At 40.4% G+C, this 56,582-nt stretch carries 58 protein-coding genes (1 of these 58 cut by a window edge); 22 read left to right on the top strand and 36 right to left on the bottom strand.

Annotated elements, in window-relative coordinates; translation table 11 throughout:
- The 5 genes from QXS89_04900 to QXS89_04920 form a co-directional block, all read left to right on the top strand.
- Positions 1 to 2,077, top strand: partial view of a glycoside hydrolase family 38 C-terminal domain-containing protein gene (locus QXS89_04900; protein ID MEM3831513.1) — the 3' portion only. The gene continues 803 nt to the left of window position 1, outside the view; the window shows 2,077 of its 2,880 coding nt (coding positions 804–2,880); its start codon lies beyond the left edge, outside the window; its stop codon occupies positions 2,075 to 2,077.
- A 96-nt stretch (positions 2,078 to 2,173) separates the two neighbouring features.
- Positions 2,174 to 3,136 carry an NAD-dependent epimerase/dehydratase family protein gene (locus tag QXS89_04905; protein ID MEM3831514.1) on the top strand — a complete coding sequence of 321 codons (963 nt, stop codon included), beginning with the start codon at positions 2,174 to 2,176 and terminating at the stop codon, positions 3,134 to 3,136.
- A 101-nt stretch (positions 3,137 to 3,237) separates the two neighbouring features.
- Positions 3,238 to 4,095, top strand: a complete 858-nt coding sequence (locus QXS89_04910; protein MEM3831515.1) for a hypothetical protein — start codon at positions 3,238 to 3,240, stop codon at positions 4,093 to 4,095.
- 50 nt (positions 4,096 to 4,145) lie between these two features.
- Entirely contained in the window at positions 4,146 to 5,336 is a 1,191-nt protein-coding gene (locus tag QXS89_04915) for a glycine C-acetyltransferase (protein MEM3831516.1), read from the top strand.
- A 14-nt stretch (positions 5,337 to 5,350) separates the two neighbouring features.
- Positions 5,351 to 6,136 carry a hypothetical protein gene (locus QXS89_04920; GenBank protein MEM3831517.1) on the top strand — a complete coding sequence of 262 codons (786 nt, stop codon included), beginning with the start codon at positions 5,351 to 5,353 and terminating at the stop codon, positions 6,134 to 6,136.
- Positions 6,137 to 6,254: 118 nt separating this feature from the next.
- On the opposite strand, the gene QXS89_04925 is transcribed toward QXS89_04920, so the two are convergent.
- From QXS89_04925 to QXS89_04945, 5 genes are read right to left on the bottom strand one after another with little or no spacing between them, the layout of a single operon-like run.
- Entirely contained in the window at positions 6,255 to 6,881 is a 627-nt protein-coding gene (locus QXS89_04925) for a MarC family protein (protein ID MEM3831518.1), read from the bottom strand.
- 58 nt (positions 6,882 to 6,939) lie between these two features.
- Positions 6,940 to 7,782 (bottom strand): 16S rRNA (adenine(1518)-N(6)/adenine(1519)-N(6))-dimethyltransferase RsmA, encoded by an 843-nt coding sequence (rsmA, locus tag QXS89_04930; protein MEM3831519.1) that lies wholly within the window; start codon positions 7,780 to 7,782, stop codon positions 6,940 to 6,942.
- Between the two features lie 11 nt (positions 7,783 to 7,793).
- Entirely contained in the window at positions 7,794 to 8,474 is a 681-nt protein-coding gene (locus QXS89_04935) for a DUF655 domain-containing protein (protein ID MEM3831520.1), read from the bottom strand.
- 4 nt (positions 8,475 to 8,478) lie between these two features.
- The gene (locus QXS89_04940; GenBank protein ID MEM3831521.1) at positions 8,479 to 8,829 is read right to left on the bottom strand and encodes a hypothetical protein; all 351 of its coding nucleotides are present in this window, start codon (positions 8,827 to 8,829) and stop codon (positions 8,479 to 8,481) included.
- A 10-nt stretch (positions 8,830 to 8,839) separates the two neighbouring features.
- Positions 8,840 to 9,226, bottom strand: a complete 387-nt coding sequence (locus QXS89_04945; protein ID MEM3831522.1) for a 50S ribosomal protein L21e — start codon at positions 9,224 to 9,226, stop codon at positions 8,840 to 8,842.
- A 299-nt stretch (positions 9,227 to 9,525) separates the two neighbouring features.
- Here QXS89_04945 and QXS89_04950 point away from each other — a divergent pair, with 299 nt between their 5' ends.
- From QXS89_04950 to QXS89_04960, 3 genes are all read left to right on the top strand, one after another.
- Positions 9,526 to 9,870, top strand: coding sequence for a hypothetical protein (locus QXS89_04950; protein ID MEM3831523.1), 345 nt, complete (start codon positions 9,526 to 9,528; stop codon positions 9,868 to 9,870).
- A gap of 269 nt (positions 9,871 to 10,139) precedes the next feature.
- A complete protein-coding gene (locus tag QXS89_04955; protein ID MEM3831524.1) occupies positions 10,140 to 10,283 on the top strand; it encodes a hypothetical protein in 144 nt (47 codons plus the stop codon).
- 93 nt (positions 10,284 to 10,376) lie between these two features.
- Positions 10,377 to 11,216: a hypothetical protein gene (locus tag QXS89_04960; protein MEM3831525.1), complete on the top strand. Its 840-nt coding sequence runs from the start codon at positions 10,377 to 10,379 to the stop codon at positions 11,214 to 11,216.
- 16 nt (positions 11,217 to 11,232) lie between these two features.
- On the opposite strand, the gene QXS89_04965 is transcribed toward QXS89_04960, so the two are convergent.
- The 3 genes from QXS89_04965 to QXS89_04975 form a co-directional block, all read right to left on the bottom strand.
- Positions 11,233 to 11,712 carry an Lrp/AsnC family transcriptional regulator gene (locus tag QXS89_04965; GenBank protein ID MEM3831526.1) on the bottom strand — a complete coding sequence of 160 codons (480 nt, stop codon included), beginning with the start codon at positions 11,710 to 11,712 and terminating at the stop codon, positions 11,233 to 11,235.
- Between the two features lie 69 nt (positions 11,713 to 11,781).
- Complete coding sequence (locus QXS89_04970; protein ID MEM3831527.1) at positions 11,782 to 12,537, bottom strand: hypothetical protein; 756 nt, start codon at positions 12,535 to 12,537, stop codon at positions 11,782 to 11,784.
- Between the two features lie 61 nt (positions 12,538 to 12,598).
- Positions 12,599 to 14,395: an ATP-dependent DNA ligase gene (locus QXS89_04975; GenBank protein MEM3831528.1), complete on the bottom strand. Its 1,797-nt coding sequence runs from the start codon at positions 14,393 to 14,395 to the stop codon at positions 12,599 to 12,601.
- Between the two features lie 151 nt (positions 14,396 to 14,546).
- On the opposite strand from QXS89_04975, the gene QXS89_04980 reads away from it, so the two are divergent.
- Positions 14,547 to 15,062: a PUA domain-containing protein gene (locus QXS89_04980; GenBank protein ID MEM3831529.1), complete on the top strand. Its 516-nt coding sequence runs from the start codon at positions 14,547 to 14,549 to the stop codon at positions 15,060 to 15,062.
- 98 nt (positions 15,063 to 15,160) lie between these two features.
- A complete protein-coding gene (locus tag QXS89_04985; GenBank protein ID MEM3831530.1) occupies positions 15,161 to 16,816 on the top strand; it encodes a CoA-transferase in 1,656 nt (551 codons plus the stop codon).
- A gap of 25 nt (positions 16,817 to 16,841) precedes the next feature.
- Here the strand turns inward: QXS89_04985 and QXS89_04990 are convergent, their stop codons facing one another.
- Positions 16,842 to 17,294, bottom strand: a complete 453-nt coding sequence (locus QXS89_04990; GenBank protein MEM3831531.1) for a hypothetical protein — start codon at positions 17,292 to 17,294, stop codon at positions 16,842 to 16,844.
- A 10-nt stretch (positions 17,295 to 17,304) separates the two neighbouring features.
- Positions 17,305 to 18,465: an FAD/NAD(P)-binding oxidoreductase gene (locus QXS89_04995; GenBank protein ID MEM3831532.1), complete on the bottom strand. Its 1,161-nt coding sequence runs from the start codon at positions 18,463 to 18,465 to the stop codon at positions 17,305 to 17,307.
- Between the two features lie 116 nt (positions 18,466 to 18,581).
- On the opposite strand from QXS89_04995, the gene QXS89_05000 reads away from it, so the two are divergent.
- Entirely contained in the window at positions 18,582 to 19,541 is a 960-nt protein-coding gene (locus QXS89_05000; protein MEM3831533.1) for an aldo/keto reductase, read from the top strand.
- A 4-nt stretch (positions 19,542 to 19,545) separates the two neighbouring features.
- Here the strand turns inward: QXS89_05000 and QXS89_05005 are convergent, their stop codons facing one another.
- On the bottom strand, positions 19,546 to 20,625 hold the full coding sequence (locus QXS89_05005) for an NAD(P)/FAD-dependent oxidoreductase (protein ID MEM3831534.1): 1,080 nt from the start codon (positions 20,623 to 20,625) through the stop codon (positions 19,546 to 19,548).
- Between the two features lie 77 nt (positions 20,626 to 20,702).
- Between QXS89_05005 and gatD the strand changes: the two genes are divergently transcribed.
- Positions 20,703 to 22,016, top strand: a complete 1,314-nt coding sequence (gene gatD, locus QXS89_05010; protein MEM3831535.1) for a Glu-tRNA(Gln) amidotransferase subunit GatD — start codon at positions 20,703 to 20,705, stop codon at positions 22,014 to 22,016.
- Positions 22,017 to 22,020: 4 nt separating this feature from the next.
- Positions 22,021 to 23,994, top strand: coding sequence for a Glu-tRNA(Gln) amidotransferase subunit GatE (gene gatE / locus QXS89_05015; GenBank protein MEM3831536.1), 1,974 nt, complete (start codon positions 22,021 to 22,023; stop codon positions 23,992 to 23,994).
- Here the strand turns inward: gatE and QXS89_05020 are convergent.
- Positions 23,960 to 24,544 carry a TATA-box-binding protein gene (locus QXS89_05020; GenBank protein MEM3831537.1) on the bottom strand — a complete coding sequence of 195 codons (585 nt, stop codon included), beginning with the start codon at positions 24,542 to 24,544 and terminating at the stop codon, positions 23,960 to 23,962. The two genes, gatE and QXS89_05020, sit on opposite strands and share 35 nt — an antisense overlap.
- Before the next feature lie 251 nt (positions 24,545 to 24,795).
- Here QXS89_05020 and QXS89_05025 point away from each other — a divergent pair, with 251 nt between their 5' ends.
- Both QXS89_05025 and QXS89_05030 read left to right on the top strand, forming a co-directional pair.
- On the top strand, positions 24,796 to 25,452 hold the full coding sequence (locus QXS89_05025) for a Snf7 family protein (protein MEM3831538.1): 657 nt from the start codon (positions 24,796 to 24,798) through the stop codon (positions 25,450 to 25,452).
- Between the two features lie 115 nt (positions 25,453 to 25,567).
- Positions 25,568 to 25,879: a hypothetical protein gene (locus tag QXS89_05030; GenBank protein ID MEM3831539.1), complete on the top strand. Its 312-nt coding sequence runs from the start codon at positions 25,568 to 25,570 to the stop codon at positions 25,877 to 25,879.
- Positions 25,880 to 25,896: 17 nt separating this feature from the next.
- On the opposite strand, the gene prf1 is transcribed toward QXS89_05030, so the two are convergent.
- The 4 genes from prf1 to QXS89_05050 form a co-directional block, all read right to left on the bottom strand.
- Complete coding sequence (gene prf1 / locus QXS89_05035; GenBank protein MEM3831540.1) at positions 25,897 to 26,979, bottom strand: peptide chain release factor aRF-1; 1,083 nt, start codon at positions 26,977 to 26,979, stop codon at positions 25,897 to 25,899.
- A gap of 73 nt (positions 26,980 to 27,052) precedes the next feature.
- The gene (locus QXS89_05040; GenBank protein MEM3831541.1) at positions 27,053 to 27,766 is read right to left on the bottom strand and encodes a helix-turn-helix domain-containing protein; all 714 of its coding nucleotides are present in this window, start codon (positions 27,764 to 27,766) and stop codon (positions 27,053 to 27,055) included.
- 45 nt (positions 27,767 to 27,811) lie between these two features.
- A complete protein-coding gene (gene serS / locus QXS89_05045) occupies positions 27,812 to 29,188 on the bottom strand; it encodes a serine--tRNA ligase (protein MEM3831542.1) in 1,377 nt (458 codons plus the stop codon).
- A gap of 50 nt (positions 29,189 to 29,238) precedes the next feature.
- Positions 29,239 to 29,637: a metal-sulfur cluster assembly factor gene (locus tag QXS89_05050; GenBank protein ID MEM3831543.1), complete on the bottom strand. Its 399-nt coding sequence runs from the start codon at positions 29,635 to 29,637 to the stop codon at positions 29,239 to 29,241.
- A 130-nt stretch (positions 29,638 to 29,767) separates the two neighbouring features.
- On the opposite strand from QXS89_05050, the gene QXS89_05055 reads away from it, so the two are divergent.
- A complete protein-coding gene (locus QXS89_05055; GenBank protein MEM3831544.1) occupies positions 29,768 to 30,925 on the top strand; it encodes an acyl-CoA dehydrogenase family protein in 1,158 nt (385 codons plus the stop codon).
- Here QXS89_05055 and QXS89_05060 read toward each other — a convergent pair.
- The 3 genes from QXS89_05060 to QXS89_05070 form a co-directional block, all read right to left on the bottom strand.
- On the bottom strand, positions 30,872 to 32,272 hold the full coding sequence (locus QXS89_05060) for a glycosyltransferase family 39 protein (protein ID MEM3831545.1): 1,401 nt from the start codon (positions 32,270 to 32,272) through the stop codon (positions 30,872 to 30,874). The two genes, QXS89_05055 and QXS89_05060, sit on opposite strands and share 54 nt — an antisense overlap.
- Before the next feature lie 424 nt (positions 32,273 to 32,696).
- A complete protein-coding gene (locus QXS89_05065) occupies positions 32,697 to 32,891 on the bottom strand; it encodes a 50S ribosomal protein L37e (protein ID MEM3831546.1) in 195 nt (64 codons plus the stop codon).
- A gap of 12 nt (positions 32,892 to 32,903) precedes the next feature.
- Entirely contained in the window at positions 32,904 to 33,128 is a 225-nt protein-coding gene (locus QXS89_05070) for an LSm family protein (protein ID MEM3831547.1), read from the bottom strand.
- Between the two features lie 213 nt (positions 33,129 to 33,341).
- On the opposite strand from QXS89_05070, the gene QXS89_05075 reads away from it, so the two are divergent.
- Both QXS89_05075 and QXS89_05080 read left to right on the top strand, forming a co-directional pair.
- Entirely contained in the window at positions 33,342 to 33,641 is a 300-nt protein-coding gene (locus QXS89_05075) for a ribbon-helix-helix domain-containing protein (protein MEM3831548.1), read from the top strand.
- A gap of 145 nt (positions 33,642 to 33,786) precedes the next feature.
- Positions 33,787 to 34,287 (top strand): hypothetical protein, encoded by a 501-nt coding sequence (locus QXS89_05080; protein ID MEM3831549.1) that lies wholly within the window; start codon positions 33,787 to 33,789, stop codon positions 34,285 to 34,287.
- 14 nt (positions 34,288 to 34,301) lie between these two features.
- Here QXS89_05080 and aspS read toward each other — a convergent pair whose 3' ends face one another.
- Positions 34,302 to 35,624 carry an aspartate--tRNA(Asn) ligase gene (gene aspS, locus QXS89_05085; protein MEM3831550.1) on the bottom strand — a complete coding sequence of 441 codons (1,323 nt, stop codon included), beginning with the start codon at positions 35,622 to 35,624 and terminating at the stop codon, positions 34,302 to 34,304.
- A 76-nt stretch (positions 35,625 to 35,700) separates the two neighbouring features.
- On the opposite strand from aspS, the gene QXS89_05090 reads away from it, so the two are divergent.
- On the top strand, positions 35,701 to 36,888 hold the full coding sequence (locus tag QXS89_05090; protein ID MEM3831551.1) for a sugar phosphate nucleotidyltransferase: 1,188 nt from the start codon (positions 35,701 to 35,703) through the stop codon (positions 36,886 to 36,888).
- A gap of 7 nt (positions 36,889 to 36,895) precedes the next feature.
- On the opposite strand, the gene QXS89_05095 is transcribed toward QXS89_05090, so the two are convergent.
- The 12 genes from QXS89_05095 to QXS89_05150 form a co-directional block, all read right to left on the bottom strand.
- The gene (locus tag QXS89_05095) at positions 36,896 to 38,062 is read right to left on the bottom strand and encodes a citrate synthase/methylcitrate synthase (protein ID MEM3831552.1); all 1,167 of its coding nucleotides are present in this window, start codon (positions 38,060 to 38,062) and stop codon (positions 36,896 to 36,898) included.
- A 178-nt stretch (positions 38,063 to 38,240) separates the two neighbouring features.
- The gene (locus tag QXS89_05100) at positions 38,241 to 39,380 is read right to left on the bottom strand and encodes a glycosyltransferase family 2 protein (protein ID MEM3831553.1); all 1,140 of its coding nucleotides are present in this window, start codon (positions 39,378 to 39,380) and stop codon (positions 38,241 to 38,243) included.
- Positions 39,381 to 39,582: 202 nt separating this feature from the next.
- Positions 39,583 to 41,004, bottom strand: a complete 1,422-nt coding sequence (gene secY, locus QXS89_05105; protein ID MEM3831554.1) for a preprotein translocase subunit SecY — start codon at positions 41,002 to 41,004, stop codon at positions 39,583 to 39,585.
- Between the two features lie 104 nt (positions 41,005 to 41,108).
- Positions 41,109 to 41,735 carry a 30S ribosomal protein S2 gene (rpsB, locus tag QXS89_05110; protein ID MEM3831555.1) on the bottom strand — a complete coding sequence of 209 codons (627 nt, stop codon included), beginning with the start codon at positions 41,733 to 41,735 and terminating at the stop codon, positions 41,109 to 41,111.
- 57 nt (positions 41,736 to 41,792) lie between these two features.
- Positions 41,793 to 41,993 carry a DNA-directed RNA polymerase subunit N gene (locus tag QXS89_05115; GenBank protein ID MEM3831556.1) on the bottom strand — a complete coding sequence of 67 codons (201 nt, stop codon included), beginning with the start codon at positions 41,991 to 41,993 and terminating at the stop codon, positions 41,793 to 41,795.
- Positions 41,994 to 41,998: 5 nt separating this feature from the next.
- A complete protein-coding gene (locus QXS89_05120; GenBank protein ID MEM3831557.1) occupies positions 41,999 to 42,421 on the bottom strand; it encodes a 30S ribosomal protein S9 in 423 nt (140 codons plus the stop codon).
- A 3-nt stretch (positions 42,422 to 42,424) separates the two neighbouring features.
- Positions 42,425 to 42,898, bottom strand: coding sequence for a 50S ribosomal protein L13 (locus tag QXS89_05125; GenBank protein ID MEM3831558.1), 474 nt, complete (start codon positions 42,896 to 42,898; stop codon positions 42,425 to 42,427).
- A gap of 2 nt (positions 42,899 to 42,900) precedes the next feature.
- Positions 42,901 to 43,263 (bottom strand): 50S ribosomal protein L18e, encoded by a 363-nt coding sequence (locus QXS89_05130; protein ID MEM3831559.1) that lies wholly within the window; start codon positions 43,261 to 43,263, stop codon positions 42,901 to 42,903.
- 4 nt (positions 43,264 to 43,267) lie between these two features.
- Entirely contained in the window at positions 43,268 to 44,161 is an 894-nt protein-coding gene (locus tag QXS89_05135) for a DNA-directed RNA polymerase subunit D (GenBank protein MEM3831560.1), read from the bottom strand.
- Positions 44,162 to 44,178: 17 nt separating this feature from the next.
- On the bottom strand, positions 44,179 to 44,589 hold the full coding sequence (locus QXS89_05140) for a 30S ribosomal protein S11 (protein ID MEM3831561.1): 411 nt from the start codon (positions 44,587 to 44,589) through the stop codon (positions 44,179 to 44,181).
- A complete protein-coding gene (locus QXS89_05145) occupies positions 44,586 to 45,089 on the bottom strand; it encodes a 30S ribosomal protein S4 (GenBank protein ID MEM3831562.1) in 504 nt (167 codons plus the stop codon). Before QXS89_05145 ends, QXS89_05140 begins: the two co-directional genes overlap by 4 nt.
- A gap of 15 nt (positions 45,090 to 45,104) precedes the next feature.
- Entirely contained in the window at positions 45,105 to 45,587 is a 483-nt protein-coding gene (locus QXS89_05150) for a 30S ribosomal protein S13 (GenBank protein ID MEM3831563.1), read from the bottom strand.
- A gap of 105 nt (positions 45,588 to 45,692) precedes the next feature.
- Between QXS89_05150 and QXS89_05155 the strand changes: the two genes are divergently transcribed.
- Positions 45,693 to 46,109 (top strand): hypothetical protein, encoded by a 417-nt coding sequence (locus tag QXS89_05155; protein MEM3831564.1) that lies wholly within the window; start codon positions 45,693 to 45,695, stop codon positions 46,107 to 46,109.
- Positions 46,110 to 46,299: 190 nt separating this feature from the next.
- Here the strand turns inward: QXS89_05155 and QXS89_05160 are convergent, their stop codons facing one another.
- From QXS89_05160 to QXS89_05170, 3 genes are all read right to left on the bottom strand, one after another.
- Positions 46,300 to 47,916, bottom strand: a complete 1,617-nt coding sequence (locus QXS89_05160; GenBank protein ID MEM3831565.1) for a CAP domain-containing protein — start codon at positions 47,914 to 47,916, stop codon at positions 46,300 to 46,302.
- A gap of 508 nt (positions 47,917 to 48,424) precedes the next feature.
- Positions 48,425 to 49,015 (bottom strand): hypothetical protein, encoded by a 591-nt coding sequence (locus QXS89_05165; GenBank protein MEM3831566.1) that lies wholly within the window; start codon positions 49,013 to 49,015, stop codon positions 48,425 to 48,427.
- Positions 49,016 to 49,402: 387 nt separating this feature from the next.
- Positions 49,403 to 53,206, bottom strand: coding sequence for a S8 family serine peptidase (locus QXS89_05170; protein MEM3831567.1), 3,804 nt, complete (start codon positions 53,204 to 53,206; stop codon positions 49,403 to 49,405).
- Positions 53,207 to 53,534: 328 nt separating this feature from the next.
- Here QXS89_05170 and QXS89_05175 point away from each other — a divergent pair, with 328 nt between their 5' ends.
- Positions 53,535 to 53,999 carry a hypothetical protein gene (locus QXS89_05175; protein ID MEM3831568.1) on the top strand — a complete coding sequence of 155 codons (465 nt, stop codon included), beginning with the start codon at positions 53,535 to 53,537 and terminating at the stop codon, positions 53,997 to 53,999.
- A gap of 30 nt (positions 54,000 to 54,029) precedes the next feature.
- On the opposite strand, the gene QXS89_05180 is transcribed toward QXS89_05175, so the two are convergent.
- On the bottom strand, positions 54,030 to 54,308 hold the full coding sequence (locus QXS89_05180) for a hypothetical protein (GenBank protein ID MEM3831569.1): 279 nt from the start codon (positions 54,306 to 54,308) through the stop codon (positions 54,030 to 54,032).
- Between QXS89_05180 and QXS89_05185 the strand changes: the two genes are divergently transcribed.
- Positions 54,257 to 56,551, top strand: coding sequence for a PGF-pre-PGF domain-containing protein (locus QXS89_05185; protein MEM3831570.1), 2,295 nt, complete (start codon positions 54,257 to 54,259; stop codon positions 56,549 to 56,551). The genes QXS89_05180 and QXS89_05185 overlap by 52 nt on opposite strands.
- Positions 56,552 to 56,582: the final 31 nt, after the last annotated feature.

Raw genomic sequence — 56,582 nt, forward strand, 5'->3', positions numbered from 1 at the left:
CTATGAGATGAGATTTGCACTGTCAAACTCTCTCTATCTGAAATGGCTTAGGGAAGAGGATCCAGAGCTCTACAGGAGAGTATTAGATGCTGTGAGAGAAGGAGTTATAATACCTGTAGGTGGTATGTGGGTTGAGAGTGATACTAATGTGATCGGCGGAGAATCTCTTGTGAGGCAGTTTCTCTATGGACAGAGATTTTTAATGGAGGAGATCGGAAGAATCACTGAGATAGGTTGGCTACCTGATTCTTTCGGCTATACAGGGTCTATGCCTCAGATCCTTAGAAAATCAGGTATAAAGATCTTCTTTATACACAAGCTTTACTGGAATAAAATGAATAGATTTCCTTATTCAGTATTTCTATGGGAAGGTATTGATGGAAGCCAGATCATAACTGTTAACTACGCTACCTACGGAAGCGATCTTTCTCCAAAACAGATTGTACAAGCTTGGAGAGATCATACCAGTCCGGAAGCTCCAGCATTCATAGCATTCGGTTTTGGAGATGGAGGTGGAGGTCCTACATGGATTATGATGGAGAGGATTAAAACATACTCACGAGTGCCCGGAGCTCCTAGGATTATTCTCTCAGATCCTTATAAGTATTATGAGAGTATTAAGAATGTAAAGCTTCCCGTGTGGAGAGGTGAACTCTATCTAGAGACTCATAGAGGTACTTATTCTACTGGTTCGAAGATTAAGAGATATATTAGATTGATAGAGGAATCTTTAAAAGATCTCGAGGTCATATCCTTCATAAGAGGTAAATGTGTGGATTATAAGGATCTATGGCTGGAACTTTTAGAAGCAGAATTCCACGACATAGCCTCGGCAACGCTTATCAGAGAAGCATACGACCATTATATTGCAAGGCTGGAAAACCTGCTTAGAAGAATAAATGATGAGATTAGAAGGATTTCTAAAGAGATTATCTTGAGAGAGGGTGGTGTCACAGTATTCAACACACTGCCTTGGGAGAGAGAGGATGTGGTTCCTGGCAGGATTAGAGGTAGCATTCAGCAGATCATCGATGGAGTTGTATACTCGCTTGTAAAAGTTCCTCCTCTAGGGTTTAAAAGCTTTGAAGAGGGTGAGGGTTCTCATGCTGAAGATCTATATGCTGATGAGAGTAGAATCCGGAATAATATGATCGAGGTGAGTGCTGATGGGAGAGTGAGAGATCTTGTTTCAGAGATCGATCTGGTGAAGAGATCATATATTATAGCGTGTGAAGATATACCGGCTGAATGGGATGGATGGGATATAGATCCCTGGTATAAGAGAGTATGCACAGAGTTAAAACCTAGATCTTCTAAGATTTCCGAGAGAGGTCCTCTGAGAGCATGTCTAGATATAGAGTATTCATATGAAGATTCGAGTTTTACCGAGAAGATATGTGTTTGGAGACATAGCAGGAGAGTAGATATGATTCTCAGAGGTTTTATAAGAGAGAGGTTGACTCTCTTTAGAAAACTCTTCGAATTAGGATTCGAGCCTACAGATGCTAGAGCTGAGATACCTTATGGTGTTATAAGAAGAAGTATTAGAGCTGAGAATCCATGGGAAGATGCTAAGTTCGAGTTTCCAGTCTGGAGATGGCTTGACGTCTACTCCTCAGCTTATGGTCTTGCTATATTTAACAAGGGTAGAGCTGGGCATAGTATTGATGGAGGAGTTGTAGGACTCACACTTTTCAAGACACCGTTGTTCCCCAATCCTCATCTTGATATGGGATATGTAGAGGTGGAGTATAGCATTTATCCTCATGAGGGGGATTGGATGAGAGCTGAGATACCTAGAAGAGCTCTCGAATATCATAGACCTCTTATTGCTTCAAGAGGTTTCTCCGGTGAGAGAAGTCTTCTGAAGATTGATAAACCAAACATACTTCTTGAAACTATAAAATGCGCTGAAAATGCCCGAGGTTTTATAGCTAGGATGTGGGAGAGCTATGGAGGTGAGACAGTGCTAGATATAGAAGGTGTTGAGACAGATCTGATAGAGATGCATGAGAATAGAGTTAGAAAACTTTATTTCAAGCCGTTCGAGATTAAGAGTGTTATGATTAGAATATGATTTTATCGTATAACTTGTTTCAATACCTAACTTAAATACCTCGGCATGGTAAGTATTAGTGGAAGTCTCTTAACATGAGATTTCTAGGTGTTTGAGTTGAGAATTCTGGTCACAGGATCTTGTGGGCAGATAGGTAGTGAGCTCGTACCTTTTCTCAGGAATCTTTACGGTGTTGAGAGTATTGTTGCAACCGATATAGATGAGTCTTGTCTTAGAGAGAAGTTCTGCAAACCTGTTGAAAAACTTGATGTGAGAAGCAGAGCTGATATAGATAGTATAATCAGGAAATACGAGATCGAGGGTGTAGTGCATCTAGCAGCGATACTCTCTGCCAAGGGTGAGAGAGATCCTGAACTAGCTTGGAGAGTTAATGCTGAAGGCACTTACAATATATTAGATGAAGCTCGTGCAAGAGATCTTAAGATGGTGTTCATACCAAGTTCTATAGCTGTTTACGGTCCTGAAACACCTGATCATCCTGATGAAATGGCTGTAGCCAGGCCTAAAACCATGTATGGTATTACGAAGCTTCTAGCTGAAATGCTTGGAGAGTATTACCATGCGAGATATGGATTGGATGTGAGAGGTCTAAGACTTCCCGGTGTCATCAGCTGGAGGATGAAACCTGGTGGTGGGACTACGGATTATGCTGTGGAGGCATTCTATGAAGCTGTTTCGAGAGGTGAGTATGTTTTCTGGGTTAGAGCTGATACGAGGCTGCCCATGATATACATGCCTGATGTTCTCAGAGCTTTTAAAATGCTTATAGAGGCTGATAGAAGAAGGCTTACAATATCGTTCTATAATGTTCAGGGGATGAGTTTCTCGGCTGAGGAGCTTTATAATGCTATTAGAAGAAGAATCCCATGGTTTAAAGCCAGGTTTGAGCCAGATCCTGCTAGACAGAGAATAGCTGATTCATGGCCTAAGAGTATTGATGATAAAAGAGCTAGAGTTGATTGGGGCTGGTATCCTGAGTGGGATCTTGAGAGAATGACTGATGACATGATTGAGAATATAAAGAGAATGCTTGAGGCTGGGAAAGAGCTTAGGTTGTGATATTTCTTTCTAAGGATCTTTGTAATCCTTGTGAAGAGAGTAGTTTTTTATTAATAGTTCTAGAGCGTTATCATTATTCTGGTGCTTGGATTTTGTGTAGAATGCTTATAATGTTCGGTGCGAATCCTGTAGATCTTGATCTGAGAGCTTCTCTAGTGAGATCTCTTGCAAGAGCTTCGGAGAGAGATCCTTATCTAGAGATTCTAACAGAAGGCAGAGATCATAGCCATAGCGATGGGTGGGGGAGGATTTTAGTAAGTGTGAGTAGAAGTGGTGATAGTATTATCTCTAGAGAAATTCTAGAAAGATCTCTAGATCCTTTCTATAGAGATGCTAGAGCTAGAAGAATCGAAGAAGATCTGGATTCGAGTAGCACAGGTTTTGTCGAGATGATCCACGTGAGAGAAGCTAGCAGAGGTATGCCTGTGAACATATTCTCGACACATCCAGCGGAAGCTGTGAGTAGAGAGGGTTATAGACTTTATCTGATTCATAATGGGACAGTGGATAAGCAGAGGATTCTTGAGATTCTAGGGGTTGAGAAGGAGAGTTCTTATGCGAGACTATATGGAGATACTCATATGCTAGCTCAGCTTATGGCGCTGAGAATTAGAGATGGTATTTCTGAGGATTTGTTTAGAGAAGCTGTAGAGTACACCTTATCAGCTTTGAATATCGGTGTTATTCTAATCAGGGAAAAAGATCTTGAGATTGGTGTGGGAAGTTTTTACAAGTCTGGAGAGAGGATTTCCGATAGAAGAAACTATTATAAGATCTATAGAGCGAGAGTAGGCAAGGATCTCTATACCTATGTATCTTCAACCGTTGTAGACTTCTATAATCCGAGGAAAGATATTAAGTGGGAGGAGATGCCGAATGGATTCTTTGAAGTTTATAGAATGAGGTTTGAGAAAAACCTAGATGTTGAGAAGATCTTAGAGTTGAGATTACTGGAATAGCTTTATACCTTGCAGTCTATAATCTTTGTGGAGACTCTAGGTGTTGTTTTATGAGTGGAAAAATTGATTGGATTAGAGATGAGCTTAGGAGTTTGAAGGAGCAGGGTTTGTATGTGACTATTAGAAGACTTCAAAGCCAGCAGGGGCCTTGGATTGTTGTTGAAGGTAAGAGAGTTCTCAATCTCTGCTCGAATAATTATCTCGGACTGGCTTCTCATCCTAAGATTAAGGAGGCTGCTATAAGAGCCATCCTTGATTACGGAGTTGGTGCAGGTGCTGTTAGAAGTATTGCAGGCACTATGGAGCTTCACATGATTCTTGAGGAGAAGCTTGCGAGATTTAAGAAGAGAGAAGCTGCAGTATCTCTCCAGAGTGGTTATAATGCTAATCTAGCTGCTCTCGGCGCTCTCGGGTGGGGTAGAAAGGATCTTGTTTTCATAAGTGAGGAGCTTAATCATGCTAGTATTATTGATGCTATGAGGCTTGCAGGTTCTCCGAAGCTTATATACAAGCATAGAGATGTTGAGGATCTTAAGAGAAAGCTTGAGGAGGCTAGAGATTACAAGATTAAGGTCATTGTCACAGACGGTGTTTTTTCTATGGATGGAGATCTAGCACCTCTCCCCGAGATTGTAGAGCTTGCTGAGAGATATAATGCTATTGTTTATGTTGATGATGCTCATGGAGAGGGTGTGCTCGGAGATCATGGTAGAGGTATTGTGGATCACTTTAAACTGCATGGGAGAGTGGATCTAGAGATGGGGACCTTGAGTAAGGCTTTCGGAGTTATAGGAGGCTATGTGGCTGGAGATTATGATGTTATTGAGTTTATAAGGCAGAGAGGAAGACCTTTCCTCTTCTCAAGCGCTATGAATCCTCCTGATGTTGCTGCAGCAATCGCAGCGGTAGAGATTCTTGAGGAGAGCGATGAGCTTATAAGAAGGCTTTGGGAGAATACTAGGATTCTTCAGAAGGGATTAAGAGATGCAGGATATGATCTAGGCAGCACCCAGCATCCTATAACACCTGTGATGTTATATGATGAAAAGCTTGCTCAGGAGTTTTCGAGAAGATTATTTGAGGAGTATAATATATTCGCTCAAGCTATAGTATATCCGACTGTTCCTAAGGGTAGAGCTAGGATCAGGCTTGAACCTTCTGCAGCTCACAGTGTTGAGGATATGAAATATGCTATTGATTCTTTCGTAGAGCTGGGTAGAAAGACAGGTTTTCTAAAATAGCATAAGTGCTTAGTATGAATGGTTTTTTCAGTTATTCTCTAGAGGATTTTAAAGAGATCATATGCTATCCTCTTAGATTCTTTGATGAGAGATGTTTTAGAAGATTAGAAGATCTCAGAAGTTCTGGAGTTGAAGAAGTTTTAGAGTATGGAGATTCAATGCTTCTAGGTAGGAGGGTTCTCGGCAAAGGTTTTTCATCGGTGGTGGTTTTAGGAAGACATTCGAGGTATGGGATCTCTGCTATAAAAATTAGAAGATTTGATTCTAAGAGAGATAGTCTTGAAAATGAAGCGAGACTGCTTATGAGAGTTTCCGAGACAGGATTTGCACCCAGAGTTTATCATTACTCGAGAGATTTTATTATTAGAGAATTTATAGAAGGTCCTAGACTAGGAGATTTCATAGATTCCATAAGCGGAGATAGTATTTCTCTCACGAGACTAACAAGATCTCTTATAATCTCAGCAAACACACTAGATCTGCTGTCAGTAGATCTTGAAGAAATCTCTAGAGCGGATAAACAGATCATAATTAGGAATAAAGATCCTGAGAAGATCTACTACATAGACCTAGAATCAGCAAGAACAAGTTCGAATGCATCAAACACCACGAGAATACTAAGCTATATAATAAATAAAAGAATCATAAGAGAAACCCTAGGCTTAGACGTAGAGAAGATAAGAGAAGTATATGAGATAGCAAGAAACTATAAGAGAGAAAAAGATCCTTGGAGAAAAAGAATCCTAGCCATAGAAATGATAGATATTCTCACAAACCAGAGAGAAACAAGCAAGCATTAGACTCCTAAGAGTGAATCCTATACTCCAGAGCTTACACGCAGAAGTGCAGACTTATATAAGAGCTGAGCCTGTGAGAAACTATTAGAGAGATTGGTAGGAGAGAAAAAGATGGTTGAAGCTAGAGAGAGCTAAGAAGTCCCAGGTCTTTTAATCCTCCTATTACTAGAGTTACCGCTATTGATGCTATTATGAGTGACATGAATTTTCCAAGACCTTGAAGTGTTGAGGTTCCTAGGAATCTAAAGATCTTGTATGAATATCTTAGTAGTGGATATGTGATTAGCAGAGCTATGTAAGCTCCTGCGAGAGTTGTTAGTGAGCCGTAGATCCTTGAGTACACTATTAGAGTACTCATAGTTCCCGGCCCTACTATGAGTGGTGTTGCTATAGGTACTACTGCTAAGTCTCCCCCCGAGATGTTCTCAGGCTTGTGTCCTGTGATGAGCATGTCTACGGCTACAGCCATCAATAGTACACCGCCAGCGATCTTCAGAGATGCAAGGTCTATATTGAAGAATTTTAAAACATACTCACCAGCTAGCGAGAATACTGTTAGTAGAATGAAAACGGCTACAAAAACCCTTCCCACAACTCTTTTAACAGCTTCATCAATATTATCGCGAGAACTCTCCAGACTGCCTATGTATGATATGAGAGTAGGTATCGCAGCAGGAGGATCCATTATAGCGAATATTGAGATGGAGATAGGTAGTAGAGTGTTTAAGAGAAATCCTGCGTCTATCATTTTCACATATCCCCTTAGGATTTGAAAAGGTCTCATATAAGAACTAGATAGATCTAATCTAGCGAGAGATTCTCTGCAGAAGAAGAAATAGATTGAAGAACTCCTCAGGAGACAGTGTGAAAACTCTTCTAGATAGAATATCTCTAGGAATGTCTTCAAGAATTCCACCTAAATCATATCCGCACATCTTAAGAGCATTATGAAGAAGCTTTTTTCTCTGGCTGAAGAGACATTTTAAAAATCTCTCATAAAGATCGTTTCTTTCAAGAGCTTCTCTAAATCTTCTGAGAACAATAACCTCTGTAGAAACCTTAGGCTCAGGGTAGAAATCATCAGGTTTATAAACTCCTCCTCTCTCAACATCAAAATAAGATCTTACGAGAACAGATATAGACCCATACCTTCTAACACCAGGTCTTGAGAGAATCCTGTCAACAACATCTTTCTGAAGAGCTAGAACACCCCATAAAGCTTTTGAAGAGGCGATCCCGCCTAGTATAGGACCTGTGATGGAGTAGGGGAGAGTGCCGATCACGCAACAGAAATCTAGGCTGCCTATGATCTTTAGAGCATCTCCGCATAAAACTCTTATATTGCTAATACTTTCGAAAAGTTTTCTAGCATAGTTGCAGAGCTTCTGATCTCTTTCTATAGTGATAATTTCTCTGCAAAGATCTCTTATAGAAGCGGTTATAACACCGAGACCAGTGCCTATCTCTATAATCTTCTCACATTTCATTCTCTCCACATGATATCTGAATTCTCTCAGAAGTCTGATGCTAATAGTGAAATTCTGTCCAAATCTTTTTGATGGTTTTAAACCGATCTTCTTCAGAACCTCGATCGTGTATTCTCTAAGTCTGTCTCTCTCTATAGCTCTAATAAGATCATTAAAGCTCAATCTATTCTATATCACCATGGATCTCTATAGTTAGTCAGAGCATATAGATAGTCGAGCATTTTAAAGAATTTAACATCACGCGTCTCCGGAGGAGGTTCTACAAAGAGATAATATTTCTCACCACCCATCATCTCTGTTATAATTCTTTCTACAAGAGCTCCTACAGGATCTGGTATCTTCGCTCTCAAGCTCAGATCCTCGAAACTCTGGAATCTGCTCTTCTTCCTCTCGCTAAGAAGTGTCTCGAGAGTTTTCTTACCAATCCCAGGTATGAGATTGAGCATGTGAAGCCTTATGTTAATAGGAGAAGCGTTGTTGAAGAATTCTACGAAAACTCTCTCTTTAGATTTTATAAGTTCTCTCAGAACTGTGGGGAGGTTATCTTTTGAAATACTCGTTAAATCCTGCCAGAGGATCTTATCTTCAACCTTATATGGTTGCACCTCTGAGGAGTAGGATTGCTCGATATAGATCCTCTCGCCAATTTTAGCACTGATACCATGTGCTGGAACTATCTCGATAAGTGTGAAGTATTTAGTACCTACAGCCTGGATCAAAGCAGCATGTCTGTGATGAGGATGTCTATCGAAAGGATTCCCATGAATCATGAAATCAAGTATGATAGCATAAGCATCTCTCACAAAAACCCTAGCCCTACCTCTTTCAAAACCTCTTCTACTTCTAAAACTCATCAGATCATCTCCTACTCATCGTAGAGCACTTCTCATCTATAATTCTTATTATCTCCTCCAAAGTCTCCTGATCTGGCATTCTCTCCTCGAAGTATAATAAGATCTTCAGAAGATCTATATCTCTAGGTGCTATATTAACTATCTGAGTAGCACTCACACTCTTCAAACCTCTCTCCAGAAGCATTTTCATAATCTCTCTAGCTGGCTCAGGATCGCATTTGGAAACAGTCTCTCCATACTCTAAAACTCTATAGATAATCTCATTACCCTCTCTACCTTCAATACCTCTCCTTATGATATCGACGACAACAGGTATGGGCACGTCTTCGTAGCCTAGAATCCTCAGAGTAGACAACCTCCTAAACTTAGAAAGAGAGAGCCTTAGAAGCTTCTCTCCTTCTAACTCTTAGCTCTTCAACTAGTTTTCTAACTTTACTAATCTCTCTATCAATGATCTCAGGAGTAGGCTGGAGATGTTCAGGTCTTATAAAAAGGATCTTCTTCTTACCACCTAGAGAAACCTCGATCTCATAGGCATCTCCTCTCCTGCCTAAAACCACTCCAGTTCTGCCATGATACCTTCTATGAGGCATTCCATCATGTGTAGAGGGATTAATAACAATATGAACTCGATCTCCAACCTCGTACTCGTAGAGAAGCCTACTGAGCGGAGGAACAGCTCCTCTCTCTCTTACACTCTTCTTCATGAGCTTCCTAGTCCTGTGTCTAAGACCTTTAGGAGCTTTCACCATTCTAATCACACCTATGAAACTTATTTTTTTCAGAAACTTATAAAACTCAAAAAAAGAAGCGGTATTTGAATTACAGGAGATACGGGTATGATCCCGGGAGCTTTCAATAGAAAAGGTAAGCTGGGATTACTCAGTGGTAGGATGAAAACCTCTACACGAGATAATCTCTCCAAGACACTTAAGACATGATGTTTTCATGCAGAGAATAAGATATGAGAATAAGAACAGCCTGTGAAAACAGTGTAGAAGGTAAGCATCTTCATTAATAAGTTATGCAAGAATATCATTATATCGTGAGGATGTTGAGCGAGTCAGAAAACTTTAGCGAAGAAGAACCTCTACAGAGAATCATTTTCATAGGAAGAGCTAGAATAGGTGAGGTTCTCGATACATTCAAAGAACTCAGATTAAGACCCGAGGATTTCTCCAGTCCTATAGCCTTTCAAATGGCTCTCACAAGACTCTACGAAAATCTTATGAGAAGTCTCTCCTCAGGTCCTAAGAAGAGTTATCTTGCTGAAATAATTTTCCAAGATTCTCTAGGTAATCAAGTATCATTTGCAGTAGATCTAGGAGAAACACCTCCGCCCGTAGAATCTCAAAATGTGAGAGTTAAGATAATAATAGAATTTTATCGGGATTAGATAGAAAGTTTTTAAGCAATAAACTTTATAAATTTGGATATGTAAAAACTTCTGGAGGATATTATGAGAATTTATAAAGCTCTATCTAAAACTGTTGGAATAATAATAGCTGTTGCCATCATAATAGCTGTCGCGGTCGGTGCATTCATATACTGGGAACAGCTGGCGGCGAAAGAGAAGCGATAACAGCCGCGCTTAACATATTCAAACAGCAGTACAAGGATGTTGAAATAGTTGAAAATCCCGTGGCGGGAGGAGCTGGAGCTGTGATGAAAGCTGTTATATGGGGTTTACTAGCAGCTGGAAATTCACCGGATACATTTCAGGTTCATGCTGGAGGTGAATTAAAAGAATATGTAGACGCAGGCTATCTACAACCTCTTATTAAAGCTAATTATAATGCGAGGCTGTAATAGGTTTTTCGATTCTTCTGATCTCTATATGTATAGGATAAATAATATACCGCGGCACATACTCTACTATAAGATGAGGGTAAGAGTGTAGTTATGCCTAGGAAGAGTGGAGGAGGGAGGTCTGCGTCTAGAGATAGATCTAAGAGTTCTAAGACTAAAGAGTCTAGGTCTGAGGAACATATTTCTAAGCAGACTTCTACTATGAAGAAGAGAAAGTCTTTTGACCTGGATCAATGGATTTCCGAGAATAGAGAAGAACTTCTCACGAGACTTGGTATATCTCATCTTAATCTAGATCAGGATCTCACGAGCTTTATATTGAGAAGAGTCACAGAACTTCTCTGGAGTGATGAGAAGAAACCTGATATGGAGAGGCTTAGTAGCAGAATTAGAAGAAATATGGAGAGCCTTAGAAGTATTATAGCTCAAATGATAGTTGAAGGATCTAAAGAACTTTCACAGGATCAACTTGAGTACGTGATATCGGCAGGAGGATCTTGGATCTTGGGCTACGCGCCACAGCTTTATAGAAGGGCTAGAGATATGAAGAGAGATGACCTGATTCTCAGCCTCAGATATCAATGGATCAAGTGGTGGACTTCTACAAGAGATCAAGAGATCCCACCAGAATGTCCTAGATGCGGTTTTAATTCTCTGATGCCAGATGGATCATGTATTATATGTGATTACACTCCTACCAACACTGAGATCCTCAAATACTATCACTTTGACAAGTATATCGAGAAACTCTATGAGAGAGGAGATCTAGAGAGTCTTAAGAAGATTCTCGAGAAAGGATTCATAATAATATCCTCATCAGGAATTAAAATACCTGATCATGAGAAGTCTAGATATGATCTTGAGATCCACATACCTAGGATCTATAGAGAGAAGATAGCAGAACTTCTCAGAAGCTCTGGGAGAGCGGGGTAGAAAAGCATCTAGATCTTTATCTTGTGAGTGAGACTTCATAACTCTCTTTAAATGTTCTCATTATGATCATGGTATTCGTAGATACTACACCATCTATCTTTCCTATCTCGTCTAGAAGTTGCGCGAGATCTACATGATTCTTAGCTATGGCCATGACAACTACTGTAGGCTCTCCTGTCACATCATATATAGATACTATACGATCCTTAGCACTCAGTCTTTCAACCACCTCGCTAATCTTCTTAGGATCCATTTTCACGAATATCAGAGCTTTAACTTTAAAGTTAAGCTTCTCATAATCTATTATTGCAACAGTCTTCTTAATATAACCTCCGATCTTAAGTTTCTTAACTCTCATATATGCTGTCGAAGGACTTATATTCAGCATGTTTCCAAGTTCTGTGAATGTCACATCACTATCTTTCTGAAGAACCTCTAGAATCTTAAGATCTTTCTCATCTAACTCCTCCTTCTCTCCTCTCTCCCTTCTAGACATTTAAATCCTCCTGATTAGATATATTAAAAAGAGTTTATAAGGTGTTTTACAGCTCTCAGCTAAAATATTCTACACTCTAGGTGCGAGATAAAACACTATTTTTCCTCCTAGAGGTGTTTGCATTTCCATCTTAAGAGGCATTCCACTCCCCATATATACCTCCACGGATGATGATACCTTGATAAGCTTAGCTATCGGAGAGAGATATGATGAATCGAAGTCTACGGAGATCTCCTCACTAACACTTACATCTAGTAGAGAGCCTGTCTCTCTAGAGAGTCTTATAGATCTCTTACCAGTGTCACTATCTCTCAACTCGAGCACATTCTGATCCAGTTTAAATGTTATATAGTTCGATATTGATGAGAGATCTGCTATAGCTCCGCTAAGAGGATCTGGGAGGACTGAAGCCTTCCCAGGAAATTCTAACTCGATCTTAGGTATTTCTTCGAGAGAAATCTCTAGATTTCTAAACCTGAAGATCCTCCTAGGAATCCCTTCTATGACAAACTCTATATTCTCTTCATCACCTTTAATCGTGATCCTGTTAGTCCTCTTAACATCTTCCATCGCCAGAGATAGATTTCTCGTTGATATACCAAGTGTAAGACTTCTAAAAGCACTGAACTCTAGAAAACCATCTTGAGAGAGTTGGAAGTCTATCATAGCAACCTTAGCCGGATCCATGGCTACAACCTTCATAGAACCCTCCTGAGATATCTCGAATGCAACCTCTTCAGCTAGAGAACTTAGAACCTCTACTAGAGAGAGGAAGAGCTTGGTATCAGCCAGGGAAAGAGTCACAGCAGCTTCAGACCTCGACATTATAGAACCCTCCAACCCTCTAGTACTCTTTAGAAGAAAGGGTTTTATATGTGAGAACTCTCTATCTTCCCTGAGACTCTGAAGCTTCTACCTCGATCTTTCTTAATTGTCTTAGGTACATTTCTAGAAGTTCTTTCTCTGTAGTAGCATCCTCAGGATTCTTATCATCTCTCCATCTTACGAATCTTGGAAATCTAATAGATATACCAACTCCAGGTTTCACACTATTATAACAGCATCTGTGAAGTGGTGAGAGTGTTAGCTCTGCTCCTATGACCTCCATAACATATCTCGGAGTTGTCCAGACATCTGGTTCTATATCGGATTCTACTCTAGGATGCTTGCTCGGTATTCTAGAAGCTTCTATTCTCTTATTCACCTCAATAAGATCCTGATCTGTGAACCCTGTTCCTACCTTGCATACTGTTCTAAACACATCTTTCTCAGGATCATATGCTGCGAGTAGAACTGTTCCAATCTTACCTCCTCTCTTACCTCTTCCATAGAATCCTCCTACAAGTACTAGGTCTACGGTATCTATCATCTCACTCTTATAATCTCTCTTATACTTGATCCAAAGCCATCCCCTGGCACCTGCTTGATAGATTCCATTGATATTCTTAGCCACAATACCTTCATTACCATCTTCAAGAGCTTTAAGAAAGAATCTCTCTAACTCCTCTGGATCTGATGTTTCTATGTATTCTGCTATTGAGAAAATACTTGATTGCTCTATGTGATCTAGAAGAATCTTTCTTCTCTCTATTAGAGGTTTCTCGAGAAGACTTACACCATCTATGTATAGAATATCGAAGAGTCTTACAGCTACAGGATACTCTTCTAATGCCTTAGATATATCATGCTTTCTCTTTCTATGCATTAGCTCTTGGAATGGTCTGTGCTCTCCTGTGTCAGGATCTATAGCTATGATCTCTCCTTCTACTATAGCCTCCTCAGCTTTAATGAATCTCCTGCTCATCTCAACAACATCAGGGTATTGATGAGTTATGTTCTCAAGTCTTCTCGAGAATATTATCACACTATCTTTTTTCTTATGTATCTGAGCTCTCTCTCCATCATATTTAAACTCTGCAATACATCTTCCTCCAGTCTTCTCTAGAATGTCTCTAGCATTATCAAGTCTCTCAGCAAGCATAGGTCTTATCGGGATCCCTATGGTAGGTGTTAGATTCTTGAGAGCTTCTAAACCTTTCTCAATAAGTATTCTCGCGATCTCACCTAGATCTGCTCTCACATTATAAGCTCTCTCGATAATAGGCTTGGAAGCCTCACCACCTCCGAATGCTGTTGCAAGAGCTTCTATGATCGTGGCATCACCAACACCAAGTCTAAGCCTTCCCTCAACAAATCTAACAATATACTTACTCTCCTTAGGTGATGCCTGCTGTAGAAGTCCTGTTAAAACTCTTATCTTAAGATCTCTAGAACCTTCTCCAGTCATTCTAGCAATCTTTGTAAGAGTTGAATGAACTTCTGATACTGTGAGTTTTCTCTTCTCAGATATGAAGCTTGTGAGAGCTGTGTTAGAAGTCTTTCTACTCTTCAGAGTTTCAACTACCTTCCCATACTCACCTAGTCTCTTATATAGATTCTCAACCTCTCTCTCAGGAACACCTACGGCAAGACTTATAACCTTAACCAGAAGCTTCTCACTTATGCCGATCTCAGGCTCTCCATACCAGCTGGGCCAAAGCTCTCCTTGTATGAAGTATATAACTTTATCAATATCCTCCGGATCGCTCTTCTTAAGCATACTCGAAAGAATGCTCGTGAGAGTCATTCTGCTACTTGTAGTCTCAAGCTTCTCGAAATGTTCTGCTAATATCTCGAATAGCATTAGATACACCCATATATTATTTTATTCTGTCACAGGTGAAATATAACAGGCTGAAACCATAGATCTTTCTATGAGAAATGCTGACAGAAAACTTTTTCTTCGAGAATACAGATATTATCCTCATACCTAAGTTTCATAGGAGAGCTTTGATTTGCAGCTAAGATATCTTTCAAAAAGAGATATGAGAGAGCTGATGGCAACACTTAGAGAGAGGTATAATCTTAAGAGCGAGTATGAGAAGATAGCAGAGGTTACTCTAGATATCTATCCTCGGAAGAATAATGTAAAGATCTACATAGCTTATTCCGAGAGCAACGTAATTCCTTTAGTGCTAGAGATCGAGAATCTTCTGATACCCTCGATTCATTCTCTGAACCTTGGTATTCTAACTACTCATTATGCGAGAGTTGATTCAGGAGCTGTTCCAAGGATCTTAGGAGGTGCCGATGTGATGGCTCCCGGGATTATAGAGTGCAGTGATTTTAATAAAGATGACGTGGTTGGTGTGAGAGAGCCTGAGAAGAATCTTCACATACTAGTTGGCATGGCTCTCATGAGTTGTAGTGAGATTAAGAATCTGAGAAAAGGTAAGGCTATTAAGAGTATTCATTATGCTGGAGATAAGATATGGATGAGTTTAATTGAGGTTCTTAGAAGACTTATGTAGAGCTTGTTTTCTATAAATATGTTTTATCATGTTTAAGTAAGATCTTATAGGATAATGCTTATATAAAGCTGCTAAGGATATAGTTAATATGGATGAACATGATTTATAAGAAGATTAGAGATCCCGAAGAGGCTTTATGCTGTATTCCAGATGGATCTGTTGTAGCGGTTTCAGGTTTTAATCTTCTTACAACACCTGAATATCTTATATATGAACTCTACAAGCAGTATAGGAAGACAGGACATCCAAGAGATCTATTCATGATCTTCGAAACACTCCCAGCAGTTCCTGGAAGAGCTTTCGATAAGATAGCTGAGATAATGTACAAGGATAAGGATTTTGGATTTATAAGAGGAGTTCTCGCTCCATACCTAGGGTTCTCACCATGGCTTCAGAAGATAGTTGCAGAGAATCTTATTGAAGCATATGCATGGCCTATAGGTATTACAGCATATTGGTTTAGAGAGGTAGCCTCGGGAAGGCCGGGGCTTCTAACCAAGATTGGGCTTGGAACATTTCTAGATCCTAGAGATAGTATGGGTGCTTTAAATGAGATCTCTCTCGAGAGGAAGAGTTGTAAGGTTTCTATAGTGAGTATAGAGGGTGAGGAGTATCTATTCTACCAAGCTCCTAAACCGTATGTAGCTCTTATAAGAGGTTCTGTAGCTGATGAGATTGGAAATATATCTCTCTCTGATGAGGCTATCAAAGGATCTGTTCTCAACATAGCGCAGGCTACGAAAGCTTCACCTAGAAAAGGTATTGTAATAGCTCAGGTCAAGTGGATAACTAGACAAGGTCTTATAAATCCTAGAGAAGTTGACGTACCAGCTCCTCTAGTAGACCATGTTGTTGTAGCTCCTAGAGAGTATCACTGGCAGTCAGGCTCCTACGAATATGATCCCCGATTATGCTATAGAGTCATACCTCCTATAGATCTAAGAGAGATAGGTTCTTCAGAAATAGAGAGATTCTCAGAACATGAGCATATAATAGCTAGAAGAGCATTGATCGAGCTTGTGGAAACCGTGGCAAAACTTCAGAGACCTGTTCTAGTTAATCTAGGCATAGGAATCCCCGCATTAATATCATGGCTTGCAGCATACGAGGAGATATCAGACTACATAATATCAGTCATAGAATCAGGAGTCTGGGGTGGCGTGGCTCTGAGCGGTCAAGATTTCGGAGCTGCAATATCACCATTCGCTCTGACTACGATGCCTGACATGTTCTCGAATTTTGAGGGAGGTATAATAGATGTTGCGGCACTGGGATTTCTAGAAGTTGATAGAGAAGGTAATGTGAATCCTTCAATGCTTCCCGGAAGATTATATGGTCCAGGAGGATTTCCAGTGATCGCCGGAGGATCTCCTAAGACTTTATTCACAGGAGGTTTCACAGCTGGTGATAGGAAGATATACTATGATCCGAGAGATAGAAGACTTGTAATAGAGAAGGAGGGTAGCGTGATTAAATTTGTTGAAAGAGTTTATAAAGTATTCTTCAGCGGTAGATACGCTCTTAAATTCGGTCATGAGATCATGTACATAACTGAGAGAGCAGTGTTCAAGCTGACTCCGGAGGGTGTGTCTCTCGTAGAGGTAGCTCCAGGAGTAGATCTTGAGAAAGATATCTTATCTAAGATGAGATTCAAGCCGGTAATATCTAGAGAGCTTAGAGAGATGGATGAAAGAATATTCTTAAAAGGTAGGATGGGATTGAAAGAACAATTGATCCAAGCTCTTAAAAAATAGGATCGTAAGTTAAAAAGGTATCAGGCTACTTACTCTTCACACATCTGATAATCTGTTGCATTGTTTTTAATAATGCTGCAAACTCTGGACTTCTAATGATTCTGAGCATCTCCAGAAGACCCATACCTTTCTCAGGATAGTTCTTGAACTCCTTATAACCTGTTTCAACGCATTTAGGCATACGCTCGGCAAACTCATAGAGCATAGCCTGATTCATGTTGCTGAGCATGTACATGAGCATCATAGCATTACCTACTAAACTTATCACTTCTTTTCGAGATGTTGCATTGAAGATGAAATCACTATTCTCTTCAGCGGTTCTAGCTATATCGGTAAGCCCTAGTCTGTCTAGGCTTTCCACGAGTCTGATCAGATTCTCTATAGAATCGCTCTTCTCTATCAATAGCTCCAGAAGTCTTGCAAGTTTTTCAGCTTTCTCCTCTGGAATCCCTTCAATTCTCAGGCTAAGCTCTGCCATCCTGCCCACCTCATCCAAATAACTCTTTAAACCACATTCTCTCGAATGCTATCTTTAGAATCCTCATGATACTCATTCCTCCCAGCATGTAGCAGTCTGGATAAGCTGATTTTCCATCTATATAGCTTCCGAAGTCACAGAATGCTCCTGCTCCTAGAAAGCCTAGATCCATTACACAAATTCCTGTTCTATTATACTCTAAACCCATATAAACACCTTTGATTTCGTTAACAAGTCTTGTGGCAACATAATCCGCTTGGAAGTGTGCGAAGACTCCCGCCATACCGATCTTAAGTGTGGGAGCTATTATATCTCCTATGCCGTAGACCTCATCATACTTAGGATGTCTCAGACTTCTCTTATCCACACTCATGAATCCGCTCTCTTTATCAATAAGATCTGGGTTGTCAGCAACAGGTTTTGCAGGCTCGTGTGGAGGTACTAGTATCGCTAGATCGTATTTAAGCTTCTCACCATTAGCACCTGTAATAACCTTCCCCACAGGATCTACTTCCTCAACTCTCCACCTGCCTATAAACTGTATCTTATAGTCTTCCATGAACTTCTCAAATGAAGAGCTCATGAAAGGTCCGAAGGCTTCCATAGGCTTGCTCCAATCTGGGTGTAGTACTGTTATATCAGTCTTGTCAGAGAATCCTCTGATAGTAGCTAGGTATCTGATCATGAATGCTATCTCGATAGGTGCTGGAGGACATCTATAGGGAGTTCTAGTAGGACCTATCACGACTTTCCCTCCTCTAAATTCTGATAAAGCAGATCTAAGTTTCAGAGCATCACTGAGCTCCCATGCGTGGTGAGCTCCGTCTAATCCCTTGATCTTCTCAGGTTTTAAAACTGCGCCGAGACTTACTACTAGATAGTCGTACTCGTACTTGCTCTTGTCTGTGGTAACAGTCCTATTACCTAAATCTATCGATCTGATCTCTTCATTAGAGTATCTAACTCCTCTTTTCTCAAGAAGTGTAAGAGGTTTTCGAATATGATCAGGCTCTCTATAGCCTGTAGCAATCCAGAGATATGAAGGTCTGAACTCGTGATACAGGTTCTTATCTAGTACCGTGATAGAAACCTCACTCCCAAGTTTTTTCGCCAGTCGACTTGCAAGAACTGCTCCTCCAGCTCCTCCTCCTAGTATGAGGATCTTCTTCAAAATCTCCCTCTGTAGTTGAATTCTTAGGAGTTTAATAAATTATATTTATATTTTTGATTTAAATTATCATTTAATTAAACAAATATATTTTTAAGCTCTCGTACTCAGATAATCTGGTGAGCTATCTCATGGAATATAGAGAGCTTGGATGGACTGGAGAGAAGATATCTGTAGTAGGATTAGGTGCATGGCAGTTCAGCGATGCTTGGGGTGTTCTAGATTACGAGAATGCTAAGAAGATTATAGAAGCTTCATTCAGTTCAGGAGTTAATCTAATCGACACAGCAGCAGTCTATGGAAGAGGTAAGAGTGAGGAGTTCGTTGGAAGAGCTGTTAGAGAGCTTGGTATAAGAGACAAGGTTATAATAGCTACTAAGCTACCTGGAGAATTTATGAATGAATATGATGTATTCAAGGGCACTGAGAGATCTCTGGCAAGACTAGGTGTAGATGTTATAGATCTGATGCAAGTTCACTGGCCTCCTGCATGGCATAACTTCCCTACATGCGAGTATATGAGAGCTCTTGAAAGACTTGTTAAACTAGGTAAGATAAGATATATAGGTCTAAGTGATTTTCCAGTTGAATTAATTGAGTCTGCTAGACAATGTCTCAGTTCTATTGATATAGTAAGTATTCAGATCAGATATAATCTTGCTGAGAGATATGCAGAGAAAGAGCATATACCGTATGCAGAGAGAGAAGGTTTGACCGTTCTTGCATGGAGTCCTCTTGCTAAGGGAGCTCTCTCAGGTAAGTATGATCCTAAGAATCCTCCTACATTCTCTGACGTGAGATCGGGTGAGGCTGTGTTCCATCCTGAGAACCTGGCTAAGCTAGAGCCTTTGATCAATGCTGTGAGAGAGCTTTCTAAGAAGTATAATGCAACTCCTACACAGATCTCTTTGAGATGGCTGATCCAGTACAGCCCTGTGGTAGTTCCGATCCCAGGTGCTAAATCACCTGATCAAGCTAGAGAGAATGCTGGTGCGGGAAGTTTCTCGCTATCATTCGAAGATCTAGTGCTTCTAGACAGGATTAGTAGAGGTATAAGAATTAGCTATGTCACTTGGTAGAGTTTTAGAATGAACTTTTTAGAATATTGATAAGTATTTTCAGGTTCTCAGGTCTCATGGCGATTTTCATAAGATCTCTCTCTGATAGATCTCCTAGAGATATCTTGATTAGTATATCTTCAGGAGTTTTCATTAGAAATCTCTTTCTAGCTTGAGGACTTACCATAACCTCTAGATCGAGTATTTTCCTCTGGATCTCCATTGCTTTGAAAAGCTTGATTCTAGATAACTCCTCTCTATAACTCGTGCCTTTTATAATAGAGTTGTATAGAGCTATTGATGTAAATATAGAAGGTCTTATACCTTCACCAGTTGCGGGCATTACTGCTCCTATGCTCTCGCCAACATAGTATATATTTTTATCTTCAGCTAGACTCCAATCTATGCCTGATACGGTTACCAGAGCACCTTCTCTCTTAACTATCTCTGCCTTCTTGAGATCCTCTCTTGACATGATAACCTTCGAAAGAATCTTCTCTAGAAAATCTCTTGAAGCATATCCTCCAACACCTATTCTAGCTCTTCTAGCACCTTCTGGGAAGATCCATGCGTATCCTACGAGTTCTGAATTGAAGTAGAGCTCTGGGATCTCAGGATCTTCTATAGATCCTTCTAAATAGTATTGTATTGCGAGTATTCTATCAAGATTCTTCTTCTGAGTATAGAATCCTCCTGCATTGATCACTATATCAGATCTTATCTCTTCAGATCCTCTGATTATAATTCTTCTATCTTCAATAAATCTCACCGGGGTTTTTAGATGTACCTCAACTCCTTCAGCCATTCTCCTGAGAAGATCTCTCTTATCCACTATATAGCCTAGAACTCTCCTGCTAGAGCTTTCAAAAAGCTTCTCACCATCTATATACACTCTGTATCCTTTGAACTCCCATATGATACTATCATATATATCCTTATAGAAGATTGTCTTATTAAGATCCTCAGTATAAGGAAGACCCCAGCCACAGGGTTTCACAGCATAGTCAGACTGAGCTTCGAAAACTCTCACATTAAATCCTTTATCTGAGAGAAGTCTTGCTATTGCAAGTCCTGAAGGACCTGCACCTACTACTGAGACTTTCAACTAATTCACCTTCTATTCTTCTTATCCTATCCTAAAGCTATTTTAGTCTTGCTTTAAATCCTTTATTAGTGGTTTAATTGGAGGCTTTTAACAAGGCTATGGAGAGATTAGGCGTTAGAGTGGGAGATCTGATTAGATTTAAGAAAGATGGAATGATTTTAGAAGGTTATGTGATGCCTCCCTACGCATTTACAGATCCTGAGATCATTGTTTTAAAACTTAGGAACGGCTATAACGTGGGTTTTCTAGCTGATGAGATAAAAGATCTAGAGATTATAGGAAGAATAGATCAATCGAGAGAATCATTATCTATTGAAAAGATCAAGCAGAGAGAGGATCTTCCAAGAATTAAAGTTATAGGAACTGGAGGAACTATCGCATCATTTATCGAATACTCTACAGGAGCTGTGAGACCTTCAGCATCCGTAGAAGAACTCATAGAGAGCATACCTGAGGTGGCTGAGATAGCTTATATAGATAGCGAGACTCTCTTCAATATTCTCTCGGAGAATATGAAACCCGAGTACTGGGAGGAGATTGCTAGAAAGATTTATGAATCCATGAGAGAAGGCTTCAAAGGAGTTGTGGTCACGCATGGAACTGATACTATGAGTTTTACAGCATCAGCAATAGCATTCGCTATCCAGAACATGTCTGTTCCAGTTGTATTTGTAGGCTCTCAGAGAAGTAGTGATAGACCTAGCAGTGATGCAGCTCTTAACTTCATAGGTGCTCTAATTGTTGCATCAAGATCTCCTATAGCTGAATCTGTTATCGCTATGCATTCATCTTCATCAGATGATCTGATAGGAGTCTACAGAGGTGTTAAAACAAGGAAGATGCATACATCTAGAAGAGATGCTTTTAAGAGTATAAACGAGCCTCCTATAGCTCTGGTCAATCCCTACACGAAAGAAATCAGGATCACAGGAAGGATCTTGAGAGAGAGAGGTGATAGAGAACCTATTCTCATGAATGGTTTTGAGAAGAAAGTCTCTCTACTCTACAGCTACCCAGGTATAGACCCTGAGATAATAGATTTCCTAGTATCAAGAGGATATAGAGGTATTGTGATAGCTGGAACAGGTTTTGGACATGTTCCAGAATACTTGATTCCATCAATTAGAAGAGCTTCTCAGAATGGCGTAGCTATAGCTGTGACTTCTCAGACTTTATTCGGCAGAGTTAATCTCAAGGTTTACCAGACAGGGAGAGAGATGATCATGGCTGGTGTGATACCTTGCGAGGATATGCTACCTGAGGTGGCTTATGTGAAGCTCTCATGGATTCTAAGAAGAACAGATAATATGGAGGATGTAAGAAGGATAATGACTGCTAATATTGCTGGAGAGATTAACAGTAGGCATACTGAAGATCTTTTTATCAGGTGATTCTATGAGTTACAAGCTTGACTACAATGAGATCGGTCTTAGAGTTGGTCTGGAGATACATCAGCAGCTTGATACAGATACCAAGCTCTTCTGTTCATGCCCAACAAAACTTCTAGATGATCCTTACAAGAATAGCGTGGTTATAGAGAGAAGACTTAGAATTGGGAGGAGCGAGCTTGGAGAAGTAGATCCTGCAGCTTTATTCGAGTATAGAAGAGGAAGAGTATTCAGATACGTAGCTCCTAGGGAGAGTTCTTGTCTAGTTGAGCTTGATGAAGAACCTCCTCATGATGTTAATAGAGATGCTTTGGTCATCGCTCTAGCTATTTCAATGGCTTTGAATAGTTCTCCTGTTGATGAGATATACTTCATGAGGAAGATAGTTGTAGACGGCTCTAATACATCAGGTTTCCAAAGAACTGCTATAATATCTTTGGGAGGATTCATAGATACATCTAGAGGAAGAGTGAGGATTCAAACGATAGCTCTTGAAGAGGATTCAGCTAGGAAAATAGGTGAGGAAGAAGGTGTTATAATATACTCTCTAGACAGACTTGGGATCCCTCTTATAGAGATCTCAACAGCCCCAGATATAACAAGTCCTGAGATGGCTGAAGAAACCGCATACAAGATCGGGCTTTTGATGAGGCTTACCGGAAGAGTTAAGAGAGGTCTGGGGACTATAAGACAGGATCTTAATGTATCGATAAGAGGTGGGGCGAAGGTGGAGATTAAAGGTGTTCAAAGACTTGAACTTATATCTAGAGTAGTAGAGCTCGAAGCTTATAGACAGTACAGACTTTTACAGCTTAGAGAAGAGCTCCTCAGAAGATTTTCTAATCCTCCTAATATTTCGATTAAAGATCTTATAGATCTAACAGATCTCTTGAGAGATAACAGAGAGAAACTAGCTAGATTCCTTAGAGAAACTCTAGAGAGAGGAGGAGTTGCGTATGCTCTGCCTCTCAAAAACTTCAGAGGATTAATAGGATTCGAGATAGGTCCTAACAGAAGATTTGGGAGCGAGCTAGCAGATCATGCTAGAGCTTGGGGTGGTGTTGGAGGTATTATACATAGTGATGAGCTTCCTAGATACGGTATTGAAGGAGATCTTCTTGAGAAGATCTATAGATCTCTAAGTATAGATCCTGAGAAAGATGCTTTCATAATAATAGTTGATTCAAGAGATAAGGTTTTGAAAGCCTTCGATGCCGTAATTAAAAGAATCTATCAGGCTTTCTACGGTGTGCCTGAAGAGACTAGAGCTTCTAATGAGGATGGTACCACAAGGTATATGAGGCCACAGCCGGGTGCTGCTAGGATGTATCCTGAGACGGATATAATTCCTGTTAGAATAACACCAGATCTTATCAGAGAAGCTTCAAAACTTGTTCCAGAACCTCTCGAAGTCAAATTAGAGAGGTTTATCAGAGAACATGGGTTAAGCAAGGATCTCGCTGAGTCTCTGATAAGATCCAGGTATTTAGCTCTATATGAAGAGTTTGTAAGAGAGTTCAGTCCGAGGATCCCGCCTCAGATTATAGCGTCAACTCTAGTATCAACTCTTAAAGCTCTCGCCTCTGAAGGTCTGGATCTGAGCAGACTTGGTGAGGATGATCTTAGAGAGATTTTCAAAGCACTTTCGGAGGGTAGGTTCTCTAAAGAACTTATACCTGAGATTCTCAGAGTGAAGATAACTGAGGGAGGAGAGATCAACGATATATTGAGTAAGCTAGGTGTGTCTGTCATAGATGTTAGAGAGCTTGAGAAACTTATTGATGAGATCATATTGAAGAATAAAGATGATCTCATGAGGAGGAGAGATAAAGCTTTCAACATCGTGATGGGGAGAGTTATGAGTGTGGTAAGAGGAAGAATAGATGGTAAGATCGTTTCAGAGATTGTTAGAAGAAGATTGGAAGTCTTCCTAGAAAGGGATAACCCTAGATCTGCTTATAGAGATCCTCAACACTCGTAGGCTGTTTAAGACATTCATATTCTTTTAGAATGTTATAGACTTTGTTAACAACTTCAGAAACCTCCTCTTCACTCTTAGCACCTGTTATAACCATTTTCCCTGACGAGAATATCAGAAGCACTACTCTAGGCTCTTGCATTCTAAATATGAGTCCTGGAAACTGTTCTGGCTCGTACATTGAATTCTTAAGCATGTAGGCTGCTTTCTCTAGTATAACCTCTACTCCTAGATTTGCTGATGCTACTATGTTTTGTATCTGTATCTTAGGTTTCTCAATTATCGTTATACCTCCTTTAACAAAGCTCTTAAGAATCTTCTTAACAGCTCTAATCAGATCCTGTGTTCTCTTAGCTCCTGTGACAACCATCTTCCCAGACTTAAATATGAGAGCTGTGATCTTAGGATTGCTAAGTCTTAGAATAAGTCCTGGAAACTGATCCGGGTTATACTCTATATCAGGAATATTCTGCTCTAGAAGAGTTAGATCCAGTGTTTGATTTAGTATTACCGTGGCAACTATATTTTCAATTCTAACCTCAACACCTGACATGATTATTAACCCTATTTAAATAAATCCTTAAATAGCTTTTATATAGCCTTGTATATCGAGATCTTGAGGAGAAGAGTAGGAGAAACATTTAATTAAAAGATTCAAGTAGTGGAAGAGTTAAGAGAAAAATTCTCTCGCACCCTAGGAGGAGATCCTTCTACAAGGTGCTATATATAGCAAGACCATATATGAAGCTCACGGTTATATTTTTAAGCTTTTTTAGTGAATAGCTATAGTCTCGAGGTATGGTCATGGGAATTGCAAAAGATATATCTAAGAGATGGGAGGGTGGAGAATCTATAGGTGAAAAGTTTAGAAAGGCTTTCAGCAAGAAAGAGCCTGTGAAATACAGACTTCTGATGAGCAACTACAAGATTAAAGCTCTCGCATCTAGAATCGAGGTTCAGCTGGAGAGACTTAAGGAGAGAGATAGAGCTTTATTCGAGAGAGTTGTAGAAGCTATAATATCAAAGGATAATGCTAGGGCTACAATGCTTGCTAACGAGATCGCTGAGATTAGAAAGGCTGCTAAGCAGCTGGCAATGGTTCAGGTAGCCCTCGAGCAGATATCCATGAGAATCGAGACAGTAGTACTGCTTGGAGACACATTCGCAAGTCTAGCACCGGTGCTAGGTGTTGTAAGAGATCTCAGAGGACTTGTCAGAGGACTTATGCCAGAGTTCTCATATGAAATGTTAGAGCTTGAAGAGAGTTTGAGAGAGGTAGTACTTGAAACAGGCGAAGGACTTTCAGCACCATATGCCGAGACAGCCTATGCATCACCAGAAGCTAGAAAGATCCTTGAAGAAGCTAGGATTGTTGCAGAGCAGAGGATTAAAGAAAGCTTCCCAGCACTTCCTACAATACCCACAGCTCCAGAGACTGCGAAATCAGAGGCTCAGAGCTAGAATTTTTTTGATAAGATCCTTTTCAAGTCTTTCTAATCTTTTTTATTTCTCATTCTATCAGAATTCTAGATCTAAGGTTTTATACTGGTTAGAATATTATCTTTAGGTGTGATGCGTGAAAGAATATAGATATGAGAGTAGTGGAAGTGTATCTAGGCTTATTAGAAGAGCTGTGGAAGAGTATAACAGATATAGATCTCCTGAATCTATTGCAAGACTTGTGAGAATATCCGGAGATAGAGTTGAGATTATCTTCAGCGGGAGTTTCTGCGAGACATGCGGGATCAATGATTGGATAGATGATTTCAGGTATACTCTTAAGAGATTTAATATCGATGCAGTTCTAGAAAGAATCGAGGAAGTAGAAGAGTATAGTAGGAGAGGTGTGTTCAGAATAAATCTTCGGAGGAGTTTAAGAATCAAGTAAGTATCTCATGAGATCTACTAGTATATCCTGTATCTCAGTATAGCTACAGCGTCTCCGAATGTTTTCTTGATCCACATACCCTCTGGAAGTGTTTCACTTATATACACAACTTCAGAGCCTTTGGATAGAGCTAGCTTGCTGAGCTCCTCAGCTTTCTCAGATTCCTCCAAGATAATCAACTTCTCTACAGCACCCATGTTAAGTGCTTCTCTTATCTCGTTTAATCCGTAGAGAGCTAGTCCATCGTCTTTAGCTATATGGTATTTAAACTCCTCAAATGCCTTTAGAGATTCTATATACTTATGACCTTTTAACAGGTCTTTAGCCTTCTCAAGAAGTTCTCTAACACCTGCTTCTCCTTGGTAGGATACATCTATAGGTTCTCCTACAATCAATGATCTGAGTCTATAGTCTAGGTATTCTCCTCTTATGAAATCTATCTTAGAATATCCGGGTCCTCCTATTAACAATCCTTTAAGCTTCTTCTCTTCTAGAAGCGGTATGAACTCTCGAGAAGCTCTCTCAGCAACTTTCTTGTAGAATTCTTCAACCATCTGCTCTATGATTCTATCATATCTTCTCTGACTCTGACCACCCTTGCTATGTTTTCCAGGTATGTAGTCTTCTATCTCATCTAGTATTACAAATCCACTGGGTTTGAGAAGAGCTAGAGTTGCTTGATCTCTCTCTATTAGTATTATGCCGTAGACCTCTGATTCTTCGATCATTGGCTGGAGAAATTCTATGTGAAACCACTTATCCGTTCTGTAGAAGAATACAGGAACAGGATCAGGAGGTTCGAAGAGCATGTGAACTTGTTCTCCTGACTCTGGATCTACTCCTGCAAATATTACGAGACCGTTCTCAGGAATCTTAGGGATTCTTGTCAGATCATCTATAGCTATTTGAAGAGCTGTCTGTACAGAGTCTCTGGTTCTCTTAAGTTTTATGTTTCCTGCTATAGAGTATTCTCTCCTCAACAGATCAAGAACATCGGCTACAGGTCTTCCAGGAGGTATGTAGAGACTCAGAAGAATTGTTGCCGGAGCCTCCCATTTCTTAAGATATTCTAAGATCTTTTTGAGATCCCTTCGATCCACTCTATACTCGCTAAATTATGCCCACCATTATACTTCTCTCTCTCATATCCTAAATTTTTTAGGTACTCTACTTCTAGCTCTCTATAAGTCTGATCATGTGCTCTCCATCTATGTAAGCGTATCCTTCGTTGATCAATGTTTCTATTAATATCTTCTCCTTAGCGCTCATGCTATTAAGTTTCTCAACATTTATAGGCATCTGAGAGATCACAAGATCATATAGATCTCTGCTTACCACGAATTTACCAACTATAACTGCAGCACCTGATTCTATATATCTATCTAGAGTTCCCAGACCTTCTGATGCATATCTTCTAGCCTCGCTTATGCTGAGTATCTTTTCTGTCATCAGTCTACTTAGAAGAGGATCTGAAATACTTTTCCTAGTATTTGTTCTAAGGATCTCCTGAATAGATCTTAGCATCAGTCTAAGTTCTCCTACTTCTCTCTCTAGTCTTCCCACGACATCCATCAGATCCTGGAAGCTTTTCTCAAGCTCTGAAACTCTATCTCTCAGATCACTGAAGCTTCTCAGAAGATCTTCTCGAAGAACAACTGTTCCAAGGATCTCGGTATTCGAAGCATCACTACTACTTATAGAAGAAGTAGTTCTAGCAGTGTAGCCCTTGCTAGTTCTAACGACAAGACCCCTCTCTCTAAGTCTATAAAGTGCTATCCTCACAGATGTAAGACTAAATCCCAGACCTTCTGCTATCTCACGAGGCTTTGAATAGGGTTTTCTCTTCAGATAATCAAGTACAGCTCTATCAACCGGGTTTAGACTCATTATCTCCTCAATATATTTCTCATATTTAAAAGATATAAACAGAGCTTAGGACTTCCTCTTCCTGGGATGGATGAAATCTTTAGGAGCTCTCTGGAAAGGCTCTAGATACTTTCTGAGAACCTTTGGAATCTCAACTGTTCCATCTTCGTTCTGGTTATTCTCTAGTATTGCTGTTATAGTTCTCGTACTTGCTATAGCTGTTGAATTGAGAGTATGAACAAAACCTTTAACTCTTCCTCTTCTTCTCACGAATCTAATCTTAAGCCTATAACTCTGCCAGTCAAGATCATTGCTAGAACTAACCATCTCTCTAAACTTAGCTTGAGCAGGCATCCAAACCTCTATATCGTATTTCTTAGCTGCCGGAGCTCCCAGCTCTCCTGAAGCTATATTTACAACTCTGTGAGGAAGCTCTAGACCTTGGAATAGTTCTTCAGCATTTCTAGTAATCTCTTCATGAAGCTCCCAACTCTGTTCTGGGAGTGAGAATATGAATTGCTCCACTTTATGGAACTGATGAACTCTGAATATACCCTTCAGATCTCTATTACCAGCTCCAGCTTCTCTTCTGAAGCAAGGACTTATGCCAACGTATTTTAGAGGCAGTCTTTCTTCATCAATCTCTTCATTACTATGTAGTGCTGCTATAGAGTGTTCTGCGGTACCTATGAGAACAAGATCCTCTCCTTCGATCTTGTATATAGCATCTCTTATCGTATCATAGTCTGTAACAGATCTCATGACCTCTTCTCTCAGCATGTAGGGAGGTATTACAAGTGTGTAGCCTTTCTGAGTCATGAAATCTATAGCATACCATAGGAGAGCCATGTCAAGCCATACGAGATCATCGAATAGATAGTAGAATCGTGATGCTGCAACCTCTGAAGCTTTCTCAGTATTCCCCAGACCTAGAACGTGTTCGAGCATGTCAGCATGTCCCACAGGCTTCCAATCTATGATCCTGTAACTCATCTCAACACCTTTACCTCTAGTCTCTGAGAGAAATGTCTCAAGATCCTCTTTATAAACCTTGGCAACACCCCATACTCTAACAGGTTTATTAGAGTTTTCATCGCCTATAGGAACCGAGTCGTGAACTATGTTAGGTAGCTGAAGTAGTATTCTCTCTCGCGAGTTCTCAAGTTCTTTTAACTTCTCCTCTGCTTTGTCTATCTCTATAAGAAGTTCTTTAGCTTGTTTTATAAGCTCTTCTCTTCTAGCAGGATCTTTTTCAGAACCTATCTGTTGACTTATAATATTATGCCTGTGCCTGAGTTCTTCAACTTCTCTTAGAACTTTTCTCCACTCAACATCTATTCTATATGCTTCATCTACTAGAGAGGGGTTTAGAAGTCTTCTTCTAATGTGCTCCTTAAGCTCTTCAGGGTTCTTCCTAAGCATCTCTAGAATCGTCCAGCTCATTATTGGTACCTGGATAATTTAGTTAGAGAATCAGATATTAAAAGCTACTCTCAAGCCTTAGGATCCTGAGACCCGCTTTCTCCAGATCTCTTCTTCCACTGCTCTACAATATCATACCCATAGATCTCTATAAACATTGCACGTCCTTTCTCAGTCATCTTCAGAGGAGTCCAGGGAGGTTCGAATACTACGTCTATATTTATATCTTTAACCTCGGGCAGTTCTGATCTAAGTATCTCGTAAACTTGATATGGTAGTGAGTTTGCTACAGGACATCCTAGCGCGGTTAGGGTCATCGTGATATTTACAACGCCATCATCGCTTACATTTATATCGTAGATCAGTCCTAGATTGTATATGTCTATAGGTATCTCAGGATCATATATTGTCTCAAGGATCTTTAGTATCTTCTTTTTTATATCTTCTTTATCAATAGCAGAACTGCTCAATTCAGACCCTTCATTAGATTATATTCGTAGCAAGGTAAATAAGTGAGGTCTGGTATATAATTTTAAAAATTTTAAGAGATAGAGTATCTATAAGCTATGAATCCTATGAATATTTGGAGGCTACTATACCATGGAGTCTGAACTTGATCTTATTAGAAGAATAGTTAGAGAGTATAGCGAGAAAAGAATCAGAGATATTGCTTCCGTAATAGATAAGGAGAATAGATATCCTAGAGAGATAATCAGAGAACTAGGATTTCAAGGACTTCTAGCACCAAACATACCTCCAGAAATGGGAGGAGGTGGTCTAGGTCTCAAGGGAGCATGTGTAGTTCTAGAAGAGCTTGCAAGATACAGCGGTAGTATATCTCTCATAGTAGAAGTTCAAGGGATTCTGGTATCTCATATTCTTCAGAAGTATGGGAGTAGACGTGTGAGAGAAGAGATACTTCCGAAGATAGCTAGTGGAGAGTATATTGCTTCATTCGCTCTTTCAGAACCTTGTTGTGGTAGTGATGCAGCTGCTATAGAGAGTAGAGCTGAGAGGATCGGCGGTGAATGGGTTATTAAAGGTGTTAAAACATGGATTACGCAAGGTCTCTACGCTGATTATTTTATAGTGTTCGCCAGAACAGGTCCTCGAGAGGAGAGGCATAGGAATATAGCGGCATTTCTAGTTAGGAGGAGTGAGTGTACTAAGACATCTCCTATAGAGGTTATGGGTTTCAGAGGTACTGGAACTGCTGAGATTATTCTAGAAGGATGTCATGCCGATGATGATAGTGTTCTAGCAGGTTCTGGCTCGGGTTTTAAAGCTGCTATGGATGCTCTCAATGTTGGTAGGATTGCTATAAGTTCTATAGGACTTGGTCTTGCTGAAGAATCTCTTGATGAAGCTTACAGATTTCTTAGAAGTAGAAGAGCTTTTGATAGAGAGATTATAGAATTCCAGTATATTCAATTCCTTCTATCGGATCTATATACTCTAGTTGAAACCAGCAGATCTCTGGTTTATAAAGCTGCTGAAGAATATGATTCGAACCCCTCATCTGATAAGATACCTCTTCTCGCGGCAGTGACTAAGAATTTTGTAGCACCTATCTCAGTTCATGTAGTAGGAGAAGCTCTAAGACTTCTCGGAGGATATGGATATAGTAGGGAGAGTTCTGTAGAGAGAATGTATAGAGATGTGAAACTTCTCGAAATAGGTGAGGGGACTAATGAAGTTCAGAAGCTAGTGATCTCGAGATATATATTGAGAGATGGTTTTAAAAGACTTTTCAACTAGTCTTCTCAAGATCTTGTAGATTCTCTCTGAAAGCTCGGAATAGAATCTTCTTATATGATCTATTTCAGAGTACATTACGTATATAAGTAGAACGAATAGTATATCGAATAAAGGTGATATCTGAGCCATATAAAAGCTGTACTCAGATCTATTTCCGGCGATCCATATGAGAACATATCCAAACCATGTTCCGTAGGTGAGAATTATTAGACTGCTTATAGCTCTATATCTATTCATAAAAGGTAGAAGAAACGCTGATAAGATTATGACGCTTAAATATATTATGATATTCCCTCTAGCAGGAGTGTCGGGATTTACCGTCAGATAGAATGGATTCACTCCTAAAAACCATTCCCAAGGAGCTGATATAGGAGGTCCTTCTCCAGGTCTTGTCTTTGTTGAGAGATGCCATGAAATAGCTCCTTCAATGCTGTTCTTCCACCACCCTTCATAGCCGAATAATGCTATTATAGGTATGTTGATGAGTATGAAGACTAGAATAGGTATGATTATAGAGCTTTGGACTGCTTTTCTAAAACCCTTGGTTATTGAGAGAAGAAGTGCTGGTAGTGAGAGGAAGAAGCCGCTCATCTTAGATGCTCCTGCGAGACCTATCAAGACTCCTCCTATCTCGTAGCGTTCTAAAGCTATGAGGAATGCCGCTAATAGTGTGAAGAATGAGACATAGGGTTCGAGCATTGCCACTCCATCCATGTATATGTTCAAGGGATCCATTAGAAGAGCGAGAGAGCCGAGAACTCCGAAGAGAGGATCTCTTGTAAGCCTATAGACTATATATCCTGCTAAGAAGACTTTTAAAAAACCTAGTATGAGAGATGGAAGTCTCCAGAAGAAGGGTTGGTCGCCTAAGAGATACATTGAAATCATTATAAAATACTTGCCGAGAGGAGGATGTTCTAGGTTGTAGTATGTATCTATAGAAGAAGCATCACCATAGATATAGCCTAGCCTAGTATACTTGACCTCAGGAAGCATGTTCACATCTTCTATACATGAGATATTATTAGAAGAAACATACACAGCCTTAATCTTAGAAAGAGTTGAGAGAATAGAAATACATGGAAGTTTTTCTCTCAGCATACTAGTAAAATCCTGAAGATCAGCTTCAGGTCTTATGAATATGGTAGCAGTATAAGGAGGATAAACTCTGGGAGAGAGATTTAAGAGATAGAGCAGATTTCTCGCAGAATCAACATACCAGATCTCATCAGATATATAAGAATCATAGAAAGGTGTTCTATAGTAGTAGATGAAAGAAAGAAAAGCGTAGAGAAAAGCTATGAGAAATAAGATTCCGAAGATTCTTCGCGACATCCTCTCAGACACACTTACACACACCTTTATAATTCTCTCCTAATACTCGCATCATAGTATACCTAGAAAGCTTAAAAACCCCTCATACTTCAACATCTCTCAGCTTGCTAACACATCCTGATCATATGGAGAGCTCCTATGCAGATTAGTATGCCTAATATCAAGATATCTTCATATCTTTCAGAGCTCACAGTCTATGGCGGATCATGTTCTCCGATCTCCTCCTTAATCTGAATAGCTAGGATTTCGAGTTGTAAGCGTGAGATCATAAGATCACTCTCTTATTGGAGGAGCTATTGCTATCTATCCTATTCTCTCTCACGCGTTGCAATTCTCTTGCTATCATGATCGAGTCATGCTCGCTAGCTAGATCAGATATCTCGCCACCTTCTTACATGCTTAATTCTAAGCTATGATTCTTGAGATGATTAAATATCTATCTACTCGGTAGTCTTACTCTCGTCACTTTCCTAGACGCCCATCTGTATCTTCTAATTCTGCTCGACCTTCCATATCCACATGCTGCGCAGTATCCTTTTGATACGTTAAATGCTACTCTTCCACATCTTCTGCATTTTATATGGGTTACTTTATTAGATCTCTTTCCCATTGAAGGAGTTCCTTTGGTGATATCCCATCACCTCTAGTCTCCTGGTGATATTAGAACCACGTTCTCTCCTCTTACTATTACTGTGCCTAGTTTTCTAGAACTTCCATCATCTCTAACTTCTTCTGCATCGTCTAGAACTATATTAAGATGTATATCAAAGCTTCTAAGTCTTCCTCTAATACTTCTCTCGCCTCTTAGTTTTATCAGGACTACCTTTCCTATAGCTTCGTTAAGCAGTCTTGCCGCAGCTTCGCTCAATAGACTCCCTCCAAGCTCCCTGATTATTCATCTATTGTGATATTTAAGGATTTCAGGGTTTATTAGATGAAGCACTATCTTCAAACAGTATCCAGGCAAGAATCTTCATCGTATATGTAGAAATTGAAATATTTTTTCTTGCTCGAATGATTATCAGGTGCTGGGGAATTCTTTATAAGCTGTGGAATAGAATCCTAGTTGGTCGGTAAGCTTATGAATCGAAAATCGGAGACACCTATCACCGAGGTGCTGGGATTAAGAAGATCAAATTCTTCAACTCGTGTGGTAACCATTAAATTAGATGAGGAATTGCTTCAAAAGATTGATATCACATGGCAGAGACTTGGGTATAGTAGCAGAAGTAATTTTCTTAAGGATGCTGTACAGCTTTATCTGAGAATGATATCTTTAATAGAGAGCTCCACACCTATTACATATGATCCTAGGATTCAGAGCATGTCTGAATTCATAGAAAAACTGCTAAAGAGATGTGTTTCGTACTCGAGAGAGTAAATCACTAGATCTAGGATATATTCATCATAACTCGGTATTTATAAGGTAATACCCTGAGAATACGTTCTACAACTGCAAACCCCGAGGATTCATATGCCTCTCTATTTTTAGGATGAATGTATACAGAACATGATTATTAGAGAGTATGGTATCAAATAGCATATCAGAGGTTTTAGAATACCTGGTTCTAAAGATGATGGCTGGAAGACCTGAGATATTAAAAGCATTGATAGAGTATGTAGAAGGGAATCTATCGCCAGCTGCAGCACCTCAGATTTATAATGTTTCAAAACACCAGCTCAGAGGCTTCATCCAGAGAATATATGATAAGGCTAATAACAGACCTCTTGCAAATCTCCTTATAAAACTAGCAGTGCCTATAATACTAGAGAAGACGAGGATCTATATAGATAGAAGCCAGAGACCTGAGGAGTGTATGGTGTGTGGTAGGAAGCTGTATAATGTGTTTCCAGAGGATCATATTAAGAAACATCATAAGGATCTTATAGAGTATGAGAAGCAGAAGATCCTAGCAGAACTTAGAAGAATCATAAGAGAGAAAACCGAGGGTTTAGATAAGAAAGAAGCTAAAACCGAAGGTCTTACTCTTCAAGATAGTGAAGAGATCAGATCTACAACGCCGTAGAAGCCGTCTTATAGTTATGGGAAAAGTCTCTCGGGGTCTCTGGGTAGAAGTCTTGCTTCTCTTATATTATCAAGACCTAGAAGCTGCATGACAACTCTCTCAAGACCTATGCCAGCACCTCCATGTGGTGGTGCTCCGTATTTGAAGAATTCTAGATAGAACCAGAAGTTGTCTGGGTTCAAACCCTTCTCCTTAAGCTGGTTGAGAAGAACTTCATACCTATGTTCTCTCTGACTTCCTGTAGCTACTTCAAGACCTCTGAAGAGGAGATCGAAGCCGTACGTATAGTTAGGATCATCATTTCTTCTCATTGTGTAGAAAGGTCTTGCCTTCCAAGGATAGTCTGTTACAAATATAAAATCTGAGTTATATCTATCCAGAGAGTATCTCCATACAGCTTTCTCACCCTCAGCATCTAATTCCTCGCCTGGCTGGATCTTCTTTCCATAATTCTCGAGAATCTTATATAGATCTCTTAGAGAAACTCTTGGAAAAGATCCTGGGGTCAGAGGTTTTTCAATCTTAAATTCTTTGAAAGCCTGCCTTCCTATGCTACTCTCGCTAATATCTTCTACCACATGTTTAAAAGCTTTCTCGGCGACATCCATCACATCATTATAATCTCTTATAAAGCCTACTTCATAGTCTATAGAATGATATTCTGTAAGATGTCTTACAGTATGATGCTTCTCAGCTCTGAACACAGGACCTATCTCAAAAACTTTTTCAAAACCCGCTATCACGCCCATCTGCTTATAGAATTGAGGAGATTGTGCTAGGAAGGCGTGTTTATCGAAATATAGTATGGGAAACACTTCTGCACCTCCTTCAGTAGCTCCTCCAACGATTCTTGGAGTGAAGATCTCTATGAAGCCTTCTGATACAAAGAACTCTCTGAATGACATCGCCACGGCAGCTTCAACTCTGAATATAAGATTGATCTTTGGATTTCTAGCATCAAGCCATCTCCATCTAAGCCTCGTAGAAAGATCTGATGAAATACTGTTCTCAACCTCGATAGGAGGAGGTTCGACTACTTTAGATAGGATCTCGATATTCTCAGCTATTATCTCACCTCCTCCAGGAGCTTGAGAGTTCTTCCTAAACACGCCACTGATCTTTACAACATCTTCTCTGCTGAGCTTCTCAATTATTCTGAGAACTTCTTCAGAGACACTGCCTTTCTTAGCTACAGCCTGTATAAAGCCTTCTCTATCTCTTATCAGGATAAATTTAACTCCTCCTAGATCTCTTACTCTTGAAACCCATCCATAGATCTCATATCTCTCGCCGTCTACACCTCTCTCCAGTATATCTCTTGTGAAGTGTTTTTTCAAGTTATCTAGCCCTCTAAATCTTTGTTATCTAGATTTTTATCTGTAGCACGAGCATTTATAGATGGAGTATGCGAGCATGAGGGATGAGAGGGATCTAACAGTTCTACTTCTTGCAGGCGGTAGATCTGAGAAACTTGAGAAACTTAGTGGAGGTGTTCAGAAGACTTTTATCGAGATTCTTGGAAGACCTATTATAGAGCATGTGATAAATGGCTTGAAAGATTCTATACAGAGTAGAATTAGAAGGATAATACTGGTCTCAGATAGAAGAGATCTAGCTGAGCCTCTTGCATCTAGATATAATGATTCAAGGGTTGTATTCGTTGAACAGCGAGAACACGGGGTTTCAGGAGCTTATAGAGCAGGCTTCGATCTTGTTGATGAGAGAGATAGAATAGTTCTTGTGGTGTATGGAGATATAGTAGCTGATAAGAATGTATACAGCTCTATCCTCTTAGCTGGTGAGGATTATCTTGTGAAAGATGATTTTGGCGGGATCTTCTTAGGAGTTGCTGAGAAACCTAGGAAAAATCACTGGCTTATGGATGTTGATGAGAGTGGTATTGTAAGAGAGATCATGCCATCTACTATTAGAGGTTATGGATATATTGCTGGAGGGATCTACCTGGTTAGAAATTCTTTCTCGAGATATTTAAGAGATCATAGTGATATAGCCTCAGCTTTCAGAGAGTATGTGAAAGATTTCAAAGTAAGAATCCTTCCGTGGGGGCATTATTGGGTAGACATAGGAAGTCCATGGGATCTCCTTGAAGCTAGTTATAGAATTCTAAGTACTTTGAGAAGTAGTAGTATTAGTAGGAGTAGTAGGATATCGCCTCATGCAGTTATTGAAGGACCTGTGATCATAGATGAAGAAGCTGAAATAGATCATAATGTTATCATTAGAGGTCCTGCTTATATAGGTAGAAGAGCTTTCATAGGAGCATATTCTTTTATTAGAAGCTATTCCTCTATAGAGAGAAATGTTTTCATATCCTCCTACTCGGAGATCAATAGATCTGTTATTCTACCGGAGGCTACTATAGGGAGAGGATGCTATATAGGATACTCAGTAATCGGGTTCGGAAGTGTTGTGGAACCTAGTGTGATTACTAAGAATATACTTCAGCAGAGAGTTGAAGAAGCTATGAGAATAGTATCAAGAGGTAGAGAATATAGTAAGCTTGGTAGCATTATCTACTCAAAAGCTAGAGTATACGCTGGAAGAATCCTGGAAGCAGGAGAAGAAGTTGAGATCGATTAGAAAAAAACTATCTTTTTTCGATAGGTATGTACTCCTTATCAAGTTCTCCCACGTAGAGGTCTAGAGGTCTTATAAGTCTGTTATCTCTAACATACTCCATAGCCTTAGCAGTCCATCCCACTATTCTTGATGCTGCAAATATCGTTGTGAAGAACTCGGGTGGTATTCCTAGAGCTGTGTAAGCTATCGGAGTATAGTAGTCTATATTCGGCTGTATATCCATTCTCCCTTTCTCAGCAAACTCTTTTAAGGCTACATCTTCGAGTTTGACTGCTATCTCGTAGAGAAGTCTAGGTTCTCCACCATATGTTTTAGCTATTTCTCCATCAAGTTCCTTCATAATCCTAGCCCTAGGATCATAGGTTTTATAAACTCTGTGTCCCATACCCATAATTCTTCTCTTGGTTGCAAGAGCTTTCTGAACCCACTCCTCAACTCTTTCAGGGCTTCCTATCTCTTTAAACTGATAATATGCAGCCTCAGCAGCTCCTCCGTGGAGAGGTCCTTTGAGTGTTGATATTCCTGATACTACTGCTGAGTATATGTCTGAGAGTGTTGAGATCGTGACCAGTGATGCGAATGCTGATGCGTTCATGCCGTGTTCTGCGTGTAGTATAAATATAACATCCAGGATCTTTGTCTCGAATTGTGTAGGTTTCTTACCATGGATCATGTATAGGAAGTTCTCAACATGAGAAAGATCTTTTCTCGGAGGTATGAAATCAAGACCTCTAGAGAATCTATACATTGCTGCAATGATAGTAGGAGCTTTAGCAAGTATTCTGATGGACTTCCTCATATTAGACTCAGGTGTGTTGATAGAAACCTCAGGATCATATGCGGCGAGATATGATATAGCTGTTCTGAGAATATCCATTGGATGCGCCTTTAAAGCTATCATCTTCTTTATAACTTGAAGAACATCTTCGGGGATGTCTCTAGCTTCAGCCATGAAAGCTTTGAAGAGATCTAGCTCATCTTTCTTCGGGAGTCTCAGGTAGTAGAGTAGGAATGCTGTCTCCTCATATGTTGAGTTTTTAGCGAGAGCTTCTATAGGATATCCTGCGTAGTAAAGTCTTGATTTGAGACCGTCTATAAAGCTTAGTCTGGTCTCGGTAACATAGATTCCTTCAAGACCTTTAAAAACCTTAGGCTTTTCACTCTCTCCACTCAAACAAGTTCACCAAATATTGTTATTTTCTTAGAAAGTTAATAACTTTCAATTTAGGTTATAATCTATCTTAAGAATCAATATTATATTCTTATAAGAAGCAGACTATTTATATGGTTTTGAATGCGAATAAACATTGATTAATCTGAAGATCTCAAGAAGGAAATAGATGCATGAGATATCACGCTCCTCTAGAATATCTTCTCAACCCCCATACAAGCTCAGAACTTATAATATAGTTGGTGATGAAGCCTAGGATAATGCCTACTAGATTAGCTATTATATAGTATATGAATAGTGAGAGAATATTAAATACAGTGAAGATCACAATGTTTCCAACGGCTACCGCCATATGATATCCTAGAAGTCTTTTCATCCAGCTTCCTCTTCTATCTCTAGAGAATGTCCAGAGATCGTTTAATATGAAGTTTGATACTGTAGAGATCTCTATAGCTACTAGAGATGCTATAGGTCTGCTGAAGCCGTTTTCAACCATTACATATAGCACGCCAGTGTTAACTATAACTCCTGAAGATCCTACTACAATGAATTTCAGGATTCTATACTCGCTAAGTCTGAGAACTTGTGCTAGAAAGTCTATGACATCTCTAAAGCTCAGCTTGCTCCTCCCTCTACCTCTTCTCTTGAACACGTAGGGATGCTCGTAGATCCTTTTCACATCTCCTTTTACTATGATCTCTAGAAGCACTTTCATTCCATCTCCTACGAGTCTCTCAGGATCCACGGAGTCTCTTCTGAATAAGAAGAATCCCGACATAGGATCTCTGATTCTCCTCACATGAGGAATAAGTATTCTAGCAATATATGACGCAACTAGAGATATTATCTTTCTATGAGTACTCCAACCCTCAATACCTCCTCCTCTCACATATCTAGAGGCTATTACGAGATCGTAGTCTTGTTTTAAAGCTTTCTCAAGCATTCTACTAAGTTCTTCTGGAGGATGCTGTAGGTCTGCATCCATAACAGCTATATACTTTCCTTCTGAGAATCTTATGCCTGTAACAATGGCAGTACCCAGACCTTTTTTATATCTTCTAACGATGACCCTACCTCTTAAACCCATGTTCCTCATGAGAGTAAGAGCTTTAGCCCATGTCTTGTCGGGGGAGTTATCATCTACTATCACTATTTCATAAGAATCTTCTAGATCTGAACTTAGAGAACTCTGGATTCTTCTCAGAAGCTCTTCTATGTTCTCAGATTCATTATAGGTAGGTATTACTATGCTTAGAAAAGGCTTCTCAAGATCTTTGGAACCTACTTCATATAATTCCATATCATGCTCGAATACGATCATGATCGCCACCGGAGAATGAAGATCGGGTGGACATGAGATCTTTATCAGGATTTTTAAGAATCTGACGAATCCTTTCTATCCTGCTATCTTCCAAGGCTTTTCCACTCCTTTATAAGATCGATCTTATCTATAGCTTGTATCATGCTACCACAGCTTTGTACTGTATAGAGTTCTTTGGAATCACTATATATAGGGTTTCACTTTATGCTTCTCCCAAGATCCTCTTTAGAATAGGATATGCTTCTAAAGCTCTCTCATAGACTATTATAGTGTAGAACTGTTCTACGATACCTATAGCGAGTAGTATTCCAACACCGGTTCCATAGGTCATGAAGATGTCTGCTACGATTACTATTGCAACTACGATGAGAGAGCTTAATATAGTGAGAGGGTATATGTATCTAGCTAGCATGGCTTCAAGTATCTTAGGATTTCTTCTGAGACCAGGTATTTCAAGTCCTGACTGTATAAGTCTTTCAGCCTGACCTGAGGGGTTTAAACCTGCTACCTCTATCCACATAAGCCCGAATAATACTGCTAATACTGTGAATATTATCACGTGTATCATAACCCTTCCAGGATCTTGGAAAAGCTCGTAGAAGCCTGATATAGGTCTAAGATAATACATAAGCCATCCCAGAGCGTTTGCTATAGTTGGATTTCCAGAGGCTATGCTGTAGAATATGAATAGATCGCTGTAGAGTATTGATATCAGTAGAACTGGGAGGTTTGTTACGTAGAGGAATTGTAGTGGAACTCTGGTTCTCACACCTCTAAGCCTTTGCATGGTTACTGGTATGTAGACTTTCATTCTCTGAAGATATATTAGTAAGAACATTACAACTATAAGAGCTATCAAGCCTATTAGATTGGGAAGATACATTGTTCCTGAAGCTCTGATCATTATATTATCTATGGAGAGATCTCCATTGTGAGATGCCCAGATGAGATATGGTATGAATCCAAAAGGTTGTGAATCCGATGTTGACACTGGTAGTGGAGAGAAGAGCCTGTTAATAACATCTCTGGCAACACCTGCTAGGATGAATAATGATATTCCACTTCCAATACCCCAGCCCATTTGAAGAGATTCGTCGAGAAGCATTATGAGATATGTTGCGAATACTAGTTGAAACCATACTAGAAATCTGATCCAGAAGCTTGCGGAAACATCGAAAACAGGATTAGGTCCTGTGAGAGTCCAGAAGTTAGATCCTACTATTACAAAGCCTCCGGCCTCGACACCTGCTATTATGAGTGCTAGTGTCTTCTGGGAGAGAGTGAATTTTCTCCTCTCCTCAGCTTTTGAAAGATCTAGGGTGAGAAGTTTGGAGCCTACGAGTATCTGCATTATAAGACCTGCGGTCACTATAGGACCTATACCAAGCTGAGCTAGTGTTCCTCCTGACATTGCGAATACTATCTGAACTATCTGAGGAAGATTTCCTAAGAGTCTTGGAGCATGTTCTATACCGTATAATGGTATTGCAGACATGAAGAGGTAGAGTATGAGAGCTATACCTGTGTATACAAGTCTAATACCTAGAGTGGGTTTTATCTTAACCCTCTCAACTCCTGGAAGTTTCTCACCTATTCTAGCTAGAAATCCTAGTACGTCAGGCATTTGAACACCTCTCGAAGTATAGTCATACCTTTATTCTCCTAAGACATAATATCTACGAATACTATATAAGTCTGATTACTCTGAAAACCCTTGTAATAGAAGATCTAGTGGTATTCTCCAGGTTTCGTCTCGAAGTCTTCTATAGAAACTCCTATATCTTGATTGGGTGCTATCTCTCCTCTCTCTCTCATAACTTGTCTTGTGAGAAGATAGTATAGAAGAGCTAGAGATTTCCTACCCTTATTATTTCCTGGGATCACGAGATCTATTCCACTCAGTTTTGCATCAGTGCTTGCGAACGCGACTATGGGGATTCCTACTTCTATAGCTTCTGTAAGTGCTTGAGTATCGATCCTGGGATCTGATATGACCACGATCTCAGGCTCTATATATGTTGAGAGGTATGGGTTTGTGAATGTTCCAGGAATAAATCTGCCTAGAACCGCTCTACCTCTGATCATCTTAGCAAACATTTCAACAGGTTTGAAACTATACTGTCTACCTCCTACAGCTACTACCCCCTGAGGATCATATCTTGCTATGAATTTTCCGGCGAGTCTGATCCTTTCATCGATCTTTCTCACATCAAAAATATAAAGCCCGTCACTTCTAACTCTGAATACGAATCTCTCGAGATACTTATTAGCTGTGTAGGTTCCTATATGAACTCCTGCAGAGAGGTAGACCTCTACTGGGACTAGAAGTTCTGCAGCAGCGTATCTGGCAACCATTGTACTTTCTTGTTTAACTTCTTCAGAGCCTTCGTAGTCGTAAGAGCTCATATATTGTCACCCAAGTCTTCTGTAGTATGCTATCTCATATATTAGAGGAACGTGAGATAGGAGTATTCTTCTACAACAGTATCTTCTTACTCCTAGCTCATCTAATACCTTCTTAGGATCCTCACCAGCTTCTACTCTTCTCTTAAATTCATCCCAGTGTCTTGCTATAGGATATCCACAGGTGTAGCATCTCACGGGAATTATCATTCTAATCACCTATAAGACTTCTGTCTGAATCTTCTTGCTGAATATCTCATCCATTTCTCAGGTTCTGTTTGTCTGGGATCTCCTGCTAGCATTGATCTATCATATTCTATGTAGAGAGATCTTATGAGAGATTCATCTTCGAAGTATCTTAGAATACCTCTTGCAACAGCCATTCTAACAGCCTTAGCTTGAGAGACATATCCTCCTCCGCTTACGGAGACATCTATATCTATAAGAGATCTGAGTTTCTCACCTATTAAGAGAACAGGTTCCATCATTATCAGTTTGGTCATCTCATTAGGCCATACCTCTATGGGAATCCCGTTAACCCTGTATCTTCCATTGCCTTTCCTGATAACCGCTCGAGCTATTGATGTCTTTCTAGAACCAGATGATATCACTATCTTAGGACTCTCTTGAGAGCTCATCGGTTAGCTCACCCATCCGAGAGCTCTAGCGATCTCAGCTACTGAAACAACTTCATACTTGAGTTTTGAAGCGTCTGCAAATGGTATCTTGATCATGGGTTTGCCGGCTAGTTCTTCGGGGATTCCATAGAATACTCTAAGTCTTTTCAAGGCTTTGAAACCTCTGTCACTCTCTTTTGGAAGCATTCCTCTAATAGTTCTCTTAACAATATTAATAGGATTTCTAGGTTTCTTAGGACCTTTATAAGGATTCTTATGAGTTTTAAGCTTTAAGAGAAGTTTGTAGCCTTCTATAACTCTTCTTCTCTCGCCTGATACAACTGCTTTCTCTGCATTAACTATGTAAACTCTATATCCTTCGAGAAGAAGCTTGGCGACAACGCTAGCCATTCTACCTAGTATCATGTTCTCGGCATCTATAATCACTATATTATTCTCACCATATGTCTTCTTAATCTCTTCTATGAAGTTTTTCATCTTCATATTATTATCCTCACCCCTCTACCTTCAGGATTTTCCTTCAAAAGATCTCTTATAGTGATTGCTCTCCCTCCAGAAGATCTTATTTTCTCAAGAGCTTTAGCGGAGTAGGAGTATGCAGCTATTGTGATCTTCTTCTTAAGAGATCCTGATGCTAGAACCTTTCCAGGAACTACGACGATCTCGTTCTCCTTAGCATATCTCGAGATCCTAGATATGTTAACTGCAACACGTTTTCTAGAACTTCTCTCGAGATACTCTGCCACGGCATCCCATACAGGTGCTTTATACTTATTAGCGTATCTCCTGAGATCTGATATGATTCTTCTTAGCATTATATTTGTAGGTCCTGTTCTCGCCATGAGATCACCTTATGTTCTCAGCCTGTTCTATTAAATGGTCTATCTTGCTAATAAGTATGTCAAGAGCTGTTAGAATAATGCTTTTCAGGCTGAGCTGTCCAACACTCTCTAGAAATAACACGTATTGATCTTTTCTATAGCCTATTTTGATAGAACCTTCAGGACATTTCTTTACACACTGCATGCAGAGAGTGCATCTGTAAATATCTTTTACAATGATCTTTCCATCGGTTTTTGAGAATTCGAGAATATTCACAGGACATGAGCCTACGCATTCCTCGATTCTTGGGTAGAGTTCTTCACTAACTCTGTTAGTACTTATCTCGGCAACATATCTTACTCCTGCAACTGAGACGGGGCTCCACTTGATATGCTCTATACCACGTCCTAATCTTGCTTTCGCATCAAAAGATATTCTCTGGTCGGGTCCTAGAACTGCTATGGGTATCTCTTCGTAAACAGGTTTTACGTAAGGATCGTCTGAGACAAGATCTTTCGAATAAAATATCTTGAGATCTCTACCTTTGTTATCTATAGATGCTCTTATGTATGTGAAGCAGTTCTCACACTCCTCGCGAGAAGGTCTTGAGATGCTCTCCTCGGGAGCTTCTGTATAGTAGCTCTCCATGCATTTAGCGCATTCCTCAGGAGATCTATATCTGGTTAAAGCTTCCTCAGATCTCAGAGGTATAAGTCCTAGTCTATGTGCTATTATCTCATCGTAGAGGGGTGATGTATTGTCGTAGAATATAACCTCGTCTATAGCCATTGTAGGGACTTCAAGCTGGATCATTCTTCTTAGAGCATTTAAAATAGGTAGAGGAACGCCTTCGATAAGAGCTTCAATATAATCATCTGTCTTCGTGAGAATCTTAATTTTAACATCTTCAGATCCCATCTAAAAACACCGAGGATTTATACTCTTCTACCTCTCCTACCGCCAGGTCTTCTTGTGGTGTCATGAGGTATTGGGGTCACATCTTCTATTCTTCCTATTACAAAGCCTACTCTCGCGAGAGCTCTTATAGCGGGCTGAGCTCCGGGGCCTGGTATCTTAGGTCCGTGTCCTCCTGGAGCTCTAACTCTTATATGGATTGCTGTTATACCTTTTTCGAGAGCTTCCTGGGCTACTTTGTATGCTACCATCATGGCTGCGTAGGGTGATGGCTTCTCTCTATCAGCTTTAACAACATGTCCTCCAGAAGCTCTTGATATGGTTTCTGCACCTGATAGATCTGTTATGTGGACGTGTGTGTTGTTATAGGATGCGTATATATGAGCTATACCCCATCTAAGCTCTCTAGATTGGAGGCTCAAGAGCTTCACCCTTTGGAGGAGCTGTAGTATGGTGAGGTAGGATAGAATCCTATGAGATCTTCTTCATCTCTGGAGACGAGATATCCTGGTGATGTGACTCTTCTACCTCCAATAGCTATGTGGCCGTGCACTATTAGCTGTCTAGCGTGGTGAATGCTTTTACTCAGACCTTTCCTGTATACAAGGGTTTGAAGTCTTCTCTCGAGAACATCGCTTACTGTTAGGTTGAGGATATCATCTAGAGTTGCGTTGGTGATCTTTAGAAGTCCTATTCTGTAGAGTCTTTCGATTAATCTCTTCTCCTCGGCGCTTCTAGCATCTTGAGGTAGAGAGAGTAGAGCTCTGGCTCTCTCTCTTATTCTTCTCAGATAAGTTTGAGCTCTCCATAGTTCTCTCTTGTTTCTCAGACCGTATGCTCCTAGTAGTCTCATCTCTTCTTCTAGTCTAGATTTAATCCAGGGATGTCCAGGTCTCTCCCATTTCTTTCTAGGTTTTCTAGGGTCTCCCATGGATTCTCACCTTATCTAGCTCTTCTTACCTCCTTCGCCTGCGGCTTCTCTCTTCTTTCTAACTCCTACTGTGACTCCTGTTCTGCCTGTGGTAGCTGTTCTCTGACCTCTTACTTTGAGTCCTAGCGAGTGTCTGAAGCCTCTCCAGCTTTTTGTTCTCATTTCTCTTTCTATGTCTTCTCTTACTGCGAGGATGAGTTCGGATCCTATCAGATGTTTATCTATGCCTTCTGCGAGATCTTTTCTTCTGTTATAATACCATGATGGTATCTTGAAGCTGGCTGGATCTCTTATTATCCTCTCTATGTTTTTTAAGGTTTCTTCGTCTAGATAGCCGAGTCTGAGATTAGGGTCGAGACCTAGGATTCTGCATATAGCTAGAGCGAAGTTATAGCCTACGCCTTTGATCCTTGAAAGAGCGTATGGTATAAGCTGTGAACCATCTAGATCTGTGTTCGCTATTCTCACTATATGTCTGAAGCCTCTCTCGCTAGACACCTTGAATCTCCACCCGCAGTTGATATTAGCTACTATATAGACTTACTGGTTCAGGAGAATAAAAGCTTTAAGAACCGGCATTCTATAATAATGCTCTGAAGAAGAATGCTAGAGTCTGAGAGAGAAGGCTATAGACTTTCAGATGATGAGATTATAAGAGTGAGAAGGTATAATAGATGTGTTGCGGTGGGGAGTCTAGAGTTATTTGAGAGAGATCCAGAGATCTTCAAGAGGATCCACAGGATCTCTAGGTTGGCGGGTAAGAAGCTCTACATAATACTACTAGGAGATGCAACACCATCTAGATGGGCTAGAGTTTTCAGAGATCATCTAGCGACAAATATTGATGTAGCAATAAGAATATATGAAGTAAGAGAGATAAGTTCTCTAGAAAAACTATTAAAAGATCTCTGTGATAGAAACACTCTGCTATTCCTAGAGAAGAGAGAAGAATTGATAGAGTATGCCAACAGAGAAAAACTCTCAGAAAAATGCAACATAATACTCTTCGAGAAAAAATAACTCCCTCCAACCTAAACCTCAGCCCTTTCTCATCTTTCACTCTTTTCTTATTGTTTCATATCTCTTCAGATATATCGTTGCGAAGCAATGAGAAAAGATTAAATGAGAAATAGACATACCCTATATATTAGTCTCAGTGTTTCTACTATAACTATTGGATTAGATCATAAGGAATCTGCTCTTCTTCATGCTAAGGGATATTTACCGTGTACTCAAGTATCGGGACATAGTCTTTAAATCTATCTTTGTCATAAGGATGCGATATGCCGATGGTATTCTTAGCGAATATTGCTATTGTATAGATCCCTTTCTCTTTTGGCATCCACGTAAATTCAATGCAAAAGTTATCTCCCTGTTGAACCCATTTTGATGCTACAATGGTTTCTATGCCAGGGTAGTACTTGTTGGGCGATGGAACGACAACAGCCACTGGATTTCCAAGTGAGTAGCTTCCGCAGGTGGCGTTAGCCGTTGTGCACAAAGATCGGATGTTGAGCGTAAGCCATGATAGAAAGCCATTCTCCACGTACTTATATATAAGCACCTGTGTAATCTCGGAGCCGTTCAGCAGAAGTCTTCCACATGCTCTAAATATATTGTTGATATACGAGGGGGGATCTGACCAGAAGACCCAGACTTTGTTCATCTGCAGAACAATTATAAAGATCCCCTTACCCCAAGCCACCCCTATATCGACGTAATTATTGGTGGGATCAAGGAGAGAATCCCTGTGACCCCAGAAGCTTGATGCGTCATTATACACCATTTCATTCAGGATATCTAAAGCATAATTCATAGCATCGCTAGCATATATGTCAGCTGGCCTTAGAGGAGGAAAAAGGCACTTACCAACATAGCCAATGTTCTCCTCCATAGCATAAGCCCCTCCCAATAATGTATAATAGTAGGTAGTCGGAACTCTATTCAAATCACAGTGACCGTAATAAGCATTTCTAACCATGTCATCGGCCCGGTACTGCGCTATAGACAAGTTCAATAATTGCACGGGAGGTAGATTGTATGCAGCGCGGATCTTATTCAGCTCGTTTAGTACATTCAACTTGATGTCCAGGAGAGTAGGCGTTCTCCATACATTGCTCAACTCGCTTACTAAGAATCGACCAGCTGTGTCTATACAGTTCTTAACCGGCTCTATACCGGAGGCATAAGATATTAATATTGCTAGAATAATTAATGACATAAATGCTGCTACCTTAAGCCTGCTAACTCCTCTTTTCTTTGCAAGATATCCAAACCCTTGCTGAGCAACCTCTGGCTTGGATCTAGACACTTCAACCTTTATTTCTCGTTCACTAGGTTCTAGAGTCTTCTCTTCCTTTTCTCTGACTGGTTTTTGTTCAGATACAATGAATGGTTTTGTGAGGCTTTGTGTAGTTTTTTCCTTCTCCAGCTCGGACATGCTTGGTCTAATGAGATCCAGCTCTATGCTGGTTGGAGGGAGTCTTGATAGATAGCTATATATTAAGGGTAAGTATGGATACAGCTTTTTATGCCTAGGATCTATTGAAACCAACCGCTTGACGTCATCAGCATATTTAGCCAGAGGTCTAAGAGCCTCTGATATCTCAGCACATGCGAGAACTCTTGTCAAGAGATCATTGGCATTCACTTTAAAAATCGATGCCGTATCCTCTAACATAGATACCAGGGTTCCAAATTTCACGAGAAAACCGTCAACGGATCTAGTGTAGCTAGACTCTTTCACGAAGTTGAGAATAGCTGGCTGCATAAATATTATGATCACATCGTTTATGGAATCATCAAGACAGTGTATTACGTTATTCATTTTAAAACCCCTGCGTACTAACTTATATATTAAATAATATTAGTTATTAAAAAATTTAACAGGATCGTGACCGCCATAAATATTCACCTAGTAGAATCATCATCGTGAAAATAATCGATATAGCAATAACAATTGTTGCATCTCAGTGGTATTACTCCAGTTGCAGGAGAGACGTCAGAGTCTACAACTACTTTGTGCCATATTTTTAAGGTTTGTGCTGATGAATGTAAGCTCCGTGCGTTGGATCCGAAGAATGCTTATGCCCCTGCGTAGAATGGCTAGTAGCCACAGCAAACCACAGGCAAGATATGGTAGTAGGATTCATATCAGGAGCAGTGGAGAGCGAAGATATGCTTCAACTCAGATGAAGAAAAATAGCATATCTTAGTATGAGGTCTCTAAGAAAACAGGCCTCTACAACCAACGTGGCGGGAGAGATGAGCTGACAACACTTAGATTGGAATAAGCTATAGAGAATAATCTTTTGAAAAAAGCTTTATATATCATTTTATGTTATTTCTAATAGCTCATAAGTCAATTCGGATGTCTTAGTTTCCATCATGAAGTATACGCATAGTGTATAGCCCTTATAATGAGACACCCATATATCCGCTTTGGTTATATTAGCAAAGTCTGGATTGTTGGGGTTAGGTGTGAACACATATTTATCAACGTTTAAGGTAGTGTTTCCGTAGGATATTGAGGCTGATGATACGTGAGTTAATGAACCTATTTCTGGAGGTGTGTAAGGCCATAGTATCATTGCAGTCAAGAATTGATGGGGGATGATGAAGAAGCTCATAAACGAGCCTACGATCTGTGCTACAGCATGTTCTACCATATATGGTGGTATTTCTTTCCCGTTGATCATTATCCTAGGCGTAATTCCAGTCTGTTTTGGAAGCCATATAATGACTGTTGTGCTACCGCTTTCTTCTTCAACTATAAATTCTATCCTCGTGTACTCCACACTTCCTACTACTTCAATTCCTTTATTGTAGTAATAGAAGAGCTCTATCTTAGATTCATTGTCAATGCGGTCGTAATCTCTAATTACGTGTAAATAGCAGAAACTATTCAAAGCATATGTTATAATCATAGAACTTCTCTAGAAGCTCTTTCTATTTCTCTTCAACACTACATTATTACATCCTGCTAGTTTTTAACAAAGCAGGTCCAACCCAACTAAAATCTAACCTCTATTCTTTGCTACTATTTTTAGAATGAATCCACTAAAAGCACATCTTTCTTTCAGTCTTTTCTTATTGCTTCTAATTCCAGTTGCTGAAAATATGAGTTCTAGTTGTAATTGTTTTCACTTCTGCTGACTTTATTCTTGTAGGAAACAGATCTTTCTGTAGAAGTCAGTTTGTGAGTAAATTGAGCGAGTAATATAACCGGTTTTTCCCGATGGAGAAGCAGAAGGAAAAACTGAAAGGAAAGAGGTTTAAAAAGATTTGAAGTTGTGAGGGGAAAAATGAGAGGGTTATCCCAGCCATAACCATTGAGTTCCGCTAATTATCCAGTCTTCGAAGACGTATGTTGCGTCGTAGAGATAGGCGTTGCCGAGATAGCGGTAGTATACTGGGAGACCTGAGCTGGTTGGCATGTAGAATGCTATTAGTAGGGATATGTCTGCTCTATATGGATAGTTGTAGTTGGTGAAATTCACTGTGAATGTTAGTGTTGTTCCAGCAGGAATTATGCCGTAGTAGTAGCTTGGAGTCACGCTAGCACTCCAACTGCTATACACAAGTAGTGGGAAGGATGGATAATCTACAAACGCCCAATACATCGTTGCTTCATATGGTATCTTTATCATGTAGCTAACTGCTCCTCTAGGTCCTAGCACGCTATTGGGAAGACCTGATATAGTTAGAGGGGTGACTGATACTACAAACCTCTCCAGATTTGTAGCTCCATCGAAGAGCCCGGTTCTAACCACGAGAGTGTATACACCTGTGTTCGGCTTTGCAGTTGGATATTCAAAGTATCTATATCTAGTGCTTGGGAAGGTTATTGCTGAGAGATTCTTTCCAGCATTTCCTCCTGTAGCCATCCATAGGAATCTACCACTTCCAATATACTCGTGATAGGATACAGATTCTCCGTAAAAGCCGCCGGCAAACTGTCCATCAGGTCCGAGTGCGTAGGTTATCAAGCTTGTGTTGCTGTATGTCCAGGATACTTTAAACTCGAAAGTAGCTATGCTTGGAGAGTTCACATTCACATAGAAATACCTCCAGTCTCCTGCTTCATATCTCCATAGCCAGTCATTATCTCCTCTTATATGTGATGGGCTTAGCATTAGACTTGTATCAATTGTCGGGTTCAGGTATAGAGTTCCGCTTAAGGGCATGTCTACGTATACTGTATAGCTCATGGGAATCATGTACGTTCTAGCAGTTCCATCGGCGAATGTCGCTCTAACTCTTATAAATGATTGATAAGTTGTTGGAGGGAGGGAGGATGCGAATATGGTTCCAGTGATATTCACAGATCTTCCGGGGAGAAGTGTCATTGTTAATGCAGGGAGGGATACGGCTGGATCTTTTACAAGCATGTATTGAGATACTGTTAGAGTTGCCGGGAAGTTAACTAGAGAAGCGTTACTATAGTCTCTATATATGAATACTCTGAGAGCAAGCTTAGCATTCGGACCGAACTGAGCTATGAGCTGTCTCGGATTGCTTATCTCTATCGAATTATAGTTAGAAGTTGCATATCCTACGTTTATGAATGCCAGCTCTCCTCTATCAGGAACTCCATTACCGTTTGTATCGTTTATCCATACATAGGCGTATATTCTAACTTCGAAGTCTGGGTTGTAGTCGTTGTCGTTATCTAGAAGTCTGAAGGGAGCGTTAACCTCGGCTAGGAGGATACTTGTTGCGGTACTTATATTTTGAGGAGGTATGATTATCCATTGGCTTGAAATAGTCTGAGATGATGAGATGTTGAACCTTAACTGATATGTTGCAGGTGGGAGAATAGTCTTCATTGTATAAGCTCCATCTATGGTGAAGGTGGCGGAAACCGATGTGGGGTTTTGAATTGTGAATACAAAGCTCTTGCTCCTCCATGAGGGTACGTCGGGCACGTACACTCCATAGTAGTTCTGCGCTGAGAAGCTGGTTGGCAGTGATGGATTCTGAACCTGAAGGAATGAGCCATACCAATACATGAAATATGCTGGGATGTAATCTCTGAAGCTCCAGTACCACATGTTGCTCATCTTCAAAGCGCTTAGAGCGTACTCGCTCTGTGAGGTTATTATCAGCTCATTCGATAGTCCTAGGACGTATTGTATTGCGCGTGTCACGTTAACTCTTCCTGCTCCCTGGTCGTATGGCATGTATCCGAGGTTGTCTGCTGTATTCATTAGAATCTGCTTAAGGATAGATGGAGGGAGGGTATCTGCTGCAGATCCTATCTTCTGTCTTAAAGCTTCTAGGAGGAGTGCTGCAGATCCTGCTGTTAGTGGGGTTGCATAGCTGGTTCCTCCGAATATAGTGTAGTATATTGGTATTGGAGCTGCGGTCTGACCCCATGCTCCAACATTAACTATATCAGGCTTCAGATACCCTGCTGGAACAGGTCCTCTTGCTGACCACATTATTATGTTATCCTGGGTATACCCTCCATAACCATATAGATCCATATATACTTTCCAGAGAGTTGATGCTCCAACTGTTAGTGCTCCTACAGCAGATCCGGGAGAGGTGACGGTTCCGAAGCCTGGACCGCCGTTTCCAGCTGCTTGAACAACTAGGATACCTGGGTATGAGGGGTCTAGAAAGCCGGGAGTTGTTATCGCGTTTATGAACATGGATTCTAAGTCATAGCCGAAGCCTGATATGTCGTATATGAAACTGCTGATACCCCAGCTATTGCTTATTATATCAGCTCTCTTTGCTCCGGTATACACTAGATTTCCACTGCTATCAACATCGAAACCTGCTGCCCATAGCATGCCTATCTCTACATCTCCTAGCCATAGTGCTTTAACTCCGATTATTGATGCATCTCTTGCTATTCCATTGATCAAGCCGTCTCCAGCTGCTGCTGAAGCACATGATGTTCCATGTCCGTGGAAGTCGTAGAATAGACTAATGTAGCTGCCTCTTAGATCCCAGCCTGGGAAGAAAGCTCCGGGATATGAGAACTGCCACAATATGTCATAGAAGAATCCTCCTGCAACGCCAAGACTCATATCTAGCTGAGGAGAGTAGAGTATTCTGTTCCCATCATATGTTGCCACCATGTCTTCGCTATCTCCAAACACACCATCATCATTTGCGTCGACGACGAGTAGAGTATAGTTTCCTGGGGTGTCAGGATCGGAGAGTAGAATGCCTACACTTACAAGTCCGCTAACAGTAAATGCGAGAGTCATGCCAAATTTATAGACTCCGCTTGCTGATGGTATGTTTCCAACATAGTAGGAGGAGTGGGTTGGGTGCACGGTCTCGGGGTAGGAGATTAGAACGGTGAAATTATATGATCCTACATCAATGTATCCGGTACTATTTGGAGTGAATGACTGGAGTAGTATCACTTGGGATTCGTCGGCGTCGAGAACTAGAGGTTCTCTGATTATCTCTTGGGTTCCATGGATTGTTCTATATGTTCCTGTATAGTATAGTAGCTTGCTCTGAAGATCTGGATGAGCATAGTCAACACCGGTGTCAACGATAGCAATCCTCACACCTTTTCCAGTGATTCCATATGAAGATTCAACATAGCTTGCTCCTATGAGATTTCTCACATCATTTGTATTAGGCAGAATGGTTTTATTGAAATTAATGCTCAGCTCATCTGGTGGTTCTAGTGTTTTTGGTTGGAATGATGGTAGTGGTTTTACAGCTATTCGTGATATGTGCTGGAGCTCGATGCCTGATAACCTGTCTGCGAGGAGTTTTGAAGGTCCTATAAGTCTGAGCACATAGTATCCGTTCTCCAACTTCACCGGTCTGCCGAAGAGTATTGGCACAGTTACTCCATGGAATGAGAATGTTGTTAAGTTAAGCTGTGAAACTATTCTTGATAGCTGATCCTGTGATATGTCTGGCTGAAGCATTACTATTACATTAACAATCTCACCTCCCATCTGTTCTAGAGAAGATAATTGTTTTGCTACAGCTCCAGAATAGTACTGCAAACTACCCGAACTACTATTATACGCATAAACACCTACTGGAGCCGCCAGCAAAGCTGCTAGAAAGCTGGAGAGAAAAACCATTATCATCAGAAGAAGCGATAACATCTTAAAAACCTTAAATCCACCCATTAGCTACACCAAAATATATCTCACTCCAAGGTATTTAAGTATTAATCCTAAAAGAAAAACACAGTACAACACAAAGATAAAAAATATAAACATTTTCTACCCTAGAAACCTTTTCTTTCAGTCTTTTCTCACCGCTTCACTCAGCTAGCATACTTATCTCTATATATTTTAGCTCTAGCTATAAGATACATCTAAAGATAGCATAGAGAATACCAGCTCTACATCAGTTCACGTCTTCGATCCACATGTTTTAAAAATGTTTTGTGCCATGCTTTGGCTTTATAGAAATATATAGACTCAGCTTCTTACTCTTAGTTGGAGGTGTTTAATGACTTCAATAGCTGGAGGTTTTCTCGTAGGATTCGGACTCTGCTTACTCCTAGTAAGTTTTGGAGCCTCAATAGTCTTAGACCAGTATCACACTCAACTCATAGAGTGGAGAAGTAAAGTTGAAGAGACATATAACAACACACATTCTCGAGATTATCTAATTACAATGGAGGCTCTGGCTGCATTGTCGCCATACGCGACTCAAATAGCAGACACGTTATCACTGGTTGGACTAGAACCGCTCGCTAACTATACCAGGCAGATTCCAAGAGCTGCTACTCTCATGGAGCAGGCTTACAATTTAAGTGAGGCCGCATACTACACTATGCAAAACACTCTAAAAAACATTGGGATGGTATCAACATACTTGCAGTATGGTATGATCTCTGGCCTCCTCCTGATAGTAGTAGGCGTGATCCTTATAGTAAGAGCGAGAAAAAGATCGTCAAGAACCAAGGAGTAACAAACGATGCCGAGAACCTGAGACCTCCTCCTAACATTTCAGATCTTCAGAATATCCTCGAAAACCCTTGCCAACGATATAGTAGGCATTCACGCCTTCTGCTTCTTCAATAATTAAACGACCCATCATCAACATTATCAAGATCTCTGAAGAAGATATTTTTAATTTTCTTAAATAAATCAAATATGTTAGGGATTTGAATGAGGAGAAATCTGATTCTAACTTTGGTTCTGCTAACCTTAGCCTTAGGTCTAACGATGCCCTCAGCCTCACCTCAGCTTGGGCTACCTGCACAACTGCCACCTCCACCACCGCCTCCAACGCCACCACCGACTCCCACTCCAATTCCCACTCCTACGCCCACCCCAACCCCAACGCCACCTCCACCACCGCCTCCAACGCCACCACCGACTCCCACTCCAATTCCCACTCCTACGCCCACCCCAACCCCAACGCCACCTCCACCACCGCCTCCAACGCCACCACCGACTCCCACTCCAATTCCCACTCCTACGCCCACCCCAACCCCAACGCCACCTCCACCACCGCCTCCAACGCCACCATCACTTTCTGAGATATCTCTTGTAGGAGCTTCATTTGCTATTCCTGAGACGCTGAAGGATAATGTATCCTCGTATAGGAACTCGATTCCAGGTGATATTATTAGAATGCTGCCGATTGGTTTGCCTTCAGAGTTCTTCTTGCTTGCGACTAATGAAAGCCTCTACCTGGTTTTTGCTGAGCAGAGTGATAAGGGTTTGGCGAGGGTGGAGGGCTGGCTTTTGCCAGTGTCTATCAAGCTTGCGGGTTTAGATATAGCTGTTGTTGTTGCTAAGAATGTTAGCTTTGTGAAAGAAGGTTTGCCAACAACTCTTAACGAGATCTTGGCAAATCCAGAGGCTTATAGGTTCAAGCTTGTTAAGATCGAAGCTTATAGAAAGCAGATTTCAATACTCTATGATCCGGATGAACCGCCGTATATAGTGCTTCCGCTGACGATAGGATATCTCTCTGAGAAACTTGTTGAGCCAATGAAAATTGTTCGTGGAGTTTTGGAGAAGGTTAGAGATGTTACCTTTAATATCAGTGATGAAGTTATAAGAGATCTCTTGAGCTTTAGAGAGCCTCGAGTAATTTGGGTCTTTAACTTCGAGTATGAGTACTGGTATGATTCTAGGGTTGTGACTAATGGAATAGTGATCCCATCTAGCCATCCGATATTCGCATTGTTTGAGCGATCTATGCCGGTTCTAGGAAGGTTTCTCAATATTAGCGGTCCGGTGATGCTCTATGATGTTAAAACCGATCTACTTTATGATGAGAATGTGAGGTCTGTGGCGGAGTTGAAGGAGAAGAGTGAAGAATATCTCGGTAAGGTGGTTAAGTTGACTGCGAATTTATATGGTGGCTATATTAGTGTTCAAGAGGTTATAAAGCGTGGCGCTCCTTGTGATGAGAATAAGGCTTATATCCCAGATGTTGGATGCGTATATCTTGTGATCGATGTAAGACTTGATGGGTTTGTTGCATGGAATAATGTGAGTGTGCCTCCGAAATCTAATGAGCTTCTGCTTGTAGCTGGTGTCTCAAGTTTTCATCAGGATGTGCCGTTTATCAGGGTTTCTGGAGTTTTTGAGATAATTGGTAGGGTTGTTTCGACGAGGGAGTTGGGTGATTCTCTGCCTGAGGAGGTTGCTCTGATAATCTATAGTTCTAGGAAAGTAGGTGAGATAGATTTTGAGAAGCTTGCTACCCGGTTTAAGGAGGAGGTTGAGAAGTGGGTGGGAGAGCTTTTCTGGAATCTCCAGGATTTCTATATGTATCAGAAGCCGCCTGAGATACCGTTTAAGGTTCCGAGTAAGGTTTTCTGGCCGAAAGCTCCGATCTTTGTTACCACGCCTAGAGAACTTCCTGAGATAGTTGTTAATAGAAGCTTCATGGTTTGGATTGATATGGTTGATACTCCTATTAATCTGAGTATAGATAACTCTATTATTTCGAATATATCTATAATCTTGAGAGAAGTGGTGAGGAATGTCACAATATACTTCGAGAAGCTTTTTGATAAGCCTTCTAATATACCTAGTCCGCCGGGTTTTGTTTACGCTTATCATAGGATTGATGTGAATGCTCCTGAAAACTCTATCGAGAAGGCGAATATAACATTCTGGGTTTTAAAGGAGTGGCTAGCAACTCATGGAGTTGCTAAAGATGACATAGCTATGCTCAGATACCATAATGGTGAGTGGTTGAGACTTCCAACCAGGGTTGTAGGTGAGAATGCAACTCACTTCGAATTCACGGCTGAAACCTCCGGCTTCTCAATATTTGCAATAACAGCGATCAAGCCTACAATAACTACAACACCTACAACAACAACCACACCCCTCACAACCGAGACAACCACAGCAACACCAGTAAAAACCGAGACAATAACTGTAAGAGAAACCGCAGAACTACCACTAATAACCTGGAGCGCGATAGCAATCACGTTAGGAGTCCTAGCCTTGAGCATAGGCTTATACATGTATAAGAAGAGACGCGTACAATAACACCTTCCTTTCAGTCTTTTCTTATTGCTTC

It is taken from the genome of Sulfolobales archaeon, from assembly GCA_038881635.1.
Lineage (GTDB): Archaea > Thermoproteota > Thermoprotei_A > Sulfolobales > AG1 > WYEN01.

Excerpts from the sequence above, each read along its gene's own strand:
- QXS89_04975 (MEM3831528.1), bottom strand. The coding sequence starts at position 14,395 with ATGCTATTCGAGATATTAGCAGAACATTTCGAGAAGCTTGAGACTACA.
- rpsB (MEM3831555.1), bottom strand. The coding sequence starts at position 41,735 with ATGGTTGCCAGATACGCTGCTGCAGAACTTCTAGTCCCAGTAGAGGTC.
- secY (MEM3831554.1), bottom strand. The coding sequence starts at position 41,004 with ATGCCTGACGTACTAGGATTTCTAGCTAGAATAGGTGAGAAACTTCCA.
- QXS89_04920 (MEM3831517.1), top strand. The coding sequence starts at position 5,351 with ATGAATGGTTTTTTCAGTTATTCTCTAGAGGATTTTAAAGAGATCATA.
- QXS89_05160 (MEM3831565.1), bottom strand. The coding sequence starts at position 47,916 with ATGAATAACGTAATACACTGTCTTGATGATTCCATAAACGATGTGATC.
- QXS89_04985 (MEM3831530.1), top strand. The coding sequence starts at position 15,161 with ATGATTTATAAGAAGATTAGAGATCCCGAAGAGGCTTTATGCTGTATT.
- QXS89_04990 (MEM3831531.1), bottom strand. The coding sequence starts at position 17,294 with ATGGCAGAGCTTAGCCTGAGAATTGAAGGGATTCCAGAGGAGAAAGCT.
- QXS89_05075 (MEM3831548.1), top strand. The coding sequence starts at position 33,342 with ATGAATCGAAAATCGGAGACACCTATCACCGAGGTGCTGGGATTAAGA.
- QXS89_05165 (MEM3831566.1), bottom strand. The coding sequence starts at position 49,015 with ATGATTATAACATATGCTTTGAATAGTTTCTGCTATTTACACGTAATT.
- QXS89_05120 (MEM3831557.1), bottom strand. The coding sequence starts at position 42,421 with ATGAGCTCTCAAGAGAGTCCTAAGATAGTGATATCATCTGGTTCTAGA.
- QXS89_05130 (MEM3831559.1), bottom strand. The coding sequence starts at position 43,263 with ATGGCGAGAACAGGACCTACAAATATAATGCTAAGAAGAATCATATCA.
- QXS89_05025 (MEM3831538.1), top strand. The coding sequence starts at position 24,796 with ATGGGAATTGCAAAAGATATATCTAAGAGATGGGAGGGTGGAGAATCT.
- QXS89_04925 (MEM3831518.1), bottom strand. The coding sequence starts at position 6,881 with ATGATAGACGCAGGATTTCTCTTAAACACTCTACTACCTATCTCCATC.
- QXS89_04945 (MEM3831522.1), bottom strand. The coding sequence starts at position 9,226 with ATGGTGAAAGCTCCTAAAGGTCTTAGACACAGGACTAGGAAGCTCATG.
- QXS89_05145 (MEM3831562.1), bottom strand. The coding sequence starts at position 45,089 with ATGGGAGACCCTAGAAAACCTAGAAAGAAATGGGAGAGACCTGGACAT.
- QXS89_05090 (MEM3831551.1), top strand. The coding sequence starts at position 35,701 with ATGAGGGATGAGAGGGATCTAACAGTTCTACTTCTTGCAGGCGGTAGA.
- QXS89_05080 (MEM3831549.1), top strand. The coding sequence starts at position 33,787 with ATGGTATCAAATAGCATATCAGAGGTTTTAGAATACCTGGTTCTAAAG.
- QXS89_04910 (MEM3831515.1), top strand. The coding sequence starts at position 3,238 with ATGCTTATAATGTTCGGTGCGAATCCTGTAGATCTTGATCTGAGAGCT.
- QXS89_04960 (MEM3831525.1), top strand. The coding sequence starts at position 10,377 with ATGCCTAGGAAGAGTGGAGGAGGGAGGTCTGCGTCTAGAGATAGATCT.
- QXS89_05040 (MEM3831541.1), bottom strand. The coding sequence starts at position 27,766 with ATGAGTCTAAACCCGGTTGATAGAGCTGTACTTGATTATCTGAAGAGA.
- QXS89_05020 (MEM3831537.1), bottom strand. The coding sequence starts at position 24,544 with ATGTCAGGTGTTGAGGTTAGAATTGAAAATATAGTTGCCACGGTAATA.
- QXS89_04950 (MEM3831523.1), top strand. The coding sequence starts at position 9,526 with ATGTTGAGCGAGTCAGAAAACTTTAGCGAAGAAGAACCTCTACAGAGA.
- gatE (MEM3831536.1), top strand. The coding sequence starts at position 22,021 with ATGAGTTACAAGCTTGACTACAATGAGATCGGTCTTAGAGTTGGTCTG.
- QXS89_05135 (MEM3831560.1), bottom strand. The coding sequence starts at position 44,161 with ATGGGATCTGAAGATGTTAAAATTAAGATTCTCACGAAGACAGATGAT.
- QXS89_05115 (MEM3831556.1), bottom strand. The coding sequence starts at position 41,993 with ATGATAATTCCCGTGAGATGCTACACCTGTGGATATCCTATAGCAAGA.
- QXS89_05170 (MEM3831567.1), bottom strand. The coding sequence starts at position 53,206 with ATGGGTGGATTTAAGGTTTTTAAGATGTTATCGCTTCTTCTGATGATA.
- QXS89_05175 (MEM3831568.1), top strand. The coding sequence starts at position 53,535 with ATGACTTCAATAGCTGGAGGTTTTCTCGTAGGATTCGGACTCTGCTTA.
- QXS89_05185 (MEM3831570.1), top strand. The coding sequence starts at position 54,257 with ATGCCCTCAGCCTCACCTCAGCTTGGGCTACCTGCACAACTGCCACCT.
- QXS89_05125 (MEM3831558.1), bottom strand. The coding sequence starts at position 42,898 with ATGAAAAACTTCATAGAAGAGATTAAGAAGACATATGGTGAGAATAAT.
- QXS89_04965 (MEM3831526.1), bottom strand. The coding sequence starts at position 11,712 with ATGTCTAGAAGGGAGAGAGGAGAGAAGGAGGAGTTAGATGAGAAAGAT.
- serS (MEM3831542.1), bottom strand. The coding sequence starts at position 29,188 with ATGAGCTGGACGATTCTAGAGATGCTTAGGAAGAACCCTGAAGAGCTT.
- QXS89_04935 (MEM3831520.1), bottom strand. The coding sequence starts at position 8,474 with ATGAGTTTTAGAAGTAGAAGAGGTTTTGAAAGAGGTAGGGCTAGGGTT.
- QXS89_05100 (MEM3831553.1), bottom strand. The coding sequence starts at position 39,380 with ATGATCGTATTCGAGCATGATATGGAATTATATGAAGTAGGTTCCAAA.
- QXS89_05055 (MEM3831544.1), top strand. The coding sequence starts at position 29,768 with ATGGAGTCTGAACTTGATCTTATTAGAAGAATAGTTAGAGAGTATAGC.
- QXS89_04970 (MEM3831527.1), bottom strand. The coding sequence starts at position 12,537 with ATGTCGAGGTCTGAAGCTGCTGTGACTCTTTCCCTGGCTGATACCAAG.
- QXS89_04915 (MEM3831516.1), top strand. The coding sequence starts at position 4,146 with ATGAGTGGAAAAATTGATTGGATTAGAGATGAGCTTAGGAGTTTGAAG.
- QXS89_04955 (MEM3831524.1), top strand. The coding sequence starts at position 10,140 with ATGAAAGCTGTTATATGGGGTTTACTAGCAGCTGGAAATTCACCGGAT.
- QXS89_05155 (MEM3831564.1), top strand. The coding sequence starts at position 45,693 with ATGCTAGAGTCTGAGAGAGAAGGCTATAGACTTTCAGATGATGAGATT.